General features: G+C 66.1%; 59 protein-coding genes and 1 pseudogene (2 of these 60 running past the window's edge). 37 read left to right on the top strand and 23 right to left on the bottom strand.

The features are described from left to right. Positions 1-33 carry the 3' portion of a hypothetical protein gene (locus B0E47_RS15145; protein ID WP_254422955.1) on the top strand. Its footprint begins 642 nt before the window's first position, so the window shows 33 of its 675 coding nt (coding positions 643-675); its start codon lies off the left edge, out of view; its stop codon occupies positions 31-33. 168 nt (positions 34-201) lie between these two features. Here B0E47_RS15145 and B0E47_RS15140 read toward each other — a convergent pair whose 3' ends face one another. Both B0E47_RS15140 and trxA read right to left on the bottom strand, forming a co-directional pair. Continuing rightward, complete coding sequence (locus tag B0E47_RS15140) at positions 202-654, bottom strand: DUF4442 domain-containing protein (RefSeq protein ID WP_077515100.1); 453 nt, start codon at positions 652-654, stop codon at positions 202-204. Between the two features lie 139 nt (positions 655-793). Next, positions 794-1,660 (bottom strand): thioredoxin, encoded by an 867-nt coding sequence (trxA, locus tag B0E47_RS15135; protein ID WP_077515099.1) that lies wholly within the window; start codon positions 1,658-1,660, stop codon positions 794-796. 152 nt (positions 1,661-1,812) lie between these two features. Between trxA and B0E47_RS15130 the strand changes: the two genes are divergently transcribed. From B0E47_RS15130 to nadD, 8 genes are all read left to right on the top strand, one after another. Beyond that, complete coding sequence (locus tag B0E47_RS15130) at positions 1,813-2,424, top strand: paraquat-inducible protein A (protein WP_254422954.1); 612 nt, start codon at positions 1,813-1,815, stop codon at positions 2,422-2,424. Then, on the top strand, positions 2,421-3,074 hold the full coding sequence (locus tag B0E47_RS15125) for a paraquat-inducible protein A (RefSeq protein WP_077515097.1): 654 nt from the start codon (positions 2,421-2,423) through the stop codon (positions 3,072-3,074). The genes B0E47_RS15130 and B0E47_RS15125 overlap by 4 nt, the downstream gene beginning before the upstream one ends. Next, on the top strand, positions 3,067-4,752 hold the full coding sequence (locus B0E47_RS15120) for an MlaD family protein (RefSeq protein WP_077515096.1): 1,686 nt from the start codon (positions 3,067-3,069) through the stop codon (positions 4,750-4,752). Before B0E47_RS15125 ends, B0E47_RS15120 begins: the two co-directional genes overlap by 8 nt. After that, entirely contained in the window at positions 4,749-5,357 is a 609-nt protein-coding gene (locus tag B0E47_RS15115; RefSeq protein ID WP_077515095.1) for a PqiC family protein, read from the top strand. The genes B0E47_RS15120 and B0E47_RS15115 overlap by 4 nt, the downstream gene beginning before the upstream one ends. A 114-nt stretch (positions 5,358-5,471) precedes the next feature. Beyond that, entirely contained in the window at positions 5,472-8,228 is a 2,757-nt protein-coding gene (gene leuS / locus B0E47_RS15110) for a leucine--tRNA ligase (protein WP_077515389.1), read from the top strand. Between the two features lie 5 nt (positions 8,229-8,233). Continuing rightward, the gene (lptE, locus tag B0E47_RS15105) at positions 8,234-8,782 is read left to right on the top strand and encodes an LPS assembly lipoprotein LptE (RefSeq protein WP_077515094.1); all 549 of its coding nucleotides are present in this window, start codon (positions 8,234-8,236) and stop codon (positions 8,780-8,782) included. Next, positions 8,782-9,792 carry a DNA polymerase III subunit delta gene (holA, locus tag B0E47_RS15100; RefSeq protein WP_084775384.1) on the top strand — a complete coding sequence of 337 codons (1,011 nt, stop codon included), beginning with the start codon at positions 8,782-8,784 and terminating at the stop codon, positions 9,790-9,792. Before lptE ends, holA begins: the two co-directional genes overlap by 1 nt. Beyond that, positions 9,789-10,424, top strand: coding sequence for a nicotinate-nucleotide adenylyltransferase (nadD, locus tag B0E47_RS15095; protein ID WP_084775382.1), 636 nt, complete (start codon positions 9,789-9,791; stop codon positions 10,422-10,424). Before holA ends, nadD begins: the two co-directional genes overlap by 4 nt. 13 nt (positions 10,425-10,437) lie before the next feature. On the opposite strand, the gene B0E47_RS15090 is transcribed toward nadD, so the two are convergent. The 3 genes and pseudogenes from B0E47_RS15090 to B0E47_RS17280 form a co-directional block, all read right to left on the bottom strand. Next, a complete protein-coding gene (locus B0E47_RS15090) occupies positions 10,438-11,376 on the bottom strand; it encodes a phosphatidate cytidylyltransferase (RefSeq protein ID WP_077515092.1) in 939 nt (312 codons plus the stop codon). After that, positions 11,373-11,960: a lysophospholipid acyltransferase family protein gene (locus B0E47_RS17285; protein ID WP_254422981.1), complete on the bottom strand. Its 588-nt coding sequence runs from the start codon at positions 11,958-11,960 to the stop codon at positions 11,373-11,375. The genes B0E47_RS15090 and B0E47_RS17285 overlap by 4 nt, the downstream gene beginning before the upstream one ends. A 69-nt stretch (positions 11,961-12,029) precedes the next feature. Beyond that, a pseudogene (locus B0E47_RS17280) lies at positions 12,030-12,401 on the bottom strand (CDP-alcohol phosphatidyltransferase family protein); the annotation flags it as partial. A 210-nt stretch (positions 12,402-12,611) separates the two neighbouring features. Here B0E47_RS17280 and B0E47_RS15080 point away from each other — a divergent pair. The 3 genes from B0E47_RS15080 to B0E47_RS15070 are packed head-to-tail and all read left to right on the top strand — an operon-like array spanning position 12,612 to position 15,256. Further along, positions 12,612-13,223: a hypothetical protein gene (locus tag B0E47_RS15080; RefSeq protein ID WP_254422953.1), complete on the top strand. Its 612-nt coding sequence runs from the start codon at positions 12,612-12,614 to the stop codon at positions 13,221-13,223. A 15-nt stretch (positions 13,224-13,238) separates the two neighbouring features. Beyond that, complete coding sequence (locus tag B0E47_RS15075) at positions 13,239-14,651, top strand: DUF2235 domain-containing protein (protein ID WP_077515089.1); 1,413 nt, start codon at positions 13,239-13,241, stop codon at positions 14,649-14,651. 32 nt (positions 14,652-14,683) lie between these two features. Then, a complete protein-coding gene (locus B0E47_RS15070; protein WP_077515088.1) occupies positions 14,684-15,256 on the top strand; it encodes a hypothetical protein in 573 nt (190 codons plus the stop codon). 42 nt (positions 15,257-15,298) lie between these two features. Here B0E47_RS15070 and B0E47_RS15065 read toward each other — a convergent pair whose 3' ends face one another. Both B0E47_RS15065 and B0E47_RS15060 read right to left on the bottom strand, forming a co-directional pair. After that, positions 15,299-17,170 carry a 3'-5' exonuclease gene (locus tag B0E47_RS15065; RefSeq protein WP_254422952.1) on the bottom strand — a complete coding sequence of 624 codons (1,872 nt, stop codon included), beginning with the start codon at positions 17,168-17,170 and terminating at the stop codon, positions 15,299-15,301. Positions 17,171-17,243: 73 nt separating this feature from the next. Then, positions 17,244-18,167 (bottom strand): oxygenase MpaB family protein, encoded by a 924-nt coding sequence (locus B0E47_RS15060; RefSeq protein WP_077515086.1) that lies wholly within the window; start codon positions 18,165-18,167, stop codon positions 17,244-17,246. A 236-nt stretch (positions 18,168-18,403) separates the two neighbouring features. Between B0E47_RS15060 and B0E47_RS15055 the strand changes: the two genes are divergently transcribed. Beyond that, positions 18,404-19,489, top strand: coding sequence for a 3-deoxy-7-phosphoheptulonate synthase (locus tag B0E47_RS15055; protein WP_077515085.1), 1,086 nt, complete (start codon positions 18,404-18,406; stop codon positions 19,487-19,489). A gap of 1 nt (position 19,490) precedes the next feature. Here B0E47_RS15055 and B0E47_RS15050 read toward each other — a convergent pair whose 3' ends face one another. Next, complete coding sequence (locus tag B0E47_RS15050; protein ID WP_305775353.1) at positions 19,491-19,922, bottom strand: OsmC family protein; 432 nt, start codon at positions 19,920-19,922, stop codon at positions 19,491-19,493. 144 nt (positions 19,923-20,066) lie between these two features. On the opposite strand from B0E47_RS15050, the gene B0E47_RS15045 reads away from it, so the two are divergent. From B0E47_RS15045 to B0E47_RS15010, 8 genes are all read left to right on the top strand, one after another. Continuing rightward, positions 20,067-20,342, top strand: coding sequence for a GNAT family N-acetyltransferase (locus B0E47_RS15045; protein ID WP_077515083.1), 276 nt, complete (start codon positions 20,067-20,069; stop codon positions 20,340-20,342). A gap of 77 nt (positions 20,343-20,419) precedes the next feature. Further along, on the top strand, positions 20,420-21,088 hold the full coding sequence (locus B0E47_RS15040; protein WP_139351497.1) for a DUF1345 domain-containing protein: 669 nt from the start codon (positions 20,420-20,422) through the stop codon (positions 21,086-21,088). 2 nt (positions 21,089-21,090) lie between these two features. After that, on the top strand, positions 21,091-22,173 hold the full coding sequence (locus tag B0E47_RS15035) for a nitronate monooxygenase family protein (RefSeq protein WP_077515081.1): 1,083 nt from the start codon (positions 21,091-21,093) through the stop codon (positions 22,171-22,173). 87 nt (positions 22,174-22,260) lie between these two features. Continuing rightward, the gene (gene rsfS, locus B0E47_RS15030; RefSeq protein ID WP_077515080.1) at positions 22,261-22,647 is read left to right on the top strand and encodes a ribosome silencing factor; all 387 of its coding nucleotides are present in this window, start codon (positions 22,261-22,263) and stop codon (positions 22,645-22,647) included. 182 nt (positions 22,648-22,829) lie between these two features. Further along, entirely contained in the window at positions 22,830-23,300 is a 471-nt protein-coding gene (rlmH, locus tag B0E47_RS15025; protein ID WP_077515079.1) for a 23S rRNA (pseudouridine(1915)-N(3))-methyltransferase RlmH, read from the top strand. Positions 23,301-23,368: 68 nt separating this feature from the next. After that, positions 23,369-23,818 carry a GNAT family N-acetyltransferase gene (locus B0E47_RS15020; protein ID WP_077515078.1) on the top strand — a complete coding sequence of 150 codons (450 nt, stop codon included), beginning with the start codon at positions 23,369-23,371 and terminating at the stop codon, positions 23,816-23,818. 168 nt (positions 23,819-23,986) lie between these two features. Further along, entirely contained in the window at positions 23,987-24,478 is a 492-nt protein-coding gene (locus tag B0E47_RS15015; protein WP_077515388.1) for an ATP-binding protein, read from the top strand. Positions 24,479-24,610: 132 nt separating this feature from the next. Beyond that, positions 24,611-25,189: a Maf family protein gene (locus B0E47_RS15010; protein ID WP_077515077.1), complete on the top strand. Its 579-nt coding sequence runs from the start codon at positions 24,611-24,613 to the stop codon at positions 25,187-25,189. A 2-nt stretch (positions 25,190-25,191) separates the two neighbouring features. Here B0E47_RS15010 and B0E47_RS15005 read toward each other — a convergent pair whose 3' ends face one another. Then, a complete protein-coding gene (locus B0E47_RS15005; RefSeq protein ID WP_077515076.1) occupies positions 25,192-26,031 on the bottom strand; it encodes a CPBP family intramembrane glutamic endopeptidase in 840 nt (279 codons plus the stop codon). Between the two features lie 218 nt (positions 26,032-26,249). Here B0E47_RS15005 and B0E47_RS15000 point away from each other — a divergent pair, with 218 nt between their 5' ends. After that, entirely contained in the window at positions 26,250-27,026 is a 777-nt protein-coding gene (locus B0E47_RS15000; RefSeq protein ID WP_077515075.1) for a class I SAM-dependent methyltransferase, read from the top strand. A 1-nt stretch (position 27,027) separates the two neighbouring features. Here the strand turns inward: B0E47_RS15000 and B0E47_RS14995 are convergent, their stop codons facing one another. Continuing rightward, complete coding sequence (locus tag B0E47_RS14995; RefSeq protein ID WP_077515074.1) at positions 27,028-27,420, bottom strand: MAPEG family protein; 393 nt, start codon at positions 27,418-27,420, stop codon at positions 27,028-27,030. 122 nt (positions 27,421-27,542) lie between these two features. Between B0E47_RS14995 and B0E47_RS14990 the strand changes: the two genes are divergently transcribed. Both B0E47_RS14990 and B0E47_RS14985 read left to right on the top strand, forming a co-directional pair. Continuing rightward, complete coding sequence (locus tag B0E47_RS14990; protein WP_077515073.1) at positions 27,543-28,409, top strand: neutral zinc metallopeptidase; 867 nt, start codon at positions 27,543-27,545, stop codon at positions 28,407-28,409. A 184-nt stretch (positions 28,410-28,593) separates the two neighbouring features. Further along, positions 28,594-28,980 (top strand): YkgJ family cysteine cluster protein, encoded by a 387-nt coding sequence (locus B0E47_RS14985; protein WP_077515072.1) that lies wholly within the window; start codon positions 28,594-28,596, stop codon positions 28,978-28,980. Between the two features lie 78 nt (positions 28,981-29,058). Here B0E47_RS14985 and B0E47_RS14980 read toward each other — a convergent pair whose 3' ends face one another. Beyond that, positions 29,059-29,841: a class III extradiol ring-cleavage dioxygenase gene (locus tag B0E47_RS14980; RefSeq protein ID WP_077515387.1), complete on the bottom strand. Its 783-nt coding sequence runs from the start codon at positions 29,839-29,841 to the stop codon at positions 29,059-29,061. 126 nt (positions 29,842-29,967) lie between these two features. After that, a complete protein-coding gene (locus B0E47_RS14975; RefSeq protein WP_077515071.1) occupies positions 29,968-31,926 on the bottom strand; it encodes a DEAD/DEAH box helicase in 1,959 nt (652 codons plus the stop codon). A gap of 147 nt (positions 31,927-32,073) precedes the next feature. On the opposite strand from B0E47_RS14975, the gene fghA reads away from it, so the two are divergent. Beyond that, complete coding sequence (fghA, locus tag B0E47_RS14970; RefSeq protein ID WP_077515070.1) at positions 32,074-32,922, top strand: S-formylglutathione hydrolase; 849 nt, start codon at positions 32,074-32,076, stop codon at positions 32,920-32,922. Between the two features lie 155 nt (positions 32,923-33,077). Here the strand turns inward: fghA and B0E47_RS14965 are convergent, their stop codons facing one another. Continuing rightward, positions 33,078-34,406 (bottom strand): DEAD/DEAH box helicase, encoded by a 1,329-nt coding sequence (locus B0E47_RS14965; RefSeq protein ID WP_077515069.1) that lies wholly within the window; start codon positions 34,404-34,406, stop codon positions 33,078-33,080. 162 nt (positions 34,407-34,568) lie between these two features. After that, complete coding sequence (locus B0E47_RS14960; protein WP_077515068.1) at positions 34,569-35,225, bottom strand: class I SAM-dependent methyltransferase; 657 nt, start codon at positions 35,223-35,225, stop codon at positions 34,569-34,571. Positions 35,226-35,361: 136 nt separating this feature from the next. On the opposite strand from B0E47_RS14960, the gene B0E47_RS14955 reads away from it, so the two are divergent. Continuing rightward, the gene (locus B0E47_RS14955; RefSeq protein WP_077515067.1) at positions 35,362-36,594 is read left to right on the top strand and encodes an MFS transporter; all 1,233 of its coding nucleotides are present in this window, start codon (positions 35,362-35,364) and stop codon (positions 36,592-36,594) included. Positions 36,595-36,631: 37 nt separating this feature from the next. Beyond that, positions 36,632-37,117 (top strand): peptidylprolyl isomerase, encoded by a 486-nt coding sequence (locus tag B0E47_RS14950; RefSeq protein WP_077515066.1) that lies wholly within the window; start codon positions 36,632-36,634, stop codon positions 37,115-37,117. Between the two features lie 196 nt (positions 37,118-37,313). On the opposite strand, the gene B0E47_RS14945 is transcribed toward B0E47_RS14950, so the two are convergent. Beyond that, complete coding sequence (locus tag B0E47_RS14945; protein ID WP_139351478.1) at positions 37,314-37,811, bottom strand: C40 family peptidase; 498 nt, start codon at positions 37,809-37,811, stop codon at positions 37,314-37,316. 214 nt (positions 37,812-38,025) lie between these two features. Here B0E47_RS14945 and B0E47_RS14940 point away from each other — a divergent pair, with 214 nt between their 5' ends. The 3 genes from B0E47_RS14940 to B0E47_RS14930 all read left to right on the top strand — a co-directional run bounded on the left by B0E47_RS14940 (position 38,026) and on the right by B0E47_RS14930 (position 40,832). After that, entirely contained in the window at positions 38,026-39,285 is a 1,260-nt protein-coding gene (locus B0E47_RS14940) for an FAD-dependent oxidoreductase (RefSeq protein ID WP_077515064.1), read from the top strand. Positions 39,286-39,594: 309 nt separating this feature from the next. Continuing rightward, positions 39,595-40,374, top strand: coding sequence for an N-formylglutamate deformylase (hutG, locus tag B0E47_RS14935; protein ID WP_077515063.1), 780 nt, complete (start codon positions 39,595-39,597; stop codon positions 40,372-40,374). Positions 40,375-40,562: 188 nt separating this feature from the next. Further along, a complete protein-coding gene (locus B0E47_RS14930; RefSeq protein ID WP_217318939.1) occupies positions 40,563-40,832 on the top strand; it encodes a hypothetical protein in 270 nt (89 codons plus the stop codon). 28 nt (positions 40,833-40,860) lie between these two features. Here the strand turns inward: B0E47_RS14930 and B0E47_RS14925 are convergent, their stop codons facing one another. From B0E47_RS14925 to asnS, 7 genes are read right to left on the bottom strand one after another with little or no spacing between them, the layout of a single operon-like run. Beyond that, positions 40,861-41,301 carry a Rid family hydrolase gene (locus B0E47_RS14925; protein ID WP_077515062.1) on the bottom strand — a complete coding sequence of 147 codons (441 nt, stop codon included), beginning with the start codon at positions 41,299-41,301 and terminating at the stop codon, positions 40,861-40,863. Next, positions 41,298-41,963: a carbonate dehydratase gene (gene can, locus B0E47_RS14920; protein WP_077515061.1), complete on the bottom strand. Its 666-nt coding sequence runs from the start codon at positions 41,961-41,963 to the stop codon at positions 41,298-41,300. Before can ends, B0E47_RS14925 begins: the two co-directional genes overlap by 4 nt. Before the next feature lie 30 nt (positions 41,964-41,993). After that, positions 41,994-43,478, bottom strand: coding sequence for an aldehyde dehydrogenase (locus B0E47_RS14915; protein WP_077515060.1), 1,485 nt, complete (start codon positions 43,476-43,478; stop codon positions 41,994-41,996). Between the two features lie 57 nt (positions 43,479-43,535). Beyond that, on the bottom strand, positions 43,536-44,324 hold the full coding sequence (locus B0E47_RS14910; RefSeq protein ID WP_077515059.1) for an SDR family oxidoreductase: 789 nt from the start codon (positions 44,322-44,324) through the stop codon (positions 43,536-43,538). Positions 44,325-44,368: 44 nt separating this feature from the next. Further along, the gene (locus B0E47_RS14905; protein ID WP_077515058.1) at positions 44,369-44,680 is read right to left on the bottom strand and encodes a hypothetical protein; all 312 of its coding nucleotides are present in this window, start codon (positions 44,678-44,680) and stop codon (positions 44,369-44,371) included. Then, positions 44,677-45,474, bottom strand: a complete 798-nt coding sequence (locus B0E47_RS14900) for a MalM family protein (protein ID WP_077515057.1) — start codon at positions 45,472-45,474, stop codon at positions 44,677-44,679. Before B0E47_RS14900 ends, B0E47_RS14905 begins: the two co-directional genes overlap by 4 nt. A 14-nt stretch (positions 45,475-45,488) precedes the next feature. Beyond that, positions 45,489-46,889, bottom strand: a complete 1,401-nt coding sequence (asnS, locus tag B0E47_RS14895; protein ID WP_077515056.1) for an asparagine--tRNA ligase — start codon at positions 46,887-46,889, stop codon at positions 45,489-45,491. Positions 46,890-47,041: 152 nt separating this feature from the next. Here asnS and B0E47_RS14890 point away from each other — a divergent pair, with 152 nt between their 5' ends. From B0E47_RS14890 to radA, 7 genes are all read left to right on the top strand, one after another. After that, the gene (locus B0E47_RS14890) at positions 47,042-47,368 is read left to right on the top strand and encodes an iron-sulfur cluster assembly accessory protein (RefSeq protein ID WP_077515385.1); all 327 of its coding nucleotides are present in this window, start codon (positions 47,042-47,044) and stop codon (positions 47,366-47,368) included. Positions 47,369-47,542: 174 nt separating this feature from the next. Next, complete coding sequence (rpsF, locus tag B0E47_RS14885; protein ID WP_077515055.1) at positions 47,543-47,977, top strand: 30S ribosomal protein S6; 435 nt, start codon at positions 47,543-47,545, stop codon at positions 47,975-47,977. 14 nt (positions 47,978-47,991) lie between these two features. Continuing rightward, entirely contained in the window at positions 47,992-48,222 is a 231-nt protein-coding gene (gene rpsR / locus B0E47_RS14880; protein ID WP_007081973.1) for a 30S ribosomal protein S18, read from the top strand. A gap of 220 nt (positions 48,223-48,442) precedes the next feature. Next, positions 48,443-48,892: a 50S ribosomal protein L9 gene (gene rplI / locus B0E47_RS14875; RefSeq protein WP_077515054.1), complete on the top strand. Its 450-nt coding sequence runs from the start codon at positions 48,443-48,445 to the stop codon at positions 48,890-48,892. 226 nt (positions 48,893-49,118) lie between these two features. Next, positions 49,119-50,513 carry a replicative DNA helicase gene (locus B0E47_RS14870; RefSeq protein WP_077515053.1) on the top strand — a complete coding sequence of 465 codons (1,395 nt, stop codon included), beginning with the start codon at positions 49,119-49,121 and terminating at the stop codon, positions 50,511-50,513. Positions 50,514-50,869: 356 nt separating this feature from the next. Next, entirely contained in the window at positions 50,870-51,958 is a 1,089-nt protein-coding gene (alr, locus tag B0E47_RS14865; protein WP_077515052.1) for an alanine racemase, read from the top strand. 87 nt (positions 51,959-52,045) lie between these two features. Then, positions 52,046-53,431, top strand: coding sequence for a DNA repair protein RadA (gene radA, locus B0E47_RS14860; RefSeq protein ID WP_077515051.1), 1,386 nt, complete (start codon positions 52,046-52,048; stop codon positions 53,429-53,431). Positions 53,432-53,437: 6 nt separating this feature from the next. On the opposite strand, the gene ccsA is transcribed toward radA, so the two are convergent. Then, on the bottom strand, positions 53,438-53,798 hold the end of the coding sequence (gene ccsA / locus B0E47_RS14855) for a cytochrome c biogenesis protein CcsA (protein WP_077515050.1). It continues 440 nt past the right edge of the window; the window shows 361 of its 801 coding nt (coding positions 441-801); its start codon lies off the right edge, out of view — the gene reads right to left on this strand; the stop codon is at positions 53,438-53,440.

Below are 53,798 nucleotides of genomic sequence, written 5' to 3'. Positions count from 1 at the left end.
TTGGATGCGCTCGCCGGCTTCGAGCGCGAGTAGTGTCGTCTGCGCATCGGTAGGAGCGCACCCTGTGCGCGAATGCTTCTCCGCGAGATTCGCGATTCGGGATGACCAGACGTTCGTCTGTTGAAAGCCGGGATTCGCAAGAGCTATCGCGCACAGGGTGTGCTCCAACGAGGCGCTCCTGGTCAATGGAAAATCCGTGGGTCAGCGCGCCCGCGGCTTCAGCCGCACGTAGACCTGCTTGCGCACCACCGCGATGACCTTGCCGCTGGTGGTGGTCACCGCGGTCTCGAACCAACGCAGCACCTTGTCGCCGCCTGCGGCCGCGGCCCGGAGTTCATCGACCACCGCCGGTTCCAGCTTGAAGTGGGCGTAGACGTCCTCGTAGCCGGGTGCCACGAAGTCGATTGCGCCCGCCTTGTCCCATACGTAGTAGTCGTTGCCCAGCTGGTGCATCACCAGCAGCATCCAGAACGGATCGACCATCGCGAACAGGTTGCCGCCGAACTGGCTCTTCACGTAGTTGCGATTCCACGGCCGCAACCGCAGCACCACCTTCGCCTCGCTGTAGTCGTCGCTGAGCGACTGCACGCGGATCGCATTGATCAGGAAAGGTGGCCACAGATTGAGCAGGTGGCGAAAGGTGCTGGCACGCATTCGGGAAGTGTCCGGGCAACAGGAATTCAGCCCAGTTTAACTGAACATACGCGTGAGTACGGGTTTGCCGGGCAGCGGTCTGAAAAAGCGAAGCGTCATGCTCTTTCGAATTTCGAATCGCCAATCCCGAATCCCGGCTTCAGAACAACATCGACGCCATCCGCCGCCGGTATCGCCCGACCAGCTCGGCATCATCCAGCGTGGCGAAGGCCGCGAGCAGGCGCTTCTTTGCCTGGCCGTCGTTCCAGTCGCGGGCCTTCTGCAGGATGACGAGGAACTGCTCGAGGCCGGCTTCGGGATGGCCCTCCAGCAGCAGGCGCACGCCCAGCTGGTCGCGCGCCTGCCAGTCCTCGGGATTGGCCTGGATGCGTTGCTCCAGTTCGGCCGCCGCGGGGGCCTGCTGCACGGCGTGGGCGAGTTCCAGTTCGCTGCGCAGGCGCTGGGCCTGCGCGTCGGTGGCGAGGTTGGCGGGCAGGGCGTCCAGCTCGGCCTGGGCGGCGCCGACCTGGCCGGCGCGCATCAGGGCCAGTGCCAGTTCCAGCTTGAGCTCGGCCTTTGCCGGTTCGGTGGCGATCGCCTGCTGCAGGCGGTTGATCGCCGCCTCGGGTGTCTCCGCTGCGGGGTCAACACTGTCGGCTTCCGCCGGTTCACCCTCCAGCGGCTGCACGTGGCGGCCGAGGAACTCGCGCAACTGGCCTTCCGGTAGCGCGCCGGTGAAGCCGTCGAGCACCTGGCCGTCCTTGACCAGCATGACCGTCGGGATGCTCTTGATGCCGAACATCGCCGCCAGTTCCTGCTCGGCATCCACATCGACCCTGCCCAGCCGGAACGCGCCGTTGTATTCGGCAGCCAGCTTTTCCAGGGTCGGCCCGAGGGACTTGCACGGCTCGCACCAGGTTGCCCAGAAGTCCACCAGGATGGGTGTGTCCATCGACGCCTGCAGCACCTGCGATTCGAAGGTTTGCTGGTCGATGTCGAAAACATGGGCAGTGGCGGCAGCGGTCACGGAAGGCTCCGGCAGGGATGGGTTACGCGGTTTCAGATCAGGGCGACGTTCAGCATATCAAGCATGCCGGGTCGAACCGACCAGCGCGTTCACGAAGGATTTGCGAGAATCCGCCGATCGACCCAGCGGAACAGGTTACCCAGGGTATGCGCATGCGTCCGTCCGAAGCGCTGCTGATCTGCGAGCACTGCGACACCGTGTATCGGCGGCGGGCGCTCGCGCGCGGCGAGGTGGCACGCTGCGCGCGTTGCGGCTTCGAGCTGGATCGGCATCGCGCACTGGGGGTGAACGCGCTGCTGGCGCTGATCCTGACGGCGCTGATCGTGTTCGTGCAGGCGAACATGTGGCCGATCGTCACGCTGGGCCTGAATGGCCAGTACAGCGCTACCACGCTGTGGGGCATGATCATCACGATGTGGCAACAGGACGCCCAGGTGGTGGCGGTCCTGGCGGCGGCCACGCTGTTCTTTTTCCCGCTCGCCAAGATGCTTGTGCTGGGCTGGCTCCTGTGGTTCGGTCGGTTGGGCCGGCGCGCGCCGGGTTTCGCGCCGCTGATGGTGGGGTTGCATTATCTCGGGCCGTGGACGATGAGCGAGGTGTTCGTGCTCGGCGCGCTGGTGGCGATCGTCAAGGCGCACAATTATTTCGACGTGGTGGCCGATCCGGGCATCTACGCCTATGCCGCGCTGACCCTGTTGATCACCATCTTCGCCGGAGTGGATCTGCGCCAGTTGTGGCATCAGACGCCGGAGCGGTCGCCATGAGCGGGTTGCCACGCGCCACCGAGCTGGGCTTGATCGGCTGCCATGTCTGCGGCCTGGTCTGTCGCAGCGTGCCGGGCGACGAGCGGCTCGACGGTGATGGCGTGCATGACGCGATGGCGTGTCCGCGCTGTGGCAGCACCCTGCATCGGCGCAAGCCGAACAGTTACACGCGCACGTGGGCGCTGCTGATTGCCGCGTTCCTCCTGTACATTCCGGCGAACGTGCTGCCGATCATGCGCACCGCCAGCTTGAACGATATCGACGACAACACCATCATCAGCGGCGTGGTCGAGCTTTGGGTGAAGGGCTCGCCGGATCTGGCGGTGATCGTGTTTGCCGCCAGCATCGTGGTGCCGATGCTGAAGTTCCTCTCGCTGAGCATGCTGCTGCTGAGCAGTGGGCGCGGCAGCGACTGGGCCCGGCCGCAGCGTGCGAAACTGTACCGGTTGGTGGAGTTCATCGGCTATTGGTCGATGCTGGACGTGTTCGTGGTGGCGTTGTTGACGGCGCTGGTGCGCTTCAGCGTATTGAGCCGGGTCGAACCGCTGCCCGGCGTGATTTTTTTCGGGCTGACCGTGGTGCTGACGATGCTCGCCTCGATGAGTTTCGATCCGCGACTGATCTGGGATGGCAGGAACACCGATGACTGAAGACAGCCAGAGCGAACACGGCCTCCCGTCGCCCGAGGAATTGCCGCAGCCGGTGGTGAAGCGGCGGCGCTTCAGCGCCTCGCTGATCTGGCTGATCCCGGCGCTGGCCGCCCTGGTCGGGATCTCGCTGGTGGTCAACAGCTGGCTGCAGGCCGGTCCGCAGATCACCATCAGCTTCCAGAGCGCCGAAGGGCTGGATGCCGGCAAGACGCCGGTGAAGTACAAGAACGTGGTGATCGGCAAGGTCAAGAAGATCCGTCTGAGCGAAGACCGCAGCCACGTACTGGTATCGGTGGCGCTGGAGAAGAGTGCCAGCAGCTTCGCGACCAAGGGGACCCGCTACTGGGTGGTGCGCCCGCGCATCGGCCTGGGTGGCGTGTCCGGCATCGACACCTTGTTTTCCGGCGCCTTCATCGGCGCCGACGTGGGCGAATCGAACGAGCCGGAGGACGATTTCCAGGCGTTGGAAATACCTCCCGCGGTCAAGCATGACGCACCCGGGCGCAGCTTCGTCCTGCACACCGACGACCTCGGTTCGCTGGACGTCGGTTCGCCGGTGTACTTCCGGCGCATCCAGGTCGGCCGCGTGGCGTCCTATGCGCTGGACAGGAACGGCAAGGGCGTATCGCTGCATATCTTCATCGACGGGCCGAACGACCAGTATGTGACCCAGTCCAGCCGCTTCTGGAATGCCAGCGGCGTGGACCTTTCGCTGGGTGCCAATGGGCTGAAGCTCAACACGCAGTCATTGGCGGCCGTGCTGGCCGGTGGCGTGGCGTTCCAGGATCCGCCGGGTCCGCACGACACGATTCGTGCGCCGGAGGACACCAGTTTCACGTTGTTTGGCGACCGTGCCACGGCGATGGCTCCGCCGGACGGCGAGCCGCAATATATCCGCATGCGTTTCGAGCAATCGGTGCGCGGGCTGGCGGTGGATGCGCCGGTGGACTTCCTCGGCATCAATATCGGCAAGGTCGTCTCGGTGCGGCTGGATTACGACGAAAAGACCCACAAGTTTCCGGTCATTGTCGGCGCGGTGGTCTACCCGCAGCGGCTTGGCAGCGCCTACGACAAGCTGGAAGCGCTGGCCAGGGAGCATGGCGAGAACCCCGATCTGTCGCGCATGGTCGGCCGGCTGATCGACCAGGGCCTGCGCGCGCAGGCGCGCACCGGCAACCTGCTCACCGGCCAGTTGTACGTGGCGCTGGACTTCGTGCCGCACGCCACGAAGGTGACGTTCGACCCGGATGCCAAGCCGATGACGATACCGACCGCGCCGGGCAGCTTCGACAAATTGCAGGAGCAACTGGCCGACATCGTGGACAAGCTCGACAAGGTCCCGTTCGACAGTATCGGCAAGAACATCGACCAGAGCCTGGCCGGGCTCAATGCCACCCTCAAGCAGGTCAACGGGCAGACCTTGCCCGCCTTCAACGACACCTTGCACGGCGTGCAGAAGACCATGGGCACGGCGAACGACGCGCTTTCGGGCGATTCGCCGCTGCAGCGCAACCTCGGCGCCACACTGGAGCAGGTGCAGCGCATGGCGCGTTCGCTGCGCGTGCTCACCGATTATCTGGGTGGTCATCCGGAAGCGCTGCTGCGTGGACGCCGCGCCGATCCGTCACCGACGCCGCAGGCGCCGGCCAGCCAGCCGAAACCCGGGAGCCAGCCATGATCCGTCACGCCAACGTGCTGTTGCTGGTCGCAACCGCCGCGTTGCTGGGCGCCTGTGCTTCGGCGCCCATGCATTACTACACGCTGCTGCCGTCGGCGGCGGCCGAACCACCGAACCCGGCGACGTCGCTGGCGTTCGAGCTGTTGCCGGTGAGCGTGCCGGCGCAGGTCGACCAGCCGCAACTGGTCGTGCGCGAGGGCGGCCAGAGCGTGGCGCTGCTCGAAGGCGAACGCTGGATCGCGCCGCTGGCCGACGAGGTGCGCGGTGCGCTGTCGGCTGACCTGACGCGTGCGCTGCCTGGCCGGGACGTCGGCGGCATGCCTTCCGCGGGCAAACCCGCGCTGCAGGTCCGGGTTGATCTGCGCCGCTTCGATTCGCAGCCAGGCGCTTACGCCTTGATCGAGGGAGCGTGGAGCGTGCGCTGGTCACATGGCGCGAAGCCGGCGTCGCTGGCCTGCAGCAGCCGCGTCCGCGAATCGGTCGGATCGGGCTACGACGCACTGGTGCAGGGCCACCAGCGGGCACTGGACGAGTTGGCCGGGCAGATCGCGGTCGTGGCGCGGGCGCTCGCCGCCGGTCAGTCCGCCAGTTGTCCTGCCGGTTGAGCCCGCCCGGCCGGGCGCCACGGCTTGGCGGCCGGCCCGCGCTGGGCTAGTCTGTCCAGTTCACCGCAGCCGGCTTCCGCCGGGTTGCGCCAACCGCACCACGGCACCGGAATCATGCAGGACATTCAAGCCACGACCGCCCCCGAACATGACGAGGCCGCCTACCGGCCCCAGCTGGTGGAGGCAGCCGCGCAGCAGTACTGGGACGCGCAGCGCGCGTACGAGGTGACCGAGGATTCCAGTCGCCCGAAATTCTATTGCCTGTCGATGCTGCCGTATCCGTCCGGTGCGCTGCACATGGGGCACGTGCGCAACTACACCATCGGCGACGTGATCAGCCGCTACCAGCGCATGAACGGCAAAAACGTGCTGCAGCCGATGGGCTGGGATGCGTTCGGCCTGCCGGCCGAAAACGCCGCGATCAAGAACAGCACCGCGCCGGCCAAATGGACCTACGCCAACATCGAACACATGCGCAGCCAGTTCAAGTCGATGGGCTACGCGATCGACTGGAGTCGCGAGTTCGCCACCTGCCGCCCGGAGTATTACCGCTGGGAACAGCTGATGTTCACGCGTCTGCTGAAGAAAGGCATGGCGTATCGCAAGAACGCGGTGGTGAACTGGGACCCGGTCGACCAGACCGTGCTGGCCAATGAGCAGGTCGTCGACGGCCGTGGCTGGCGCTCCGGCGCGGTGGTGGAAAAGCGCGAGATTCCGCAGTGGTTTTTGAAGATCACCGACTACGCGCAGGAACTGCTGGACGGGCTGGACGCGCTGCCGGGCTGGCCCGATGCGGTCAAGACCATGCAGCGCAACTGGCTGGGGCGCAGCGAAGGGCTGGAAATCCACTTCACGCCGGAAGGCCAAGGCGAACCGCTGAGCGTGTTCACCACCCGTCCCGACACGCTGATGGGCGTGACCTTCCTGTCGATTGCGGCCGAACATCCGCTGGCGTTGCGGGCCGCACGGGACAATGAAAAGCTGGCGGCCTTCATCGCCGAACTGAAGCACGGCGGCGTATCCGAGGCGGAGCTGGAGACCCAGGACAAGCGCGGCATGGACACCGGCCTGCGCGCGATCCATCCGGTGACCGGCGAGCCGGTGCCGATCTGGGTCGCCAACTTCGTGCTGATGGGCTACGGCACCGGCGCGGTGATGGCGGTGCCCGCGCACGACCAGCGCGACTGGGAGTTTGCGCAGAAATACGGCCTGCCGATCAGGATGGTCATCGTCGACGATTCGGTGCTGGCCGCGTTGAAGCAGATCGAGCACGACCTTTCGCTGGGCGTCGGCATCGACCCGATGCTCGCCGCGCTGGAAGGCCGCGGCATCAACACGCAGGATGTTTCCGCGCCGGTGCGGGCGGTCGAGGAATTCGAGCGTCGCATTCGCGAGGAGGCCGCCTGGACTCCTCGCGGCACCCTGGTCAATTCCGGCGAGTACGACGGCATGGACTTCGCCCAGGCGCTGAATGCGCTGGCCACGCGCTTCGAACGCGATGGCAGCGGCTTGCGCCGGATCAACTGGCGCCTGCGTGACTGGGGCGTCAGCCGCCAGCGCTACTGGGGCTGCCCGATTCCGGTGATCTATTGCCCGAAGTGCGAGGCCGTGCCGGTGCCGGAAGACCAGCTGCCGGTGGTGTTGCCCGAGGACGTCGCCTTCAGCGGTGTGCAGTCACCGATCAAGGCCGACCCCGAATGGCGCAAGACCACCTGCCCGCAGTGCGGCGGTCCGGCCGAGCGCGAAACCGACACCTTCGACACCTTCATGGAATCGAGCTGGTATTACGCGCGCTACACCAGTCCCGGCGCGAATGCGCAGATCGACGAACGCGCCAACTACTGGCTGCCGGTCGACCAGTACATCGGCGGCATCGAACACGCGATCATGCACCTGCTGTATTTTCGCTTCTACCACAAGCTGATGCGCGACGCCGGCATGGTGCATTCGGACGAGCCGGCGCAGAACCTGCTGTGCCAGGGCATGGTGATCGCCGAGACGTTCTATCGCGACAACGCGGATGGCTCGAAGGACTGGATCAACCCGGCCGACGTCGAGGTGCATCGCGACGAGCGCGGCCGTGTCAGCGGCGCGGTGCTCAAGGCCGATGGCCAGAGCGTGCACATCGGCGGTACCGAGAAGATGTCCAAGTCGAAGAACAACGGCATCGATCCGCAGACCATGGTCGACAAGTACGGCGCCGACACCGTGCGCCTGTTCTCGATGTTCGCCGCGCCGCCGGAGCAGTCGCTGGAATGGAACGAGGCCGGCGTCGAGGGCATGGCGCGTTTCCTCAAGCGGCTGTGGCGCGAGGTGACCACGCACGCGGCAAACCCGGATCATCCGGTGACCGATCCGGCTGCGCTGGATGCCGGCCAGAAGGCGTTTCGCCGGCAGTTGCACGAGACGATCCAGAAAGTCGGCGACGATTTCGGCCGCCGCCACGCATTCAATACCGCGATCGCCGCGTTGATGGAGCTGCTGAACGCGCTGGGCAAGTTCACCGACCAGAGCGAACAGGGCCGCGCGGTGCGCCACGAGGCGCTGGAAGCGATGGTGCTGCTGCTCAATCCGGTCGTGCCGCACGTCAGCCATGCACTGTGGCAGGTGCTCGGGCATGCGCCGGCCGTGCTTGAAGACCAGCCCTGGCCGCGGCCCGATCCGGCCGCGCTGGTGCGCGACGTGGTGACCCTGGCGGTGCAGATCAACGGCAAGTTGCGCGCTACCGTCGAACTGCCGGTCAACGCCTCGAAGGATGAAGCCGAGGCCATGGCCCGTGCGCAACCACAGGTAGTGCATTTCCTCGAAGGCATGACGGTGCGCAAGGTCATCGTGGTGCCCGGCAAGATCGTCAACATCGTCGCAGGGTGACCTCCATGAGCTTTACCGATGTACGCTGCTCCATCCAGGCCACGGTGCTGCTGCTCGCCGCGATCGCACTCGGCGCGTGCGGATTTCACCTGCGCGAGAACGCGCGATTGCCGGCGTCGATGCAGCGGGTGCATCTGACCATCAGTGGCGACAGTTATTTCCAGCGCCAGCTGACGCGCACGCTGGAGACTTCCGGCATCACCGTCGAGGACGATGCCGGCCCCGGCATCGCCGAATTGCAGGTGCCGACGGCGGCTTTCACTACCGACACGCTGACCTCCGGTGGCTACGCGCGCATCAGCGAATATTCCATCCACTATGCCGTGCAGTTCCAGGTAACCGACGCGGCGGGGCAGGCGCTGGTGCCGCTGCAGCACATCAACATGTCGCGTGAATACAGTTACGACGCCAGCGACACGATCGGCAATGCCTCGCAGGTCGAGCAGATCCAGAAGAGCCTCGACGACGACATGGTGCAGGCGATCCTGTTCCGCCTGCAGGCCGCCGCGCAGCATCCGGCGTCCGCTCCGGCGGCAGCCGCCAGCGTCCACTGATGCCGCTCAGCGCGAATCAGTGGGCCAAGGCGCTGGCGTCCGATCGGCTGGACTCCGTCTACCTGCTGGCAGGCGACGAGTTGCTGGTGCTTGAAGCCGCCGATGCGCTGCGCGCGCAGGCCAGAAAGCTTGGTTACGGCGAACGCGAGGTGCTCGAGGCCGGCCAGCATTTCGACTGGGATGATCTCGCCCGGGCCGGTGCCAGCATGTCGCTGTTTGCCAGCCGCCGGTTGATCGACCTGCGTCTGCCCACGGGGCGGCCGGGCATCGATGGCGCCAAGGCGATCAATGCGTTTTGCGCCGACCCGCCACCGGACGTCAGCCTGCTGATTACCGCGCTGGAATGGAGCAGCAAGCACGACGGCGCCTGGAGCAAGAAGCTCGATGCCAGCGGCAGCATGGTGGTGTTCAACGCGCCCAAACCGCATGAGTGGATCGCGTGGATCGGCGCACGCCTGGCCTCGCGCGGATTGACCGCCACGCCCGATGCGGTGGCCCTGCTGGCCGAACGGGTCGAGGGCAACCTGCTCGCGGCCGCGCAGGAAGTTGACAAATTGCTGGTCTTGCATGGCGAAGGCCGGATCGACGCGACCGAAATGGAGAACCTGGTCGCCGACAGCGCCCGCTACGATGTTTTCAAGCTCGCCGATGCGGCGTTCGCTGGCGATGGCGCGCGCGCACTGCGCGTGCTGGCCGGCCTGCGCGCGGAGGGCGATGAGTTGATCGCGCTGATGGGCTGGCTGGTCAATCAATTGCAGCTGGCGCTGCGGTTGGCCAATGCGCAGAATTTCGCGGCGCAGGCCAAGGTCGAGCGGTTGTGGCAGTCGCGCGAACAGATGTTCCGCCAGGCACTGCGCCGTGCGCCGCGCGAACACTGGCTGCAATGCCTGGCGCGCGCCGCACGGATCGACCGCATGGCCAAGGGGCGCGAAACCGGCGATGCGTGGCTGGAGGCGGAGCGCCTGATCGCGGCCATCGCCGAGCCGCGCGCGGCCAGGGCGCTGGCGTGAAACCGCTGGCGATCTTCGGTGGCACCTTCGACCCGATCCATCTCGGCCACCTGTGCGTGGCGTGGGAAGCCTCCGAACTGCTCGATGCCGATGTGTTGATGATGCCGTCCGGGGAGCCGCCGCATCGTCCGCTGCCCATGGCAAGTGCGCCACAGCGGCTGGCGATGCTGCAAGTCGCCCTGCGCGGCCAGTCGCGGCTGATCCTGGATGCACGCGAGCTGGGACGCAGCGGACCGTCCTACACCGTCGACACCCTGGTCGAGTTGCGTGACGAGCATGGCGATCGCCCGCTGGTCCTGCTGCTCGGCTCGGACGCGTTCGCCGGCCTGCCGGACTGGCATGGCTGGCGCAGGCTGTTCGAGCTGGCCCACATCGGTGTGCTCAGCCGACCGGGCGAGCAGGCCACGCTGCCCGAGGAATTGCAGCGCGAGACCGTCGATCGCTGGGTGGACGATTCCACTTCGTTGCAGTCCGCGTCGGCCGGCCACGTGATGGCGCTGTCGGTCACGCCGCTTGAAATCTCGGCCACGCGCATTCGCCAGTTGCTCGCCGCCGGCCGCGAGCCGCGCTACCAGTTGCCGGCGGGACTGTTCGATGCGCCGGAACTGCTCTCGCCGTATCGCCAGCGCTGACCCGGGCGCGGGGTCACATGTAAGCGTAGTGCACGATGTGGAAGAAGATCGGCGCGGCGAACGTCACCGAGTCGAGCCGGTCGAGAATGCCGCCATGGCCTTCGATCATGCTGCCCCAGTCCTTGGCGCCGATGCTGCGCTTGACCGCCGACAAGGCCAGTCCGCCGAGGAAGCCGGCCAGCACGATCACCAGCGACATGCCGGCCGAGCCCCAGAACGTGAACGGCGTGATCCACCACAGGCAGGCGCCGATCGCGGTGGCCGAGAGGCCGCCGCCGAGCAGGCCCTCGACCGTCTTGGACGGGCTCACCCGGGGCGCGAGCTTGTGCCGGCCGAACAGCTTGCCGAACACGTACTGCAACACGTCGCTGATCTGCACCACCAGCAACAGATAAAGCATCAGCAGCAGGCTCTGCCCCTGGTAGCCGGGGATGTGCAGCAGCAGTACGGCGGGCGCGTAACTGACGCAGTACACCGTGAGCATCAACCCCCACTGGATCTTGGTCGTGCGCTCGAGGAAATTCTCGATATCGCCGTCGAGCGCGGTGATCGCCGGCAGCAGCAGGAAGCCGTAGACGGGGATGCAGATCGCGAACAGGCCGTACCAGTCGATGCCGATCAGCCAGTACTGCAGCGGTATCGCCACGTAGAAGCACAGCACCAGCGGCAGGTGGTCGCCGCGTCGGGTCGGCGTGAGCGTGGCGAACTCGCGCAGCGCAAAGAACGAGGCCAGCGCGAAGAACACCAGGGTGGTGACGCGGCCCAGCACGAAGCAGGCGCACAGCAGCGCGGCCATCCACCACCAGGCGCGGATGCGCGCGTTGAGGTTGTCGATCACCTCGCGCCTGCCTTGCGGCGCGCGCCGTCCCAGCCACCAGCCGATCGTGCTGGCCAGCAGCAACAGCGCCAGCACGCCGCCCATCACCCACCAGAATTTTTCTTGTGCCGTCATGCCAGTGCCACCACCGCCGCGTGGGCGCGTTGCAGGAAGTCGTCCTTGTCTTCGTTCGCCTGCAGTCGCAGCGCTGCGCCGAAGCGCACCACGCAGGTCAGCGGTACCGGCAGCAGGCTGCCCTTGGGCATGCTCCGGTGCAGCGTGTCCAGGTAGACCGGCACCAGTTCCGCTTGCGGATAATCGCGGGCCAGATGGAACAGTCCGGCCTTGAAGGGGAGGGGCAGCGGCTGCTGGCTGCGCGTGCCTTCGGGGAAGATGATCAGTGACTCGCCGGTGTCCAGTGCATCCCGCAGCGGTTGCAACGGATCGCCTTCGCAACGGCTGCGGTCACGCTCGATGTAGACGGCGCGAAAACCGTGATCGGCGATGAAGCCGCGGGCGCCGCCGTGGCCCCAGTAATCGCGCGCCGCCACCGGCCGGGTGGTGGCGCGCAGGTTCGGCGGAAGCGCCGACCACAGCGCCAGCGTATCGAGGTGGCTGGAATGGTTGGCGAAGTAGATCCGTTGCGCGGGCGATGGTGCGCAACCGACCCAGCGCGCATGCGCGCCGACCAGCAGCCACATGCGGTGCGGCTTGGCCATCGGCCCGCGAAAATCCTGGGCCAGCCCCAGCGAACCGCCAAGCACCCTGACGTAGGCAGTGAGCGCTGCCAGCAAGGCGCACAACCAGCCCAGCCAGGGCAACACGGCGGCGTAACCGAGTGCCACCAGGAACAGCGAATCGGCCAGCCGGTCAGGTATCTCGTTGAACAGCGCGCCGGCCGGCGTACCCTTGCCACCCTCGACCGCGACCATGCCATCGAACATGTTGCAAAGCAGCCGCAGCACGATGCACGCGGCGCACACCAGCTTGCCGAAAGGATCGGCCATCGTCAGCAGCGCGGCGGCGCCCAGCACGGCGAACAGCACGCTGACACAGGAGATCTGGTTCGGCGTGATCGACGTGCGGACCAGTGCGCCGGTGACGGACTTCGCCCATGCGCTGTCGCGCGCCGCGATGGGTCGTCGGTCGGTTCCGATCATGCTGGCCTCGTGTTCATCCCTGATCGCGCCGGTCGCGCGAATCGAGTCTGCAGTGTATCAAGCAGTGGCGCCGTGGGCACAAGCCCAACGAGGCTGTGGGCGCAAGCCGCGGAACTTGATGGATTCGGTAATTTGTCGACCGGCGCGTTGCACGCTGCACCGTGGAGCCGTACATTCGACGGCGTTTGCAGGTTGAGGCAGGAGAGCCCCATGCGCCGACGGAAGCCCATGCGCCACCGCGTACTTCCCTTGATCGTGATTGCCGCTGCACTGACGACAGGATGCCACCCCGCCATGTCCACCCAACCCTCAAAGATCCAGCCACCACCGGAAACGCTTGCGGTGCCGCTGCGGTTCGCGAGTCACAACTTTGCGGCACATTGCTACAACACCATTGGGTGTCAGGTGATCTACAACGGTCGATATCAACAAGAGGACGGTGCAGACCAAGTGGCGCCTCCGCCTCCATCTCCGAAGTACCGAAAGGAGCTCTGGGACTCGGTAGAGATTGATATTCACAACTTTCCTCCTCCCGCAGAAGTTAGGTGGAAGTCGCTGGACGGTGTGCAACACGAGGCCAAGGTGGACATGGCCGCGATTTTTAAGGACAAGCTGATCTGGCACAAAGTGCCAAAGTCGGACATGGCCGATTTCTTCAGCGGCCCAGTAGCGGGTGACCCCAGCATTTTCCTGGAGGTGAACGACCACACGATCAATGTCTATACGAAAATGTTCATTCCGACGAGGACGGAACAGATACCGGGAAACAAGGACAGTAATTTCCGGAACGACCTGTTCCTTGTCTGGACGCACGCCTATTGATCCGGGAGCAACGGAATGAGCCACGAGGACAAGCTGGACAAGGACGGAATCCGCAATGACGGCGTGCCGTATTACGAGGCTGATGCAAGGCGATTGCAGAGTTACGTCGATGCGGCTGATGCGTTGTCGCGCTTCCAGACGCCTGTGTTGGTGCACGCGGGCAACCCGCACGAGTACTTGTATGTTGCCGCGTTCGACGGCACCGGCAACGATGTCTACAAGGATCCTCAGCACGCAACCAATATCGCGAAACTGCACAAACAGATATTAGAGGGCGGTAACAGGCAGATTTCGGCAGGCTACGTTCCCGGTCCCGGCACGCAAGACCACTATCTTGCCCGCACCCTGGATGGTATCGACGGCAATACCTACGACGAACGCATCGAAAAGATGTACCAACTGTTCATCGAGAAAGCCAAGCAATGGCGCGCCGAGGACCCCCAGGCCGAAATCCGCATTGCCGACATTGGATTCAGTCGGGGTTCGGAGCAGGCAGCCGGGTTCGCGCGGCTGGTGCACGAGCGGGGCATACAGGATCCGGCAGGTGCACACTACACTCTCGACCGAGATGGTCAGATCACCCACGTCGAATACACCAGGCCCCCACTGGTCGCTCCCGGTCAGGTAGCGCAGGCGGTGGGCCTGTTCGATGCGGTGGGTACTGGCGAGCCGGTGCGGGATCATGACCGCCGCCTGCCGCCGTCGGTGATTTCCGGGTTCCAGATCATTTCCGCGGACGAGCGGCGTGGCTTGTTCAAGTCCGATCGCATCATCGATCCGGGCATGACGCCGGACGGGCGGTTCCTGGGTGTGGTCGTGGCCGGGGTGCATTCGGATGTCGGTGGCAGCTACCACCGCGACGGCCTGGCCATTCGCAGCGACAACCTGATGATCGACTATCTCAATGCCTTTAGCGACCGGCCGTTCCTCGAGCTGCAGGCGGTGCCCGACGACCCGCGCCTGAACGTGGTGCACCGTTCGGAAGACGGCATGCTGATCTATCGGCTCGGCCACAAGATCGATCGACTCAGCCCGGATGGCTACAACGAGTTGCTGGTGCCCAGGCGCGAGGCCGGACACGTCAGCGATCCGTACAACGCCGAGCCGCGCGACGAGGTATTGAACCGGCAGTTCGAGCGGCAGGTGGTGAAGGCCGGTGCGCAAACGGTGACGCCGGAGTCGACGCGGGAGGCGCCGGTCAGTGATTTGTCGATGCGACTCGACCGCCTGCTGGTGGCGGGGCAGGCGAACGACTGGGCGACCTTCAGTCGCGAGAACCAGACGCTGGCCTATGGCAATGCCGGCCGCAACATGCTCGAACGCGCGGCCGAGCAAGCCCAATGGCTGGAGCAGCAGGCGGCACAACAGCAGGCGATGCCGGCACCGCCGCTGCTGCAGTCCGTGCAAGGTCCGGTCATGCAGCACTGAGCACGATCAACCGGCCATCAGGGAGCGACGCCATGCAACAGGACGAATTGACCACCTTGATCGACAAGACCGCGACCCTGATGGCGCAATACGAGCGCCGGGGCGAAGCCATCGACGCGCGCCTGCAAGCCCTGGGCGACACGCTGCAGAGCCTGACCCGACAGCTTCCGCTGGTGGTCAAGATGTCCGCCGATGGCGTGCTGCAGACGCTGCCCGCCGAGATGGGATCGGTCATGCGCAACGGCCTCGGGCAGTCGATCGGTGACTACCGGCAGCGCCTGGACGCCGCGGGCCACGATGTCGAGAAAGCGTCGCAGGCACTGGCCGGCCAGATCGGCCGGCTGCAACGGCTGCATCGCCAGTTGATATGGAAGGCCACGGGCGCCGTCGTGCTTGCGCTGGCGTTGCTGCTTGCCGGCGGCGCGTGGTTGTCGCTGCACTACACCCGGGTGATCCGCGACAACCAGCTTTCCGCCGAACTGCTGAAAGCCTACAACGGCGCCGATGTCACTTTGTGCGGCAACGGCAAGCTGTGCGCGAACGTGGATACCCGCGGCGCGCGCTATGGCGAGAATCGGCAGTACCTGCCGGTCAGGCCGCGTTGAGATGCGCCGTCGAGCAGGACGCCGGTGTGGCGTGTCGGCGCGTCACTGATCGCCCTTCAGCTGCACCTGCACTTCGTTGATCGAGTCGCGGATGCGCTTGGAGAACACCGAGTCGTCGTGGTGGATCAGCAGCAGGTGTTCGGTGGCGCGGGTCATCGCCACGTAGAGCAGGCGCGCCTCGTCGGCTTCGCGCTGGCCTTCCTTGGGCAGCGAGCCGAGGCCGGGGATGATCACGAACGGAAACTCCAGGCCCTTGCTCGAATGCATCGTGACCAGCTTGACGCTGTCCTCGACCACGAACAGGGTCTGCTTGCCGGCGTTGTCGGCGAGGCGGCTGGGGATGGCGAGGCCCTGCAGGATTTCGTGCAGCTTTTCGCCTTCCCACTGGTTGCGGTAGAGCACCGCCATGTCGGAATAGGGGCGGCCACGTGCGTGCTCGTCGCGCAGCCGCGCGATCAGCACGTCGAGTTGGGCGCGTGCGGTGTCGGTGCGCACCAGCTCGGGCACCGCGCCGCGGCGGCCGGCGCTTTCCGGCGCGATCAGCGGCACACCATCGTCGTCGTCGCCGCGCGATTTCAGCAGGTCCTGCGCGAACACGCGCGCCACCGAGAGGATTTCCAGCGTGTTGCGGTAGTTGAGCTTGAGGATGGTGGTGCGCCCCTGCGCCTGCACGCCGAGGCTCTTCCAGCTGATCTTGCGCCGCTCGGTGCTGCCGTAGATGTTCTGCGCGTCGTCGTACAGCACCAGCAGCGAGTTGGTCGCCGGGTCGATCATCTGCACGATCAGCTTGTACCAGTCCGGCTCGAAATCGTGGCCTTCGTCGACCAGCACGGCGCCGTACTGGAAGCGCGGGATCTGTCCCCGATCCACGCCGTCGATCACCCGCAGCACCATCTGTTCGAAGAAGTCCTTGCTGCCTTGGGCGGGCAGGTCGACGTGGTAGGCCACCAGCATCTTGCGGCACCACTTGTGGAAGTTGTAGACCTGCACTTTCTCGCTCAGCCCGCGCTCGCCGATCAGCTGTTCCAGCCGCGCCGCCAGCGTCTTGTTGTAGCAGAGCACCAGGATGGGCTTGCCCATTTCGCGTGCCAGCTGCATTGCGCGGAAGCCCAGGATCATCGTCTTGCCCGAGCCGGCAACGCCGTGGATGATCCGGTGCTCGCCGCCGATCGAGCGCGCCAGTTGCTCCTGCTGCGCGTCCATTACCTTGATCAGGTCGGGGATTTCCAGCGGTCGCACCGCGTCGTCGGTGGGGCCGAACAGGCCGAACTGGCCGCTGCCGGGTTCCACCCGCAGTTCGGGGAACAGGTGCCAGCGCACGCGGTCGATCTGCGGCAGGGTCAGCGCCACCGGGTACACCTGTGGGAACATTGCCCACAGGCGCTCCTGGAAGGCTTCGGTCTCGACCGTTTCGTAAAGCTCGTCGCGGCAGATCACCAAGTGCTCGGGCACGACCTCACCCAGCGCGCCTTCGTCGAACTGCTTGCGGGTGATGTTGGCCAACACCACACCCCAGCCCCACGGCATGATCAGTTTGCCGGCATGGCGTGACCCTTCCGGATGGCGCAGCGCCGGATCGCGTTCCAGTACCACGCCGATTTCCAGCGCATAGGCGCGCGCCTGCAGCAACGGGTTGTTCTCCTTCACCAGGCCGCGTTCGGTGACCAGGGTGAACTGGGTGCTGTCGGCATGGCGGATGGTGTCGGCCTTCCAGTCCTTCACCTCCAGCACCAGCAGGCCGCGACGCGGGTGGAACACCACGAAGTCCGGATGCCGCTGGCGCACGCCGATCGGCACGTCGTACCACAGCAGGTAGTCGTCCTCGAGCTTCTGTTCCAGTCGCTCGGAGACGCGCTTCTCGCCACCGGTCATGCGTGGCAGGCAGCTGTTGCGGGTGGGAATGAGTGTCGCCACGGAGACCCCTGACTGGTGCGTGCCGGACGACGTTAGCCGATGCAGCGGGGCTGTCAATGCCAGTGCGCTAGCCCTATGTCCAGCGCTGCAGCTGCTCCGGCGGGATATCCATGCGCCGGCAGGCGCGGCTGGCGATGCCGTCGCGCAACGCGGCGCGGAACACCGGCGCGATCGACCATAGCGCGCGGGCAGCGAATCGAGCCTGGCGCCGCTGCCGCGGGGTGTGCTCGAGCATCGTCTTGGCCCAGTCCGGCAGCAGGGCGTTGCCTGCGAGCAGGAACAGATCGCGCGACGGACCGGCTGCCGGCACCGGCAGGCGCACCTGCGCCAGCAGGCCGAGTACCACCCGCGAGCGCCCGGTATAGGCCAGTTCGGCCCGAATCCGGCGGAAGTAATCGAAAACTTCGTGTTCGGAGGCTGGCACGTCGCGTGCACCGAGCAACTCGGCGATCCGCCGCACTTCGCCGTAGTAGCGGTCGGCGGCATCCGGCGGCAAGGCGATGTGGCTGTAGCGGCGGTAACCCTGCAGGAAACTATACGCCTCGCTCACGTGCACCCAGGTCAGCAGATGGGGGTCGTTGGCCGAGTACGGCTGGCCATCCTCGGCGTGCCCGACGATGTGGCCATGGATCTGCCGCACGTGTGCAATCAATGCCGCGGCCTGGGCGCGAGGCGCGTAGGTGGTGCCGCCGACGAAGGCTGTCGTCCGACGCAGCCGGCCCAGCAGATCGCCACGAAAATTGGAGTGATCCCATACGCCGGCCAGCGCCCGCGGGTGCAGGGTCTGCAGGGTCAGCGCGGCGAGGCCGCCGGCCAGCATGCCGGGGAAGTCGGCGTGCACCCGCCAGGTGGCACTGCGCGGGCCGAACAGGCCCGGGTCGCCCGGCGGGTGGTCGTAGTCGAGGCTGCCGGTATCGGCGCGCGGGAACGCACTCAGCACCCAGCGACGCAGGGGTTCGCGGGCGGGGCGGGTCAACAGTTCGAAAGGCGAGGGCATGCGCCCAGTCTATCGCCCGGATCATGGCCAGTTTGATTTGGACGTCTGTTGTGCTATCAATGGCGCCATGCACTCCGCCACCACCCGCCTGTATTTCTGGTTTTACGGCTATCCGAAGCCACCGGCGGCGGCGTGCGCGCGATCGACATGAACTGATCGACACCATCACACCGAACCGCCAGCATCCCTGGCGGTTTTTTGTTGGCCGCCATCCGAAAACCATCAGGACAGCCGCCATGCACGCCACCGACGACCTGCGCATCAGCGTCATTACCCCACTCAGCACGCCGGCCGAGGTCATGCGCGACTGCGTGGCCACGGTGGCGGCGATCGCCACGGTGGACGCCTCGCGTCAATCGCTGCACGCCATCATCAACGGCCGCGACGACCGGCTGGTGGTGGTGATCGGACCGTGCTCGATCCACGACACGCGCGCGGCGCTGGAGTATGCGGGGAGGCTGGCGCCGCTGCGCCGTGAGCTGGGCGATGCGCTGGAGATCGTGATGCGGGTGTATTTCGAGAAGCCACGCACCACGGTCGGCTGGAAAGGCCTGATCAACGATCCCGACCTGGACGGCAGCTTCCACATCGGCAAGGGCCTGCGGCTGGCGCGGGGCCTGTTGTGCGACATCAATGCGTTGGGTGTGCCGGCCGGCTGCGAATTCCTCGACATGATCACGCCGCAATACATCGCGGACCTGGTGGCCTGGGGCGCGATCGGTGCGCGCACCACCGAAAGCCAGGTGCATCGCGAGCTGGCCTCGGGGCTGTCGTGCCCGGTCGGTTTCAAGAACGGCACCGACGGCAACGTGAAGATCGCGGTCGACGCGGTGCAGGCCGCGTCGCAATCGCATCATTTCATGGCGGTGACCAAGGGCGGCCAGGTCGCCGTCGCCACCACCAGCGGCAATGGCGACTGCCACGTGATCCTGCGTGGCGGCAAGGCGCCGAATTACGATGCGGCCAGCGTCGATGCCGCCTGTGCGGCGATCGACAAGGCCGGCCTGCGCCCCCGGGTAATGATCGATGCCAGCCACGCCAACAGCGGCAAGAACCCGGAGAACCAGCCGAAGGTGGTCGAGGACCTTGCCATGCGGATAGCCGCCGGCGAGCGACGCATCCTCGGCGTGATGGTGGAAAGCCACCTGCTCGGCGGGCGCCAGGAACTGCAGCCGGGCCAGCCGCTGCGCTACGGCCAGAGCATCACCGACGGCTGCATCGACTGGGACAGCTCGGTGCAGGTGCTGCAACGGCTGGCGCAGGCGGTACGCCAGCGCCGCTGCGTCGCGGCGTCCCTGCTTTGCGCGGAGGTGGCCGCCTGAGTCAGTTTTTCAGGCGTGCGTCCAGTGTGATCGCGGCTTTCAACACCTTGGAGACCGGGCAGCCCAGTTTGGTCGCCTGCGCGATCTGCTCGAACGTCGCCGCGTCGGCGCCGGGCACCTTCGCCTCACAGGTGAGCTGCACGGCGGTGATGGAGAAGCCGTCGCCATCCTTGTCCAGCGTCACCACTGCCTTGGTGTCGATGCTGTCGGCAGTGAGTCCGACGTTGCCCAGCCCGAGCGACAGCGCCATCGAGTAACAGGCAGCGTGCGCAGCGGCAATCAGTTCCTCCGGATTGGTGCCGGGACCGTCCTCGAAACGTGACTTGAAGCCGTACGGCGCTTCGCGCAGCACCTTGGTATCCGTCGAGATCGTGCCCTGGCCATCCTTGATGCCGCCGGACCAGTGGGCGGATGCGGATTTCTTCATGGCAATGCTCCTGTTTGGCGATGGCGGACAAGCGCGCACTATGCCGCACGGTTCATGCAGCTGGCGCGAACGGATCGGCGCTCCGGCTTCACACGCGGTTGCCCCATGCGCGCCGTATGCTTGGAGTTTCTCTGTCAATGTGGAACCCACATGTCGTTTTCCATCCGGCACGATCGCGCCACCCATCGCTTCGAGACGCAGGTGGACGGCGTCGAATGCGAACTCGACTACACACTGGCGGCTGCGGTGATGACGATCACCCACACCGGCGTACCGCCTGCCGTCGGTGGGCGCGGCGTCGCATCGGCACTGGTGCAGGCGGCGTTCGAGGCAGCGCGCCGCGAAGGCTGGAAAGTGGTACCGGCCTGCTCGTATGCCGCGGTGTGGATCGGGCGGCACCCGGAATATCGCGCGCTGTGCGCCTGAAACTCCCGTTATGATCGCCGCATGCCGGCGCCGATGGCTGCGCCATGGAGGCTTGCGTGAGCAGCGATGAAACAGGCATGACGACGTCGCCGAAAAAGCGTCGCTGGCGGCCATTCCACTATGTAAAGTCACGGCCGCGGATGATCATTTCGCTGATCATTTTCCTGGTGGCCAGTGCCGTGCTGGTGCAAATGAAGCTGCGCGTGGCCACCGCCATCCTGCTGGCGTTCGATCTGGCTTCCGTGGTGTTTCTGAGCATCCTGGCACGGCTGTTCAACAAGGCTGCGACGAGTCACATGCGCAGCCAGGCGCAGGCGCAGGACACCGGGCGCTGGGGCGTGCTGTGGAGCGGCATCGTGCTGTCGACGGTGGTGCTGGTGGCGTTGAGCAATGAGCTGCATGCAGCCAAGGCCGGTGGCGTACTGGCGCTGGCGGTGGGGGCGCTCAGCGTGGTGCTGAGTTGGCTGTTCCTCAACACCATGTTCGCGATCCATTACGCGCACGGCTTCTACGGTGATTTCGGCGACAAGCACACCGGGCTGGATTTTCCCGGCACCGAACAGCCGGATTACTGGGACTTCGTCTATTTTGCGATCGTCATCGGCATGTGCTTCCAGGTGTCCGACGTGCAGATCACCAGCCGCTACCTGCGCCGCGTGGTGCTGCTGCACAGCGTGATCGCGTTCTTCTTCAATGTGTTCATCATCGCGATCACGGTGAACATCGTGGCGGGGCAGGGGAGCTAGGGGTGACCTCGCCATTTGCCAACCGTCTCGGTATCGAGCATCCGCTGATCCAGGCGCCGATGTCCGGCTCGACACCCCCGGCGCTGGTAGCCGCCGTGTCGAATGCGGGCGGGCTGGGTTCGCTCGGCGCCGGCTACCTGGAGCCGCAGGCGATCCTCGAGCAGGCGGCGCAGATCCGTGCGCTCGGCGCTCGGACGTTTGCGATCAGTCTGTTCGTGTTGCCGGATGAATTCGATGCCGACATGGTGGCCGTGGCGAAGGCGCGCGAGCAGTTGGACGCACTCATGGCAAGCGAGGGCCTCGATGTCCGCACCAGTGTGCCGGCGCGCTGGGCGCCACGGTTCTCCGATCAGTTTGCAGCCCTGTGCGAGGCGCAGCCGGCGGTGGCCAGCTTTGCATTTGGCGTGATCAGCCCGGCGCAGTTGCGCGAGCTGCAGCTACGCGACATCTACCTGATCGGAACGGCGACCACGGTGGCCGAAGCGCGCGCCTGGGCCGAGGCCGGCGCGGATGCCGTCTGCGTGCAGGGCGCTGAGGCTGGCGGTCATCGCGGCACCTTCCTGCACCAGCCCGAAGACGCGATGATCGGCCTGTTCGCGCTGCTTCCGCTCGCGGTACGTGCGTTGTCGGCGGGCGCCAGGGATGTTCCGGTGATCGCCGCCGGCAGCATCATGGACGGCCGCGGCATGCTGGCGGCGGAAATCCTCGGCGCGGCAGCCAGTCAGCTCGGCACGGCCTTTCTCACCTGTCCCGAATGCTCGGCCGCGGCGGCTTGGAAACAGGATCTGCTGCAGACCGAGGAGCATCAGGTCACCACCATCAGGAGCTTCTCCGGGCGCGCGGCGCGGGGCCTGCGCAACCGCTTTGTCGAAGCCATGCCGGAGCCGGCGCAAGGGCTGCCGTATCCGCTGCTGAACGCGCTCACCGCGCCGCTGCGCAGGGCCGCAGCAGCGGCCGGGCGCGGCGATCTGCTGTCCGAATGGTGCGGGCAGGCCGCTGGCCTGGTGCGACCCCAGCCGGCCGCCGAACTGGTTGCGCGTCTGATGCACGAGTATCGGCTGGCCAGACGGACGCTGGCGTCCTGAGCAGGTTCCGGACGCCGTTTGACGGCCGGAAAGGTATACTGCGCCAGCGCCATTTTGCGCTGCAATCCCGCATCGAGGCCCATCCTCTTGAGCACTGCCCGCACGAACAAGGCCGTCACCACGGCCACCCTGCGCAAGTCCGTCATCGACGCACTCGAAGAACTGAAAGCCAAGGACGTTCGCGAAATCGACGTCCGCGGCAAGACCTCCATCGCCGACCTGCTGGTGATCGCTTCCGGCACCTCGGCACGCCACGTCAAATCCCTCGCCGACGAAGTCGCCAGGTACGCGAAGAAAGCCGGCGTGATGCCGCTGGGCGTGGAAGGCGAGCAGGAAGGCGAGTGGGTGCTGGTGGATCTGGGCGATGTGATCGTTCACGTGATGCTGCCGCGGATTCGCGAGTTCTACGGCCTGGAGCGGTTGTGGACGGTCGGTGACCACGGGCATGAAATCGATGCGGCGCAAGCCGGCTGAAGTCATCCCCTATCACCCTGCGGTGAAGGTGCCTGGAGGGTGGCTGCTTGCCGGATGGTTGATTGAAGGACGGGTTTGATGCGGGTTCCGCGCAAGAGTGGCCCCTCACCTCAATCCTCTCCCCAAAGGGGAGAGGAGGCGAACGCGGCGCTGCGCGCGTTTCTCTTTATTGAAGCGGGCTCATGCGCGCGCGACTGATTGCGGTTGGCGAACGCATGCCCGACTGGGTCGCCGAGGGTTTTGCCGAATACCGCAAGCGGCTCTCGCACGAGCTGCCGCTGGAACTGGTCGAGCTCAAACCCGGCAACCGCGGCAAGGGTCGCGACGATGCCAGGGCCATCCAGGACGAAGGCGCGGCGATACTCGCCGCCCTGCCGCACGACAGTCATGTGATCGCACTCGATGGCCGCGGCAAGCCTTGGTCCAGCGAGGACCTGGCCGGGCAGCTGGCGAAGTGGCGCATGGCCGGCCGCGACGTGGCGTTCCTGATCGGCGGCCCGGACGGCCATGCGCCCGAAGTGCTGGCGCGCGCCGACCAGCACTGGTCGCTGGGGCCGTTGACCCTGCCGCACATGCTGGTGCGGCTGGTGCTCGCCGAACAGTTGTATCGGGCCACCACGATCATCGCCGGGCATCCCTACCACCGCGCCTGAGGGCAGGACGGCGACGGGAGTCGCAAGGCGATCTATGCTTCTGCCTTGCCCCGTTCCCCGGTGACGCCATGACGCTCCAGATTCGCCCCGCCAAGTTCCCCGACCTTGATGTCCTGGTCCCGTTGTTCGACGGCTACCGCCAGTTCTACCGGCAGGCTACCGATCCGACCCGTGCACGCAACTTCCTGTCCGAGCGACTGAGCCGACACGAATCGGAAATCCTGCTCGCCCTCGACGACAGCGGCACCGGTCTGGGCTTCACCCAGCTCTATCCGCTGTTCTCCTCGGTGCGCGCCGTGCGCACTTTCCTGCTCAACGACCTGTTCGTCGTCGCGTCGGCGCGTCGACAGGGCGTGGCCAGGGCGCTGCTGCTCGCCGCTGCCGATCACGCACGTGGCCTGGGCGCTGCCAGCTTGTCGTTGTCCACCGCGCTCGACAACCTGCCCGCTCAGACGCTCTATGAGTCCCTGGGGTGGCGGCGCGATCAGGGCTTTTGCGAGTATGGATTGGTGCTGTAGTGCTGGTGATTGACTGTCTGTCACCGACCCGTTGCTGCCGGTCGCGAACGGCTCCTTTCGGGTAGGCGAGCTGACGAAGGACAGCCATCGAACCAACCAATCTCCATGCCGAGAGCACGCGACTGAAACGAATCGGTATAGTCGGGGGACCCTCTTGGAAGAATGTCGATGGCCACCACAGCGGTCCTTTACTTCATGTGCGGGAAGATGGGTGCGGGCAAGTCCACGCTCGCAAGAGCGATAGCCGAGGACAACTCCGCCGTGCTGTTGTCTGAGGACGGTTTTCTGCGCGATCTTTATCCGAAGGACGTTGTGGATTTGGCAACTTACGTGTCCTGCGCGGGTCGCGTGCGGCAGGCCTTGCGCGGGCACATTAGTACACTGCTCCGTCGAGGCATGTCGGTGGTCCTCGACTTCCCGGCCAATACCGTGAGTCAGCGCGTTTGGTTCCGTGAGCTGATCGACCAGTCGGGCGCCGCCCATGAGCTACATCTTCTGCTCGTCCCAGATGATGTCTGCAAGCGCCAACTCAAGGAGCGCGCGCTTGCTAAACCAGGCGATCCGTTACAGGACGAGGCCACCTTCGATCTCCTGTCTGGCTACTTTGTGGCGCCAACCCCGGAAGAAAGCTTCATGATTTTGCGGCACGAACGCAGCTGAAAGTCTGAGAGCAAGGAATGCTGCGTGGAATGGCAGTTTCTGGCCGCAAACAGACACAAGCATGAAGCAAGTCGCCAGATCCCACGGGCCGCCGCTATCCTTGGACTTCGTCTGATCCCGGGAAGCTTGTGCATGCTCCATCTGGCCTCGCAGTCGCCACGTCGCCGTGAGTTGCTTGCCCAGCTCGGCGCGACATTCCGTGTGCTCGATGTGGAGGTGCCGGAGCAGCGTGCGCCCGATGAAACGCCGCAGGCCTATGTCGAACGGGTGGCGCGCGACAAGGCGCAGGCCGGGCTGCGGGCGCTGGCTGCCGCTGACCTGGGCAAGGCCCTGGTGCTGGGTGCGGATACCGAGGTGGTGCTGGACGGCGAGGTGTTCGGCAAGCCGCGCGATGCCGAGGATGCGGCGGCGATGCTGCGTCGGCTGGCGGGACGCACGCACGAGGTGATCTCGGCGGTGTGGCTGGTGGCGAATGGTTGCGAGCGGGGCGATGTCTGTGTGTCCCGGGTGCGCTTCGGCGCGCTGGACGAGGCAGCGATTACCGCCTATGTAGCCACTGGCGAGCCGTTCGGCAAGGCGGGTGCTTATGCGATCCAGGGCCGCGGTGCGGCACTGATCGAGCATCTGCAGGGCAGCTATTCCGGCGTGATGGGACTGCCGTTGTTCGAGACGGCGCGGTTGCTGCGCGGGTTCGCTGCCCGCGGCGGTTGATCTCAGCCGCCGAGGGGGGCGGCCAGGAACCATGCGACCACGGCCATCAGGTTGTAGGTTCCATGGGCCAGCACGCTGGGCCAGATCGATTCCGAGCGCAGGCGCAGCCAGGCCAGCGCCAGGGCTAGCAACAGCAGGTTCGGTACGGCAAACACCTGCCAGTTCAGCCCCGGCAGGTGCATCAGGGCGAACAGCAGGGAACTGAGCAGGATCGCCGTGGCGCTTCCCCAGCGTTGCAGCAGGGCCGACAGCAAGACGCCGCGAAACAGGAGTTCTTCCACCAGCGGGCCCAGACTCACCGCCATCAGCGCCAGCGGGATGCGCCAGCCCAGTGACGTGCTTTTGCCGAGTTGCTCGATGTTCTGCGTGACGGTCTGGCCGTGTGCCAGCCAATCCGTCAACCAGCCACCGAGCATCGTGGCGAGCACGCCGACCACGACCGCCAGCAAGAGATAACGTGAGGTGGCCGGGGCGGCGAAACCGAAACCTGGCGGACGCCCGACCGGCCACAGGCGCGGCCAGCGTCGCCGGGTCAGCAGGAGGATCGGGATGGCGGCGACGGCGAGGGTCAGTATCGCCAGCAGCGACTGCATGCCCGGCTGCTCCAGCATCGCGCCGAGGACATCGTCGAAATGCAGCAGGCCCTGCCACGAGTGAAGGGAGCCGCTGGCGATGGCCAATGCCAGGGCGGCCAGGGTGCCGCCAGCCAGTTGCAGCACGAAATAGAGCGTGATCCAGCCCAAGGCGGTCCACACGCCGGGTGCGCGCACCAATGCCGGCAAAACCGGTGGCAGTCGGGTGTCGAACGGGGTGGAGCGAGTATCGATAGACAGGACATCCATGGGGTAGCGGATCGTGCGGCAAGGACGCGTCAGTGACCGCGTATCCGCACCGACGTTCCGTGCATGCGGCAAGCTAGCCTGTCGACGCCATCGGGTGCAATCGGTCGATCGTCACTGGCGTGGCAGGCGTGCCCGCAGCGGGCATGGTCACCTTCGGCGTTGCAGGGTCGCACGTTCGCGCTACCATCCCGGCACGGATTCGTTCGTGGGGGGATGCAATGGCCATCGACTTTGGCAAGACTGCCAGCGACTACGCCCGCCATCGTGCGGGATTTCCGGATGCCTTCTTCGAGCGCCTTTTCAGCGATGGTACGGTGCGACCCGGTCAGTCCGTACTCGATCTGGGCACCGGCACCGGCACGGTCGCCCGCGGCTTGGCGCTGCGCGGTTGCGAGGTCACCGGACTGGATCACTCGGCACCGCTGCTGGCGCAGGCTGCCGAGATGGATCGCGCCGCCGGCGTGCAGGTGAAGCAGGTGCGTGCGCGGGTCGAGAATGCCGACTTTGCCCGGGCCTCGTTCGATCTGATCACCGCCGGGCAGTGCTGGCACTGGTTCGACCGCGCGCGCACGGCCGCACTGGTGCGTGGATGGCTGCGTCCGGGTGGGCGTTTGCTGATTGCCCATTTCGACTGGCTGCCGTTGAACGGCAACATCGTGCAGGACACCGAACGCCTGATCCTCTCCTGCAATCCCGCGTGGACGCTGCACAGCGGCAGCGGGTTGTATCCGGCCTGGCTGAAGGACGTGGCCGAAGCGGGCTTCACCGAGTTGCGCACCTGGTCGTTCGACCTCGATGTGCCGTACAGCCACGAGGCCTGGCGCGGACGCATCCGCGCCAGTGCGGCGATCGGCGCGGTGCTGGACGAGGCGAAGGTGAAACGCTTCGATGCGGAACTGGCCGCGATGCTGGCCAGTCGCCATCCGCAGGAACCGCTCGCGGTGCCACATCGGGTATGGGCGTTGAGCGCCGTGGCGCCCGGGTCATTGGGCTGACTCAGCCCACGCTCATGGCGCGCACCACGCCGACGCCGGCCATCACCAGCAGGGCGATCCAGCCAAGCATGCCCAACGCAAAGCCCGGACCGCGTTTGGCCGGGTCTTTCAGATAGACCAGGGCATACCAGGCCCGCCCCAGCAGCCAGACCAGCCCGGCGATGCCGGCCCAGCCGCTGAACCCATAGGTTGCGGCCAGCCACAGCGTCGGCAGGAACATCACGGTCTGCTCCAGCGTGTTCATCTGCACGCGGTAGGCGCGTTCGAATGCCGGATGGCCGCTCGTCGCCGGCGCCTTGATGCCGTACTTGCCGCGGGCATGGCCCACGACCCACATGGTGCCGAACAGCAGGAGTACGGTGAGCAGGGTCACCAGGGCGGGCAACTGGGTCATGGGATGTCCTCGTTGGGGTTGGTCTAATGTAGCCGGACGGCAGGCGTGGCGTGATGGCGATCAAGCCGCTATCGTCACGCCATGGCATCGGGGGCGGATGCATCTGACGAGCGGGGAATCTTATGGACTGGCAGAAAGGCGGCAGCAGCGACAACGTCGAGGTCGACAATGGCGGTGGCGGCGGTCGGGGTTTCGGTGGCGGCGGCGGTGGCCGGATGGGGCTGGGCGGCCTGATCGTGCTGGCCATCCTGGGCTGGATCTTCTTCAAGAATCCGCTGGCCTTGCTGGATCAGGGCGGCGTGCAATCCGCGGCTCCCACCCAGAGTGGCGTGCCGGCCCAGGTCGATCCGCAGCAGAAGGCCTTCGTCAGCGCCATCCTGCATTCCACCGAGGTGACCTGGGGCGAGATCTTCCAGGCGAAGGGGATGACTTACGTCGATCCGAAGCTCCACCTGTTCAGCGGCGGCGTGAGCACCGGCTGCGGTGGCGCCACCACGGCGGTGGGGCCGTTCTACTGTCCGACCGATCAGAAGGTCTATCTGGACGTGGCGTTTTTCCAGCAACTGCAGGATGAATTGCACTCCTCCGGCGATTTCGCCCGCGCTTACGTGATTGCGCACGAGGTCGGTCATCACGTGCAGAAGCTGACCGGCGTGTTCGATCGCGTGAAGCAACTGCAACGCCAGGGCCAGCCGATGGACGGCGCCGACGGCTTGTCCGTGCGACAGGAGCTGCAAGCCGACTGCTACGCGGGCGTGTGGGCCAATCACAGCCAGCAGGAGCTGAACTGGCTGCAGCCCGGGGATATCGAGTCGGCGCTCAACGCGGCCAGCCATATCGGCGACGACACCTTGCAACAGCAGGCGCAAGGCCGGGTGCGACCGGATACGTTCACCCACGGCACCTCGGCGCAACGGGTGAAGTGGTTCAAGACCGGCTTCAGCAGCGGCAACATGGACCAGTGCGACACCTTCGCCGGCGAGCCGTGAGTTCACAAGCGCTCGACCCTGGTTGAGCACGCTCCGCATTTCCTCTCCTGCATCGCAGGGGAGGACGCGGGGGAGGACACGGTGGGGTCGCTTTTGCAATTCGTCCCTCGGGCACTGCACAGAAGACTTCCCACGCTCTAGAATCCGTCCTCTGCGTACCTCGGGGTGCGCCCTGGTCGACCTGATGAAACATCCCTGCCTGCGCTGTGGCGTCTGTTGCGCTTTCTTTCGTGTGGGGTTTCACTGGTCGGAAGCGGATCCTTCGCTTGGCGGCTGCGTACCGCCGGAACTCACCGAAAAGCTTGATCCGCATCGGCTGGCGATGCGCGGCACCAACGCCGCCCAGCCACGTTGCGTGGCGCTGCAAGGCACCTTGGGCGTGGCAGCGCATTGCGGCATCTACGCGCGGCGGCCCTCGGTATGTCGCGAGGTGGAACCCTCATGGGAATTCGGCAGGATCAGCCCGCAATGCGACAAGGCGCGCCTCGCGCATGGATTGCCGGTGCTGACGCCGCAGGACTGGCTCGAACCCTACGACACCGACGAACCGCCACTGCCGCAGGCGGCCTGAGCCCGAACTTTTGCAGGAGTGGCTGAGACCGCTCCTGCAACACGCAACGATATGCCGGCGGCGCGCCGTGCCACCTGCTTAATCGAAGCGGTAGATGTCCATCGCCAGCAGGCCCATGTCGATGCCGGCATCGATCCGCTCGGCACGGGCATTCGCTCCGGCCGCGCCCAAGGCCACGAACAGCGGCAGCAGATGTTCGTCGGTGGGATGCGCGCGTTCGGCAAACGGGGCTTGTCGGCGATAGTCGAGCAGGGCGTCGATGTCGCCAGCGGCGAGCTTCTGCTCGATCCACGCGATGAACGGTTGCACGTACGGGGCCTGCCGTTCGTCGCTGTAGCCGGCGCGCAGGTCGTGCAGGTTGTGGGTGATGCTGCCTGAGCCGATCACCAGCACGCCTTCGTCACGCAGCGGCGCCAGCGCCTGGCCTAGCGCGTACTGGTGCGCGGGGCCGAGTTCGGGCTGGATCGAAACCGGCACGACCGGAATGTCCGCCGCCGGATACAGCAGTCGCAATGGCACCCACGCACCGTGATCGAGTCCGCGTTCGGAATCGACTACGGGTGCCAGGCCGGCCTGATCCAGCAGTTGCATGACGCGATCTGCCAGCACCGGCGCGCCCGGCGCCGGATACTGCAGTTGGTACAGTGCGGCGGGGAAGCCGCCGAAATCGTGGATGGTTTTCGGTGCGGTGGCGCTGCCCACCTGCGGCCGCTGTGACAGCCAGTGGGCGCTGGCGATGACGATCGCCTGCGGTCGCGGCAGCAAGGCAGCCAGCTCGGCCAGCCGCGCGCCGGTCAGGCCGGGTTGCAGCGCGGTCATCGGCGAGCCGTGCGAGATGTACAGACTGGGCAGGCGGGTCATGGCGTTCTTCATTGGCGAAGGTGACCCGCGAAGTATGGGCGCCAATGTATTTTCCATCAGTGCCCACGGGAAACATGCTGTCGCCTGATCGAAACGACCGGGCGACCCGGACGAGTGGCTTGCGACTTACTTGTGCGGCGGCTTGCCGCCACCGTGCCGTGGTTTGAAACCACCGGACTTGGCGCCGCCAGGTTTCGGGCCGCCGGGTTTGAACCCGCCGGGCTTCTTGAAGCCGCCCGGTTTGTGCGCGGGTGGTGCGCTGGTGCCGGTGTCGGTGCCGTCCCACTCGTGGATGCGCAATTGCTGCTGCACCACCCAGACCTTCTTCAGGTGCTCGAACACTTCCTTCGGCATGCCGTCGGGCAGGTCGATCAGGCTGTAGTGGTCGCGGATGCTGAGGCGGCCGATGTACTGGCTTTCCAGCCCCGCCTCGTTGGCGATCGCGCCGACGATGTTGCCCGGCTTCACGCCGTGCTCGTGGCCGACTTCGATGCGATAGGTGCGCTTGCCTTCCTCGGTGGCATGCGCGCGCACCGGGCGATGGCCGAACTCGCGCGGCGGAGCACGGTCATGCGCCGCGTGTTCGCGTGGCCGCTGTTCGGCGGGCCTCGATTCGCGCGCCGGGTGGCCGGCCGCGGCGGCTTCGCGCGCATGCGGCGGGCGCCGCTCGCTGCTGCTGCGCTCGCGGGGTGTCGCGCGTTCGACCCGCTCGCGCGAGGCCGGCTCGTATTTCTCGCGCTTCGGCGGCGGCGCCAGCAGCAGCGGCTGATCGCCCTGGGCGATGCGCGCCAGCGCGGCGGCGATCTCGATCGCCGGCACATTGTGCTCCTGTTCGTACTGCTCGATCAGTTGCTGGAACTGGCCGAGATCGCCCTGCGCCAGCATGTCGCTGATGCGCTGCTTGAACTTGCCGATGCGCACGTCGTTGACCACATCGACCGACGGCAGCTGCATCTGCTCGATCGGCTGGCGGGTGGCGCGCTCGATCGCACCGAGCATGCCGCGCTCGCGCGGGCTGACGAACAGGATCGCCTCGCCGCTGCGCCCGGCGCGGCCGGTGCGGCCGATGCGGTGCACGTAGCTTTCGGTGTCGTACGGGATGTCGTAATTGAACACGTGGCTGATGCGCTCCACATCGAGGCCGCGGGCGGCCACGTCGGTGGCGACCAGGATGTCGAGCTTGCCGTCCTTCAATTGCTGGATCACCCGCTCGCGTTGCGGCTGGGCGATGTCGCCGTTGATCGCGGCGGCGGCCAGGCCACGCGCCTGCAGCTTGCCGGCCAGTTCCTCGGTGGCCTGCTTGGTACGCGCGAAGATGATCATCGCGTCGAACGGTTCGGCTTCGAGGATGCGCGTCAACGCATCGAGCTTGTGCATGCCGCTGACGAACCAGTAACGCTGATGGATGTTCGGCGTGGTGGTGGCGGAGGATTTGATCGTGACTTCGACCGGCTCCTTCAGATGGCGCTGCGCGATCTTGCGGATCTGGGTCGGCATGGTGGCCGAGAACAGCGCGACCTGGCGCTGCGGCGGGGTCGCCTGCAGCACTTTCTCGACGTCGTCGATGAAGCCCATGCGCAGCATTTCGTCGGCTTCGTCGAGCACCAGGTATTTCAGCTCGGACAGGTCGAGCGTGCCCTTGTCCATGTGATCGATGACGCGGCCCGGCGTGCCGACCACGACATGCACGCCGCGCTTCAGCGAATGCAGCTGCGGGCCGTAGCTCTGGCCGCCATAGATCGGCAGCACCTGGAAACCGGGGATGTGCGCGGCGTAACGCTGGAACGCTTCGGCGACCTGGATCGCCAGTTCGCGCGTGGGCGCCAGCACCAGCGCCTGCGGCTTGCCGGCGCGCGGGCTGATCTTCGACAGGATCGGCAGCGCGAACGCGGCGGTCTTGCCGGTGCCGGTCTGTGCCTGGCCGAGTACGTCGCGGCCTTCGAGCAGCGGAGGGATCGTCGCGGCCTGGATCGGCGAGGGTGATTCATAGCCGACATCGGCGAGTACGCGCAGAACGTCGGGGTGCAGTGCGAGCGCGCCGAAACCGGACGGAGCCGGGGCGTGATCGGAAGTGGGGGATGACATGGGGAAACCTCGGAACCATGGCGACGCCGGGAATGCGGCGCGCAGGCGGCGCATTCTACCAGTCCCGGCACGGTGGCGTGGTGCTGCGGGCTGAACGCCTCCGGCGGTTATGCTCGGGTCTGCGTGATTGTCGCGGAGAGGCCGGAGATGGGAAAGCTCGAGACGATTTCCGAACAGTGCCTGCATGGCGGTGTCCAGGGGTTCTACAGGCACACCTCGCGAGCCTGCGGCGGGCCGATGCGGTTTGCCGTGTACCAGCCGCCACAAGCGGCGCGACAGGCCTGTCCGACGCTGTATTTCCTGGCTGGCCTGACCTGTACCGAGGAAACCGCCACGATCAAGGCGGGCGCCCAGTGGCTAGCGGCGGAGCTCGGGTTGGTGCTGGTCATGCCCGACACCAGCCCGCGCGACACCGGCTTCGACGGCGCCACCGGCGACTGGGAATTCGGCGAGGGCGCGGGCTTTTACGTCGATGCCACCGTCGCGCCTTGGTCGGCGCGCTTTCGCATGCACACGTATGTGGCGGACGAATTGCCGGCGCTGGTCGCCACGCAGTTTCCGGTCGACACGTCGCGCAGCGGCATCTGCGGCCATTCGATGGGCGGGCATGGCGCGCTGACCATCGCCCTGAAACATCCCGCACGCTACCGCTCGGTGTCGGCGTTCGCACCCATCGTTGCACCCAGCCAAGTGCCGTGGGGCCGGAAGGCGCTGCCGCGCTATCTCGGCGATGATCCGGCGGCATGGGCCAGTTACGACGCCTGCGAACTGGTGCGGCAGCAGGCCTTTCCGGGGACGATCCTGATCGATCAGGGCGAGGCCGATCCGTTCCTCGAAGCCCAGCTCAAGCCCGAACTGTTCGACCAGGCCTGCGCCGAAGCGGGGCAGGAATTGTTGCTGCGGCGGCACCCCGGCTACGACCATAGCTACTGGTTCATCGCCAGCTTCATCGATGACCATCTGCGCCACCACGCAGCAGCGCTGGATCTACCGTAGGAGCCCGCTCGCGGGCGATGCTTTTGCGAATCCCGGCTTTCAACAGACGAACGTCTGGTCATCCCGAGTCCCGACACAAAAGCATCGCCCGCGAGCGGGCTCCTACAAAAAAATTGCCCCGCTTGGCGGGGCAATTTGAATTTCGCTGGTTCGGCTCAGGCCTTGGCGGCCGGACGATGGTTCGAGCGGCGGCGCTGGTTGCCGGCGGCGTGCTCGCCGCGGCCTTGCGGTGCGTAGCCATTCGGTCGGGGCGAGCCCGCAGGTTTGCCCTGTCGCGGCGCACGCGACTGCTGCCGCTGACCACCGCCACCCTGCTTCGGGCGCGGCGCGCCGGCATCCAGGCGCAGCGGGGCGGAGGGCTCGTAGCCAGCCACCGGGTTGATCGCGATGTCCTGCTTGAGCAGCTTGCGGATGTCGTGCAGCAGGCCGCTTTCATCATGGCTGACCAGCGACAGCGCGAGGCCTTCCATGCCGGCGCGACCGGTACGGCCGATACGGTGCACGTAGTCCTCGGCCACCGAGGGCAGGTCGAAATTGATGACGATCGGCAACTGCTCGATATCAATGCCGCGCGCGGCGATGTCGGTGGCGACCAGTACCGTGACGCGGCCGCTCTTGAAGTCGCTGAGGGCGCGCGTGCGGGCGTTCTGGCTCTTGTTGCCGTGGATCGCGGCGCTGCGCAGGCCGGACGCGTTGAGGAAGGTCACCAGCTTGTCGGCGCCGTGCTTGGTGCGGCTGAACACCAGGCTCTGACGGCGGCTGTCCTGCGACAGCACGTGCAGCAGCAGGTCGCGCTTGCGCGAGGCGTCGACCGGATGCACCTGATGGCTGACCAGGGTGGTCACGGTGTTCGGTGCCGACACCGAGATCTCGCGGGCGTTGTGCATGAACTCCATCGCCAGCGTCTTGATCGCCGGCGGGAAGGTGGCCGAGAACAGCATGGTCTGACGCTTCTTCGGCACTGACTGCAGGATGCGCTTGAGCGCCGGCAGGAAGCCCATGTCGAGCATCCGGTCGGCTTCGTCCAGCACCAGGGTTTCCACCGCGGACAGATCCAGCGTGCGCTGCTGCATGTGGTCGATCAGGCGGCCCGGGGTGGCGATGACGATGTCCACGCCACGACGCAGCGCGTTGATCTGCGGGCCCATGCTGACGCCGCCGAAGATGGTGGTGGCGCTGACGTGCACGTGCTTGCCGTAGTCGCGCATGTTCTCGTGGATCTGCGCGGCCAGCTCGCGGGTCGGGGTGAGGATCAGCGCGCGCGGACGGCGGGTCATGGTCTGGCCGCTGGTCGACAGCTTCTGCAGCAAGGGCAGCGCGAACGCGGCCGTCTTGCCGGTACCGGTCTGGGCGGCAGCGAGCAGGTCGTGGCCTTCCAGTGCGGGCGGAATCGCCGCGGCCTGGATCGGGGTGGGTTGGGTGTAGCCGTAATCGGCAAGCGCACGCAACAACGCGGGCGCAAGGCCCAGCGAATCAAAAGACATGTAACACTCCTGTGCAACCCGGAGTGTTCATACCGTGTTGCGAATCAAGGGGGAGAAGGGCGGCGGTGTGCCGCAGCGGTCGCGAAGGCGACTGCGCCGCGCAGTATAGCCGATTCATCGGCGCCGCGCTTGACCCGCGGTGGATCAAGCTGAACAGCCGCTTCAGTGGGCGTGCCGTGCCTCGATCAGGTAGCTGTTGAATGGCGTGCGTCCGCGCAGCGTTTCGATGCGCATGAGCAGGCCGGCAGCCTCGAGTGCTTCGCGCAGTTCGCTGGCACTCGGGTAATGCTGCGCGCCGCCGGGTATCCAGCCCGACGCCTGCAGCAGGAACTCCTCGGCGCGGGTGGCATGGAAGCGCCAGTTTCCCTCGCGCAACACGTTGCGGATGATCAAACGACCTTGCGGCGCCAGATGTCGGGCGGCCTGCTGCAGCAAGGCGAGCTGGCCGGTGGCCGGCAGGTAATGCAATACGTCGAGCAGGGCGACATTGCCTTGTGTCGGGGGAAGGTCGAGTGCGTCCGCGCAGCGCAGGTCGACTACCGTTGCCAGCCCGGCGCGCTGCGCTGCGCGTTGTCCGGCGGCGATCTTGCGCGGATCGCGGTCCAGTCCGAGGTAGGGCGCCCGGTGGCCCTGCATATACAGGTATTGCCCGAGCAGGCCGATGCCGCAGCCGATGTCGAGCAGGGGCAGGGTGCTGCCGGCAAGCACGGCGCTGCTGGCGGCGTACACCGGGTCGCTGGCCAGCTTGACCCGCACGTAGCAGCGTTGCAGATGGCCGTCGTAGCGGCTGGCAATGCGGTGGCGTGCGTGGCGATCCATCCACGTCCTGCCTGGTGACGGTGTTGCCAGCCTAGCAGCTGATCGGGCCGGGTCATCGTGGCGGTGTTGCGCGCGACGCCAAGTTGTTGCATATGTTGCGCACGGCTGCCGACCCGCTGCGGCCAGGAACGCTCCCATGGCATGGCTTTCCCCCTTGCGCGAACTCGATGCCAGCCAGCGGCACACGGTGTTCGCGAGCTTCCTCGGCTGGACGCTGGATGCGTTCGATTTCTTCCTGCTGGTGTTCGTGCTCGGCAACATCGCCGACGATTTCCACGTACACAAGACTGAGGTCACGCTGGGCATCCTGCTGACCCTGGCGGCGCGCCCGATCGGCGCCCTGCTGTTTGGACGGCTGGCCGATCGCTTCGGCCGGCGTCCGGTGCTGATGGTCGACGTGCTGCTGTTCTCCGTATTGGAGCTGGCCTGCGCCTTTGCGCCGACGCTGACCGTGTTGCTGGTGCTGCGCTTTGCCTTCGGCATCGCGATGGGCGGCGAGTGGGGCATCGGCGCGTCGCTGGCGCTGGAGAGCGTGCCGGTGAAATCCCGCGGTCTGGTTTCCGGCCTGCTGCAGAGCGGCTATCCGTGCGGCTATTTCCTCGGCGCCGTCGCCTACTGGGTAGTGTTCGACGTGCTGGGTCTGGGCTGGCGCGCGATGTTCGTGGTTGGCGTGCTGCCGGCGCTGCTGGTGCTGTACCTGCGCAGCAAGGTCCCCGAGTCACCGATCTGGCAGGCCAGCCAGGCGGGCGGTGAACGTCGCAACCTGCTGGATTCGATGCAAGGTCACTGGAAGCGGCTCCTCTACATGATGCTGCTGATGATGGCGTTCAACATGTTCAGCCACGGCTCGCAGGACATGTATCCCACCTTCCTGAAGTCGCAGCTGCACCTGGGCGTCGGCACGGTGACGGTGTTGACGATGCTGCTCAATGCGGGCGCGATCGTGGGCGGGCTGAGTTTTGGTGCGTGGTCCGAAAAGGTCGGTCGACGGCGCGGGATGATCGTCGCGGCGCTGCTGGCGCTGCCATGCATTCCGTTGTGGACGCATGGTGGCTCGCTGATGCTGCTGGGGCTGGGAGCATTCCTGATCCAGGTGATGGTGCAGGGTGCCTGGGGCATCGTGCCGACCTACCTCAACGAACTGTCGCCGGACGAAGTGCGCGGCACCTTGCCCGGCTTCGCCTACCAGCTGGGCAACCTGCTCGCGGCCAGCACGGCCACCGCACAGTCCTGGCTGGCCGATCGCAGCGGCGGCAATTACGCGCTGGTGATGGCGTCGTGGATGGCGGTCGTCGCCGTGCTGCTGGCCCTGCTCGCGTGGCTGGGGCCGGAGGTGCGCGGTACCCGCTTCGGCAAGGCGGGCTCCTGATAGAATCGCCGGTTTGCAGACCCTCAAGAGATTCATGATGAAAGCTGGCAAGGACAAGGTGGTTTCCCTCCATTACACGTTGACCGTGGATGGCGAGAAGGTGGAAAGCTCGCATGATCGCGAGGAACAACTGTGGGTGCTGCTTGGTCACGGCCAGCTGATCCCGGGCCTGGAGACGGCGCTGGAAGGCCGTGAAGCGGGCGAGGCGCTGGAGGTGGATGTGGCAGCCGTGGACGGCTATGGCGAACGTCAGGAAGGCCAGGTCCAGCGCATGTCCAAGAAATATTTCCCGCAGGCGAACCGGCTCAAGCCCGGCATGGTCACCGTGCTGCGATTGAAGGAAGGCGGCCAGCGCGCGGTCACCGTGCACAAGGTCGGCATGAGCGCGATCGATGTGGATCTCAACCATCCGATGGCCGGCAAGGATCTGCATTTCGACGTCGCCATCGGCGAAGTGCGTGAAGCCACCGAGGAAGAACTCAAGCACGGTCATGCTCATCCGCCGGGCAGTGCTGCGCACTGACCGGCGGATATCAAGTCAAAGCAAAACGGCGCCTTAGGCGCCGTTTTTCGTTTGCTCCCTCTCCCCCCGGGAGAGGGCTGGGGAGAGGGTTCGGTTCGCGCGTAGCCGCTTTTGATTTTTGGTTGAGGTCAGTCCCTGCGTGGTCGAGTCCGGTCATCCGTGGATCGAATGGACAGGCGGTTGAGAACTCCCCCCCTCAATCCAGCACCCGCTTCCCGTACGCAAAGTGATCCCCCCAATACGGCCCGTCGATATCGTCCAGTCGCACCGTGCCGCCGCTGTTCGGCGCGTGCACGAAACGGCCCTTGCCGACATACACGCCGACGTGGCTGATGCTGCCGTCGATATCGAAGAACACCAGGTCGCCGCTGGCCAGCTGGGTCATCCGGCGCACCTTGCGGGCGTCCATCGAGGCCATCTCGTTCGAGGTACGCGGCAGCTTGATCCCGGCGGCGGTGCGGTAGATGTAATCGATCAGGCCGCTGCAATCGAAGCCGCCAGCCGGCGTATTGCCGCCCCAGTGGTAGGGCGTGCCGACCAGGGCGATCGCGCGGAACAGGATGTCGTTCGCCTCGCCCGCGCTGGCAGCGGAGGGTGCCCGCGCCGGCAGGTCGGCCAGCGCGGAATGCGAGGCCTTGTAGGTCGATTCACGCCGGTGCGGCGCGCTGGCGCAGGCGGCAAGCAGCATGATCATGGCGCCGAGCAGGAGCTGTCGCGCGACACGGGGCGTGTCGGGTGGCAGCACAAATCGGGACGCGCAACTCAACGGCATGATGCAATCTCGGCATGAGGCGGTCCGAGGTTATCAAATCAATGGGTTGGAAGGAAGTTCTCACAAATCAATGGAAGATTGCCACTGGTTGCCTGCGAGGACACTCGGGTACGCCACGGCTCGCTACAATCCCTCGATGGAATCTGCACGTGACGATGTATTGATCCTCGGTGGTGGCGTCATCGGCCTGGCCTGCGCGCTCTATCTGCTCAAGGCCGGCGCCAGCGTACGTGTGCTGGAACAGGGCACGCCAGGCTGCGGCAGTTCGCACGGCAACTGCGGCACGATCACGCCCAGCCACGCACCGCCACTGGCGATGCCCGGCATGATCGGGGTGGCCTTGCGTTCGATTTTCCATGCCGACGCACCGCTCTATCTCAATCCGCGCCTGGATGGCGCGCGCCTGCGCTGGCTGCTGGGCTTTGCACGCCACTGCAACTGGCGCGACTTCCATGCGGCGACCCAGGCACGGCTGGCGATCCTGCAGCGCTCGCGCCGGTTGCTGGCAGAACTGGTGCGCGACGACAGGCTCGACTGCGAATTCGCCGAGCAGGGCACGCTGCTGGTCTATCGCACGGCCCGGTTGCAGAAGATCGACGAGAAGAAGCATACCGCCGTGCTCGAGAGTCTCGGCATCGAGGTGCAGCGCTTGAGCGGCGAACAGGTCGAGGCGATGGAGCCGGCACTGAAGCCAGGCGTGGCAGGCGGACTGTTGCACCCGCAGGATGCGTCCTTGCGACCGGACCGCTACCTAGCCGAGCTCGCCCGGCGCGTGGTGGAGCTCGGCGGCGTGATCGAGAGCGGTGCGCGCATCGAGGGTTTCGAGACGGATCGAACGCGCATCACGGGCGTGCAAAGCAGTCGCGGCCGATTCCGTGCCGAGCGCGTCGTGCTGGCGCTCGGCGCGTGGTCGCCCCTGCTCGCGAGGCAACTGGGGCTGCAACTGCCGATGCAGCCGGGCAAGGGCTATTCCCTGACCTACAACCGCCCCGCGCTGGCGCCGCGGCGTGCGCTGACCTTGTGCGAGCCATCGGTGTGCGTGACCAGTTGGAGCGGTGGCTACCGGCTCGGCAGCACGATGGAGTTTTCCGGTTACCGCGAGGGTCTCAACCGCCCCCGGCTCGATGCGCTGAGGCGCGGCGCGGCGGCCTTTCTGCGCGAACCTGAAGGCAGTGAACTGGTGGAGGAGTGGTGGGGCTGGCGGCCGATGAGCGTCGACGAGGTGCCGATCATCGGTGCCAGCGCACGCTGGGCCAACCTGTGGCTGGCGACCGCACACGGCATGCTCGGCGTGAGCATGTCGGCGGCCACCGGTGAACTGATGGCGGCGCTGCTGGCGGGCACACCTTCGGCGATCGATGCGAGCCCTTACGCTCCGGCGCGATTCGGCCTGTAGCCGTGCTTGCGAGTCCATCGCGGCCCTCACCAACCATTCGGGAGCACGCGATGGCCGCAAGCCTTGACCTGATCGTGCTGGGCGGGCCTGGCCATGGCCTTCCGTGCCGCGAAACATGGCGCCCGGGTAGCGCTGCTCGAACCGCGCGACCTGGACACCACGGTGGCGATCCATCCCACGTCGGCGGAGGAACTGGTGTTGATGGAGTGAGGAAGCGGGCGGCTCCCGGTTTTCAGCGCTCGCGTTTCTCTCCCCGGCTCCTCAAGCCCTTGCACGAATCCCGCACGTCGCGCCGGGTAGAATGGCCGGATGGAAAATTTCATCCTGCATCGCGGCCGTGTGCCGCTGCTGATCAGCCTGCCGCACGATGCCAGCTTCATTCCCGAGGACATCGCCACGCGCATGCATCCAGTGGCGCGCCGCTCGCCGGATACCGACTGGCATGTGGCGCGGCTGTACGAGCCGCTGGCGCGGGAGTTGGGTGCCAGCGTGTTGAAGCCGCGGGCATCTCGCTACGTGGTCGATCTCAATCGGCCTGCCGACGGTCACCCGCTGTACCCGGGGCAACGCGAGACCGGGCTGGTGCCCATCGTGGGGTTCGATGGCGGACCGCTGTACCTGGATGGCTGCGCGCCGGATGCCGCCGAAGTTCAACAACGGGTAAACGACTACTGGCGGCCCTACCACGGCGCGCTGGCACAGGAACTTGCGCGCCTGCATGCCGAGCATGGGCGTGTGGTGTTGTGGGAGGGTCACTCGATCCGTAGCCGGGTGCCGATGCTGTTCGAGGGGAGGCTGCCGGACTTCAACCTGGGAACGGCGACCGGTGCCAGTTGCGGCAGCGCACTCCAGGCGCGGCTGCAAACGAGCCTGGAAGCGCAGTCGCGCTTTACCGTGGCCGTCAATGACCGCTTCAAGGGCGGTTACATCACCCGCCACTACGGCCGTCCCGAGGTCGGCGTGCAGGCCGTGCAGCTTGAGCTGGCACAGCTCAATTACATGGATGAGGCAAGCTTCGAATACGCGGCCGCCAGGGCACCCGACGTGCAGGCGGTGATCGACCGGCTGTTGCGGATTTGCCTGGAGTGACCGCAAGAAATTGTTGTCGGGATCGCATCGTGCGGATGTCAAGATCCGGCTCGCAAGGCCCGCGCAAGATACTGTGTTTCATTCAGCTGCGGTATTCGGTTTGCGTCGCATTGTCGGCATGTCGCGCCACCCGAGTTGCCGGGTTCCGGCCGGGCTCGCGATACCTACATTGTCCGAGGTTCGACATCATGATGCGCAAACTTTTGATCAGTTCCCTGCTGGTGGCGGGTGTGGCGCTTTCCGGTTCCGTGCTGGCCCAGGCCGCTGCACCGCAGACTGCGGCACCGCAGGCCGCGGCTCCGGCGGAGCAGGCTGCTCCGGCTGCCAAGGCCGCCCCGGCGGCTGACGCCGCGCCAAAGGCGGCCATGAGCAAGACTTCGCACCACAAGCACCACAAGAAGAGCCACAAGAAGGCAGCTGCCAAGACTGCGGAACCCGCCGCGACTCCGGCTGGCTGATCCGGTAGCGACGCAAGAACCCGCCGGTTCAGGCCGGCGGGTTTTTTTGTGGGCGCGGCGCCGCGACGCATTTCAGTTCGATCGCGATCGGCGTCGGCAGGGCGCTGATGCCCAGGGTGGTGCGGCAGGCATCGACGCCCGCGAAATATTCCGCGTAGAGGCGGTTGTACGTCGCAAAGTCGCGCTGCATGTCGGTCAGGAACACCGTGACATCGACCAGGTCGGTCCACTGCGCGCCGCTGGCCTCGAGCACGGCGCGCACGTTGGCGAACACCTGCCGGCATTGCGCCTCGATGTCGTATTCGACCAGCCGGCCGTCGGTGTCGTGCACGTTGCCCGGGATTGCATTGCTGCCCGGCTGGCGCGGGCCGACGCCGGACAGGAACAGCAGGTCGCCGACGCGGCGCGCGTGCGGATAGGCGCCGACCGGTGCCGGCGCGCTGTCGGTGCGAATTCCTTTGCCGCTCATGCGCTGCCGGCCCAGCGCTGTGTCAGTTGGGTGACGGCCTGCTCATACGCCACGGGCAGTTGCTCGCGGGCGCGCACGTCGAGGCCGAGGTCGTGGATATGGCCATTGTCCAGGCCGTAGATCCACGCGTGCACAGCCAGCTCCTGGCCACGTTCCCACGCTTCGCGCACCACCGTGGTGTGGCACACGTTGAGCGCCTGTTCCAGTGCATTCAGCTCGCACAAGTGGGCGTGACGCATCGCGAACGACTGCGCCGGGTCGAACTTGTCGGCATGCTTCATGGCGATGTCGGCGATGTGCCGCAGCCAGTTGTCGATCAGGCCCAGCCGGCTCTCCTTGAGTACCGCGCCGACGCCGCCGCAACCGTAGTGGCCGACCACCAGGATGTGCTTCACCTTGAGCACGTCGACCGCGAACTGGATCGTGCTCAGCGCGTTGAGGTCGGTATGCACCACCACGTTGGCCACATTGCGATGCACGAAGATCTCGCCTGGCGGCAGGTCGACGATCTGGGTGGCCGGCACGCGCGAGTCCGAGCAGCCGATCCACAGGTAGCGCGGTGCCTGTTGCTGCGAGAGCTGCTCGAAATAGGCGGGATCCTGCGCGGTGACCTGGTCGGCCCAGCGACGGTTGTTGGCAAGCAGGTCTTTCAGTGAATTCATCGGGGTTCCGGGGGTTCTTGCGTGCACATATCAGCCGCGCCCCGGCGACGTGCCGTAGGCGATGCAGACGTTCTTGGGCTCGGTGAAAAAGTGCAGCGCTTCGCTGCCGCCCTCGCGGCCGACGCCGGATTGCTTGACGCCGCCGAACGGCGTGCGCAGGTCGCGCAGCAGCCAGCAGTTGATCCACACGATGCCGAACTCGAGCCGACCGGCGAGCCGGTGCGCGCGGGCGAGATCCTGCGTCCACAACGAGGCGGCGAGTCCGTACCGGCTGTCGTTGGCGATCGCCAGCGCTTCGGCTTCGTCCTCAAACGGAATCAGTGCGACCACCGGGCCGAAGATTTCCTGCTGGTTGGTGGTTGCCGAAGACGGCAGGCCTTCGATCACGGTGGGCGCGATGAACCAGCCGCCGGCGCAGCGACCTGGTTGCGCGAGCGCGCCGCCGCCGCACAGCACCCGGCCGCCTTCGGCGCGTGCCTGTTCGATGCAGCCAAGCACCTTGTCGTAATGCGCCCGTGACACCATCGCGCCGAGGTCGATGTCGGCGTCTTGCGGGTCGCCCACACGCAACGCCTGCACCCGCGCCAGATAGCGTGCGCGGAACGTTTCGTAGATCGATCGCTGCACCAGCAGGCGCGAGCCGCACAGGCAGATCTCGCCCTGGTTGGCAAAGCCCGAGCGCACGATGGTGTCGAGGTTCGCGTCCGAGAGGTCGGCATCGGCGAACACGATGGCCGGGTTCTTGCCGCCCATCTCCAGCGAGACTTTCTTGAACCGCGCTGCGGCGGAGCTGGCGATGCGGGCGCCGGTGGCGGTGCTGCCGGTGAAGGAGATCGCCTTGATATCGGGATGGTCCACGATGGCCTGACCCACGCCGGGGCCAAGACCCTGGACGATGTTCAGCACGCCGGGCGGAAAGCCCGCCTCGATGCTGAGCTCGCCGAGCAGGGCGGCAGTGCAGGGGGTCACTTCCGAGGGCTTGGCCACCACGGTGTTGCCGGCGGCCAGTGCCGGCGCGATCTTCCAGCTGAACAGATACAGCGGCAGGTTCCAGGGGCTGATGCAGCCGACCACGCCCAGCGGCTGACGCAAGGTGTAGTTGATGGCGGCGATGCCGGCGCCGGTTTCCATCGCATGCGATTCGCTGCCCCAGCCGGTGATCGCGGCGGCGAAGTAGCGCAGATTGCTGATGGCGCGCGGGATGTCGAGCCGGCGTGCGAGGCCGAGCGGCTTGCCGCTGTCGCGCGACTCCAGCGCGGCGAACTGGTCAAGGCGCGCCTCGATCAGCGTGGCGAGTCTTTCCAGCAGTTGCGCCCGTTGTTCGATCGGCGTGCCAGCCCAGCCGGGCGCGGCACGCCGGGCGGCAGCCACCGCGGCGTCGACATCGGCGGCATCGGAATCCGGACAGCGCGCAAACACGGTCGCGGTGGCGGGTTCGTGCACATCCAGCCAACGGTCGTGGATGGGCGCCTGCAGGCGGCCGTCGATCAGGTTGGCGAGATGCGGGGTGGACATCCGTAGCATCTTAATTCCGGCGACCGGCAATTGCACCGGACGCTGGCGTATGCGCATTCACAACGAACGCATGCGTCCACCATCGACCGGCAGGCTGACTCCGGTGATATAGCTCGCTGCCGGCGAGGCGAGGAAGGCCACCGCGGCGGCGGTTTCCGCGGGATCGGCAAAGCGGCCCATCGGAATCTCCGCGGCCATCTCCTGCTGCACGTCCTGTTCGTCGCGGCCCGACTTCTGCGCGCGCGCCGCCACGATCTGATCGATGCGCGGGGTGTGGGTGGAGCCCGGCAGCACGTTGTTGACGGTGATGCCGAGCGGAGCCAGCTCGCCGGCCAGGGTCTTGGCCCAACTGGCCACGGCGCCGCGGGTGGTGTTGGAGACGCCGATACCGGGGATCGGCTCCTTCACCGAGGTGGAGATGATGTTGACGATGCGCCCCCAGGCGGCCTTGCGCATGCCAGGCAGGACCGCCTGCACCAGTGCATGGTTGGCCAGCAGGTGCTTGCGCATGGCGTCGAGAAACTCCTGCGTGCCCGCCTCGACGATGCTGCCCGGTGGCGGACCGCCGCTGTTGTTGACCAGGATGTGCACCGGCGCGGTCGCGGCCAGGTTTTCGACCTGGCTGCGCAAGGCGTCGGTATCCCCCGCATCGGCGACGATGAAGCCGTGTCGCTGGCCATCGTGGATGTGCGGCAGGCTGTCGACCACGCTGGCCAGCACGTCGCCGCGCCGTGCCAGCGCGGTGACGCTGGCGCCGAGCAGGGCCAGTTCGATCGCGCAGGCGCGGCCGATGCCCTGGGATGCGCCGCAGACCAGCGCGTGACGGCCACTCAGGTCCAGTTGCATGTACTCGCTCCGGTTGATGCGGGTGGACGACTTCTCGCGGTCTCTCAGTGCAGCAGGCGCATCGCCAGCGCGCCCATCCAGCATAACCAGCCCAGCCACGGGCCGTAGCGCCACAGATTGCGCCATCGGTTGATGGTCGGGTCGCCGAGCGCCGGCAGTGCCGGCGAGCGCAGCACGTGCTGCATGCGGACCCAGCGGCGCCAGGCCGACGGCTTGCCCTGGTCCGCCTCCGCAATGATCTGCCAGTGCTGCGGGTAGCGTACCCGCAACAGCGAAGCGAGCCGGAATTGCGCCACGTAGGACAGCACGAACAGGCCCACGCCGGCAGTCAGCAAGGTCAGGTAGACAACGATCATTTCGATCCGCTGCGCTTGCCGCTCCAGGGCAGCGACAAATCGTCCAGCACGCCGGTGCCGCTGGGTGGCTTGCCGCAGACCGCGCTGTCGACAGCCTTCTTGTAGGTGGAATTCATCATGCCGATCCACAGCGAGCCATCGGGTCCGTGCGGGATGCTGAAGCTGCCGGCGGAATTCATCTGCAGGGTCGCCGCGGTGCTGCTGGAGAACGACGTGGGCGACTGTTCCCAGTAGGTCTTGCCGGACTGTTGCTTGGCCGAGCTGTACACCAGCAGGTAGCGCGCCTGCTTGCTTTCCACTGTCATGCTGCCGAAGGCACCGGTGGTGTCGTCGCTCCAGCCCATGTGTTCGCACAGGGTGATGTCATCGGAGCGCAGCGGCTGAAAGCCATCGTCCAGCAGCACGACGGTGGGCGCGAACAGGTAACTGGCGTGCAACCAGCGACCGTTCAATTCGGATTTCACGGCGACCCGGTACGGCAGTTTCACCTCGGTGGGCAGGCGGAAGGCGAGGAAGTAACTCTTGGTGCCCCCTAGATTGGCCACCATGCTGGCGCTGCCCAGGGTGAATTTCTGCGGCTGCCACGGCAGCAGGCTGCGGTAGGAAAAGTCGGCGAAGCTGCTGCAGCAAGGCGTGGCTTGCTGCAACTGCTGCTGGGCGAGCTTCAACGGCTCACCGGCGTTCTGTGAAGGCGGCCGCAGGTTCGGCGGCAGCAAGGCCTTGGCGTTGTGGCACCCGGTCAACATGACGGCGGCGCCGAGGGCGGCGGTGATGGCGATTGGACGGTACGACATGACGGAGAGGTTGCTCAGAACTCGGCTGTGCCGGCGGCACGAGGGTAGGGGATGGCGTCGCGGATGTTGGCCAGGCCGCAGATATAGACCAGCAGGCGCTCGAAACCGAGACCGAAGCCGGCATGCGGTACCGTGCCATAACGGCGCAGGTCGCGATACCAGCCATAGGTCACGGGATCGAGGTTGAACTTCGCCATGCGGCGATCGAGGTAGTCCAGGCGCTCCTCGCGCTGGGCGCCGCCGATGATCTCGCCGATGCCCGGCGCCAGCACGTCCATCGCGGCCACGGTCTTCTCGTCATCGTTCAAGCGCATGTAGAACGCCTTGATTGCCTCGGGATAGTTCATTACGACCACGGGGCGACCGATATGTTTCTCGGCCAGGTAGCGTTCGTGTTCGGTCTGCAGGTCGACGCCCCAGGTCACCGGGTATTCGAATTTTTCGCCCGACTTCTTCAGGATCTCGATGGCGTCGGTGTAGTCGATGCGCTCGAACGGTTTGGCGATGAAGGCCTCCATCCGCGTGATCGCATCCGGCTGCACGCGCTCGGCGAAGAACGCCATGTCGTCGGCACGCTCGTCCAGCACCGCCTTGAAGATCGCCTTGAGGAAGGCCTCGGCGCAATCGGCGTCGGCGGTGAGGTCGGCGAACGCGATTTCCGGCTCGACCATCCAGAACTCGGCCAGATGGCGCGGCGTGTTGGAGTTCTCGGCGCGGAAGGTGGGACCGAACGTGTAGACCTTGCTCATCGCCAGGCAATACGCCTCGACGTTGAGCTGGCCGGACACGGTGAGGAACGCTTCGCGGCCGAAGAAATCCTTGCGGAAGTCGATCTTGCCGTCGGGCAGGCGTGGCAGGTTGGCCAGGTCCAGCGTGGACAGCCGGAACATGTCGCCGGCACCTTCGGCATCCGAGGTGGTAATGATCGGCGTGTTGATCCAGAAGAAGCCCTGTTCGGTGAGGTGGCGGTGGATCGCCGTCATCATGGTGTGGCGCACGCGGGTGATCGCGCCGAACAGGTTGGTGCGCGGGCGCAGGTGGGCGACCTCGCGCAGGAACTCCATCGAATGCTGCTTGGGCTGGATCGGGTAGGTTTCCGGATCGTCGACCGGGCCGGTGACGATCACCTCGTTGGCCTGCAGCTCGAAGCTCTGGCCCTTGCCCTGCGACGGCACCAGGGCGCCGGAAACGATTACGCCAGCGCCGGCAGTGAGGTGCTTCACCTCACTCTCGTAGTTGCCCAGGGTGGCCGGCACCACCGCCTGGATCGGGTCGAAGCAGGAGCCGTCGGTGACGTTGACGAAGGACAGGCCGGCCTTGGAGTCGCGCCGGGTGCGCACCCAGCCGCGCACGGTCACCGCGCTGCCCGCGTCGAGCTTGCCGGAGAGAGCCTGCTTCACACTGACCACGGCCATCGGTTGAAACTCCTGCTGGTACGCCGCATGTCGGCGCGTGAATGGATGAACGGCGCGTGCGTGTCGGCACGCAAGGCCAAACCGGCATGATAATGTAGCTGTTGCCCGCATCGCGACTTTCCGGGCCAATGTGCGAGGTTGAATCGATCGTCATGAGCATCACCATCACTCCCGCTGCCAACGAACGCATGCGCCATTTCCTGGCCGGTACGCCAGCGGCGGCCGGCGTGCGGTTCGGGGTCAAGCGCACCGGTTGCTCCGGCTTTGCCTACGTGGTGAACCTGGCCGATTCGGTCGACGCAGGCGACCAGTTGGTCGAGGTGGATGGCGTGCCGCTGATCGTCAACGACAAGAGCCTGGCCCTGGTCGAGGGCACCGTGATCGACTTCCAGCGGCACGGCCTCAACGCCAGCTTCGTGTTCCACAACCCCAATGCCACCGGCGAGTGCGGCTGCGGCGAGAGTTTCACCGTCAGCTGACCGACATCAATCCGCTGCAGTCATGATTTTCAATGACTTGCGTGATCAATCGCGGGCATCGTACAATTCCGCTTCTGTCCGCACCCGTTTGGGCGCTGGCAGGACACTTGCCTCACCGCACCAGCGGGAGGCTGCGAGGCCGCTTTGGCCGCATCCACAAGGAGTCAAACCCCAATGACCCTGCGTCATTACGAAGTTGTGTTCATGGTCCATCCGGACCAGAGCGAGCAGGTTCCGGCGATGCTCGAGCGCTACAAGGCGCTGATCGAGACCGACGGCGGCAAGATTCATCGTCTGGAAGACTGGGGCCGTCGTCAGCTGGCCTATCCGATCGTGAACCTGGCCAAGGCACATTACGTGCTGCTCAACATCGAAGTGAGCCAGAACGCGCTGAACGAGCTGGAGTCGGGCTTCCGCTTCAACGACGCCGTGCTGCGCCACCTGGTGATCCGTCGCGACGAGGCCGATATCGAGCCGTCCTTCATCCTGAAGTCGAAGGAAAAGGATGACGCCAAGTCCACCCGTCGCCGCGATGACGACAGCGACGATGGCGAGGGCCGTCCGCGCGGTCGCGACCGCGATGACAACGACAACGACAGCGACGACTGATAGGAACCCAGACCATGTCCAAGTTTTTCCGCCGCCGCAAATTCTGCCGCTTCACTGCCGAAGATGTGAAGGAGATCGACTACAAGGATCTCAACACCCTGCGTCAGTACGTCACCGAGAACGGCAAGATCGTGCCGAGCCGCATCACCGGTACCAAGGCGCGCTACCAGCGCCAGCTGGCCACCGCGATCAAGCGTGCCCGCTTCCTCTCGCTGCTGCCGTACACCGACAACCACGACGTCTGATCTGCCATTTCTTCTCCCCTCCGGGGAGAAGATGCCCGCAGGGCAGATGAGGGGCGGGTGCTCGCGACAAGCTTCATCGAAGCTCGCTTCGACAGGCATCATCGCAAGTCCCGGCCCCTCACCCCAGCCCTCTCCCCGATGGGGAGAGGGTGCAACACCTTCGGACAACCGTCCTCTGGCTGCGCCGGGCCACACCGGTGCTAACGAACAGGAAAGCATCATGGAACTCATTCTTCTGCAGAAAGTCCGCAACCTGGGCAACCTCGGCGACAAGGTCGTGGTGAAGCCGGGTTATGGCCGCAATTTCCTCCTGCCGCAAGGCAAGGCCGTGCGCGTCAATGCCGCCAACCTGGCGGCGTTCGAGCAGCGTCGCGCCGAATACGAAGCCAAGGCCAACACCTTGCTGGCTGATGCCGAGGCACGCAAGCTCAAGCTTGCAGATGCCACGGTCACCATCTCCGCGCATGCCAGCGCGGAAGGCAAGCTGTTCGGTTCGGTGGGTCCGCGCGACATCGCCGAGGCGCTGGCCACCGCCGGCCATGTCGTGCACAAGGGCGAAGTGATCCTGGGTGAAGGTCCGCTGCGCAACACCGGCGAGTACGACGTGGCGCTGCACCTGCATGCCGACGTCCATACCACCGTCAAGGTGATCGTGGTCGGCGACAAGTAAGCTTCATCCATCCGCAAGATGGAAACATCCGGGCGCCTCAAGGCGCCCGTTTGTTTTGGAGTGCCTGGATCCGGGCACTCGTTATCCCCGCCAGTTCACAGCTTATCCACAGACTTATTGTCTCGACGGGTGAGACGCCGCCGCGCATGATGGTGCCGGTATGACCACCCACGAGGAGTCGGCGCGTTGCGTGTCGTTCGTGGGGCAATTCTTCCGAGGTAAGTCGATGTCCTTCGTGCCCGAACGCAAATCCCCCTCGTCGGCGATCGAGGCGCTGCGGGTGCCGCCGCATTCCATCGATGCCGAGCAGGCGGTGCTGGGTGGTTTGATGCTGGCGCCGGATGCGCTGGACAAGGTGGCCGATCGACTGGCCGAGGACGATTTCTACCGCAAGGATCACCGCCTGATCTGGCGCGCGATCAACGAGCTGGCGAACAAGGGCATGCCGTGCGATGCGGTCACCCTGGGCGACTGGTTCGAAAGCAATGGCCTGGCCGAAATGGTCGGCGGCGCCGGCTACCTGATCGAACTGGCCAACAGTACGCCGAGTGCGGCGAACATCGCGGCCTATGCCGAGATCGTGCGCGAGAAATCCGTGCTGCGCCAGCTGATCGATGCCGGTACCTCGATCACCGAGGATGGTTATCGGCCGGAAGGCAAGAGCGTGCACGAGGTGCTGGAGAACGCCGAGCAGCGCGTGTTCCACATTGCCGAGTCGGGCGCGCGCGGCAAGAAGGACTCGGTCTCGATGCGCGAGGCGGTCAAGGATGCGTTCAAGCTGCTGACCGAGCGCTACCAGAACCGTGGCCAGCTCACCGGCGTCAGCACCGGGTTCACCGACCTGGACGAACTCACCTCCGGCCTGCAGCCCGCGGACCTGATCATCGTGGCGGCGCGCCCGTCGATGGGCAAGACCGCCTTCGCGCTGAATATCGCCGAGACCGCCGCGCTGGGCGGCAGGAAGGCGGTGGTGGTGTTCTCGATGGAAATGTCCTCCTCGCAGCTGGCGTTCCGTCTGATCTCCTCGGTCGGACGCATCCACCAGCAGCACCTGCGCAACGGCACGCTGGAAGAGGAGGACTGGCCGCGCGTCTCCAACGCGATCGCGCTGCTTTCGGACGCCAGGATCTTCATCGACGACACGCCCAGCCTGTCGCCGGTGGAGCTGCGTTCCCGCGCGCGGCGGCTGCATCGCGAGCACGGTGGTCTCGGCCTGATCGTGATCGACTACCTGCAGCTGATGCAGGTGCCCGGAAACACGGAGAATCGGGCCACCGAAATTTCGGAAATCTCGCGTTCACTGAAGGGACTCGCCAAGGAGCTGAACGTGCCGGTGGTCGCCCTGTCGCAGCTGAACCGCTCGCTGGAACAGCGTGCCGACAAGCGCCCGATGATGTCCGACCTACGCGAATCCGGCGCGATCGAACAGGACGCCGACGTGATCATGTTCATCTACCGCGACGAGTACTACAACAAGGAATCGGCCGACAAGGGCATCGCCGAAATCATCATCGGCAAGCAGCGCAACGGTCCCACCGACACCTGCAAGCTGACCTTCATCGGCCACTACACGAAGTTCGTGAACTACGCGCCGGATTCGTTTGTTGGCGGGTTTGACTGAGAGCCAGGAATGGGAAGCTTGATCAGCGTCGAAACTCAGCCGTCAGAAGCCCCTCTCCCGGCGGGAGAGGGATTGGGGAGAGGGTTAGGGCGGAGCCCAATGTGGCAGCGTTCGACCTTGCTGCTTCACGCTTCGCCCGTACCCTCATCCGTCGCTTCGCGCCACCCCGGATCAAGTCCGGGGCAGGCTCTTCTCCCGAAGGGAGTAGGGCTATCCCGGCTGAGCTTCGACGCCAACCCGTTTGGGGAATGGAGAACGGGGAGTCGTTCGAGCCTGCGTGCTCGTGGTGCTTCCGCTCCTGACCAATCCCGATTCCCGATTCCCGACCAAATCCTCTTGCGGGATTCCTGGCAACCATGAGCCGCGCCACCGTCGCCACCATCCACCTTGCCGCCCTGCGCCACAACCTGGCGCGGCTGAAAGCGCTGGCGGCGCCGGCGAAGGTGATGGCGGTGGTCAAGGCCGATGCCTACGGGCATGGGCTGGAGCGGGTGGCGCGCGCGCTGGATACCGAGGCCGAGGCGTTCGCGGTGGCGGCGCTGGGCGATGGCCTGCGCCTGCGCGCGGCGGGGCATCGGCAGCGGATCGTGGTGTTGTCCGGCCCGGACGATGCACACGACATCGCCGAGATGCAGCGCCTGCAACTGGATGCGGCCGTCCACCATGAGGCGCAGTTGGAGTGGCTGGCGCAGGCCACACCCGGGCGTGGCCTGCTGCGGGTCTGGCTGAAGATCGACAGTGGCATGCATCGGCTCGGCTTCGTGCCGGAACGGGTGGCTGCGGTGCATGCGCGACTGGTCGCCATGCCGGGTGTCGATCCCGAGATCGGCCTGCTCACCCACTTCTCCGATTCGGAGGTGTTCGACGGTGTGCAGACGCCGGCGCAGATCGCCTGTTTCGCCGCGGTCACTGCAGGTATTGCTGGACCGCGCTCGCTGTCCAACTCCGCCGCCGTGCTGGGTTGGCCCGATGCCCGTGGCGACTGGGTGCGCACCGGCGGTCTGCTTTACGGCCTGTCGGTGGTCGAGGGCAGGAGTGGTGCCGATTTCGGCTTTCGTCCGGCGATGACCCTGAGCACGCGGCTGATCGCGATCAACCGCATCGGCAAGGGCGAACGGATCGGCTACAACGGCACCTGGACCTGCCCCGAGGAGATGCCGGTCGGCGTCGCTGCGATAGGTTATGGCGATGGCTACCCGCGCAGCGCGATGGCCGGCACGCCGGTACTGGTCGGCGAGCAGCGCGTGCCGCTGATCGGGCGCGTGTCGATGGACCTGATCACGCTCGACCTGCGCGACGCACCCAACGCTAGGATCGGCGAGCGCGTGGTGCTGTGGGGGCCTGAACTGCCGGTCGAGGCCGTCGCGGCGCAGGCGGCCACGATTTCCTACGACCTCACCTGCGGCATGACGCGCCGCGTGCTGTTCGTGGAAGACGAAAGCTGACAGCTCCTCGGGGCCGCGACGTCTCGCCGCCTGCGATTCACCCGGGCTAAGCTGCCCCTTTCCCAGATTCCTGATCCGGAACTTCCCATGGCCAAAGCCAAGACCGCCTATGTCTGCACCGAGTGCGGCGCCGAGCACAGCAAGTGGCAGGGCCAGTGCATCGAGTGCGGCGTGTGGAACACGCTCAGCGCGATCGTGCTGGAGCCGGCCACGGCGGGGAAATCGTCGGTGGGGGCGCAGCGCTCCAGTTATGCCGGCGCCGCCGCCGGGTCGCCGAAGATCACGCCGCTGACTGAGGTGATGCTGACCAGCGAGGCGCGTACGTTGACCGGCATTGGCGAACTGGATCGCGTGCTCGGCGGTGGCCTGGTGCAGGGTTCGGTCGTGCTGATCGGCGGCGATCCGGGTATCGGCAAGTCGACCCTGCTGTTGCAGGTGCTGGGTACCCTGGGCCTGCAACTGCCCAGCGTGTACGTCACCGGCGAGGAGTCGCTGGCGCAGGTGGCGGCGCGGGCGCAGCGCCTGGGTTTGCCGCTGGAACCGCTGCAGGCGCTGGCGGAAACCTGCATCGAGCGCATCCTCGAACAGGCGATGGCGACCCGACCGAAGGTACTGGTGATCGACTCGATCCAGACGATCTGGACCGAGCTGCTCACCGCGGCGCCGGGCTCGGTGTCGCAGGTGCGTGAGTCGGCGGCCAAGCTCACCCGCTTCGCCAAGGAGACCGGCACGGCGGTATTCCTGGTCGGCCACGTCACCAAGGAGGGCGGCATCGCCGGCCCGCGCGTGCTTGAGCACATGGTCGATGCGGTGCTGTATTTCGAGGGCGAGTCGGGCAGCCGGTTCCGCGTGCTGCGCGCGTTCAAGAACCGCTTCGGCGCGGTCAACGAACTGGGCGTGTTCGCGATGTCGGACAAGGGCCTGCGCGAGGTGCCGAATCCGTCGGCGATCTTCCTTTCGTCGCACTCGGGCCCGACTTCGGGCAGCGCGGTGATGGTCACCCGCGAAGGCACACGCCCGCTGCTGGTCGAGGTGCAGGCGCTGGTCGACCAGTCGTCACTGGGCAATCCGCGCCGGGTCACCCTGGGGCTGGAACAGAACCGCCTCGCCATGCTGCTGGCCGTGCTGCATCGGCACGGCGGTGTGGCCGCCTACGACCAGGACGTGTTCGTCAACGTGGTCGGCGGCATCCGCGTGCAGGAGACCGCGGCCGACCTGCCGGTGTTGCTGGCGGTGTTGTCCAGCTTGCGCGACCGGCCGCTGCCGGAGCACATGGTCACCTTCGGCGAAGTGGGTTTGTCCGGCGAGATCCGCCCGGTGCCAAACGGCGAGGAACGCCTGAAGGAGGCTGCCCATCACGGTTTCCGCCGTGCGATCGTGCCGAAGGCGAATGCGCCGAAGAAGGGCAAGGTCGGCGAGATGGAGGTGGTCGGGGTGGAACGCCTGAGCGAGGCGATCGACGCCTGTCGCTGAGCGTATTCAGCCCATCGTGCGATGCAGGATCACTTCCAGCACGAACTTCGAGCCGAAGAACGCCAGCACCAGCATCGCCATCCCGATCAGGGTGAGGTTGACCGCGCTGCGCCCGCGCCAGCCGTGACGCCAGCGACCCCACAACAGCGCGCCGAAGATCAGCCACGCCACGATGCTCAGCACGGTGGTGTGGATCAGGTGCTGCGCCCGGATATTGGCAATGAACAGCAGGCCGCTCAGCAGGGTCAGGGTGAGCAGGGCGAAACCGGCGCCGATCAGGCGGAACAGCAAGGCTTCGGTCTGGGTCAGCGGTGGCAGTGCGCGAACGAGTATTCCCGGTCGGCGCGAGCGCAGCGCGCGTTCCTGC

The sequence above is a fragment of the Rhodanobacter sp. B05 genome (genome assembly GCF_002001085.1).
Classification (GTDB): domain Bacteria; phylum Pseudomonadota; class Gammaproteobacteria; order Xanthomonadales; family Rhodanobacteraceae; genus Rhodanobacter.
Note: the sequence above shows the minus strand (reverse complement) of the source record. Positions and strands in the feature narration are given on the sequence as shown.

Bases quoted from the DNA above. Each gene is read 5' to 3' on its own strand.
- B0E47_RS15140 (WP_077515100.1), bottom strand. From the start codon at position 654: ATGCGTGCCAGCACCTTTCGCCACCTGCTCAATCTGTGGCCACCTTTC.
- B0E47_RS15130 (WP_254422954.1), top strand. From the start codon at position 1,813: ATGCGTCCGTCCGAAGCGCTGCTGATCTGCGAGCACTGCGACACCGTG.
- B0E47_RS15125 (WP_077515097.1), top strand. From the start codon at position 2,421: ATGAGCGGGTTGCCACGCGCCACCGAGCTGGGCTTGATCGGCTGCCAT.
- B0E47_RS15120 (WP_077515096.1), top strand. From the start codon at position 3,067: ATGACTGAAGACAGCCAGAGCGAACACGGCCTCCCGTCGCCCGAGGAA.
- B0E47_RS15115 (WP_077515095.1), top strand. From the start codon at position 4,749: ATGATCCGTCACGCCAACGTGCTGTTGCTGGTCGCAACCGCCGCGTTG.
- leuS (WP_077515389.1), top strand. From the start codon at position 5,472: ATGCAGGACATTCAAGCCACGACCGCCCCCGAACATGACGAGGCCGCC.
- lptE (WP_077515094.1), top strand. From the start codon at position 8,234: ATGAGCTTTACCGATGTACGCTGCTCCATCCAGGCCACGGTGCTGCTG.
- holA (WP_084775384.1), top strand. From the start codon at position 8,782: ATGCCGCTCAGCGCGAATCAGTGGGCCAAGGCGCTGGCGTCCGATCGG.
- B0E47_RS15090 (WP_077515092.1), bottom strand. From the start codon at position 11,376: ATGACGGCACAAGAAAAATTCTGGTGGGTGATGGGCGGCGTGCTGGCG.
- B0E47_RS17285 (WP_254422981.1), bottom strand. From the start codon at position 11,960: ATGGCCAAGCCGCACCGCATGTGGCTGCTGGTCGGCGCGCATGCGCGC.
- B0E47_RS15080 (WP_254422953.1), top strand. From the start codon at position 12,612: ATGCGCCGACGGAAGCCCATGCGCCACCGCGTACTTCCCTTGATCGTG.
- B0E47_RS15075 (WP_077515089.1), top strand. From the start codon at position 13,239: ATGAGCCACGAGGACAAGCTGGACAAGGACGGAATCCGCAATGACGGC.
- B0E47_RS15070 (WP_077515088.1), top strand. From the start codon at position 14,684: ATGCAACAGGACGAATTGACCACCTTGATCGACAAGACCGCGACCCTG.
- B0E47_RS15060 (WP_077515086.1), bottom strand. From the start codon at position 18,167: ATGCCCTCGCCTTTCGAACTGTTGACCCGCCCCGCCCGCGAACCCCTG.
- B0E47_RS15055 (WP_077515085.1), top strand. From the start codon at position 18,404: ATGCACGCCACCGACGACCTGCGCATCAGCGTCATTACCCCACTCAGC.
- B0E47_RS15045 (WP_077515083.1), top strand. From the start codon at position 20,067: ATGTCGTTTTCCATCCGGCACGATCGCGCCACCCATCGCTTCGAGACG.
- B0E47_RS15040 (WP_139351497.1), top strand. From the start codon at position 20,420: ATGACGACGTCGCCGAAAAAGCGTCGCTGGCGGCCATTCCACTATGTA.
- rlmH (WP_077515079.1), top strand. From the start codon at position 22,830: ATGCGCGCGCGACTGATTGCGGTTGGCGAACGCATGCCCGACTGGGTC.
- B0E47_RS15020 (WP_077515078.1), top strand. From the start codon at position 23,369: ATGACGCTCCAGATTCGCCCCGCCAAGTTCCCCGACCTTGATGTCCTG.
- B0E47_RS15015 (WP_077515388.1), top strand. From the start codon at position 23,987: ATGGCCACCACAGCGGTCCTTTACTTCATGTGCGGGAAGATGGGTGCG.
- B0E47_RS15010 (WP_077515077.1), top strand. From the start codon at position 24,611: ATGCTCCATCTGGCCTCGCAGTCGCCACGTCGCCGTGAGTTGCTTGCC.
- B0E47_RS15005 (WP_077515076.1), bottom strand. From the start codon at position 26,031: ATGGATGTCCTGTCTATCGATACTCGCTCCACCCCGTTCGACACCCGA.
- B0E47_RS15000 (WP_077515075.1), top strand. From the start codon at position 26,250: ATGGCCATCGACTTTGGCAAGACTGCCAGCGACTACGCCCGCCATCGT.
- B0E47_RS14995 (WP_077515074.1), bottom strand. From the start codon at position 27,420: ATGACCCAGTTGCCCGCCCTGGTGACCCTGCTCACCGTACTCCTGCTG.
- B0E47_RS14990 (WP_077515073.1), top strand. From the start codon at position 27,543: ATGGACTGGCAGAAAGGCGGCAGCAGCGACAACGTCGAGGTCGACAAT.
- B0E47_RS14985 (WP_077515072.1), top strand. From the start codon at position 28,594: ATGAAACATCCCTGCCTGCGCTGTGGCGTCTGTTGCGCTTTCTTTCGT.
- B0E47_RS14980 (WP_077515387.1), bottom strand. From the start codon at position 29,841: ATGACCCGCCTGCCCAGTCTGTACATCTCGCACGGCTCGCCGATGACC.
- B0E47_RS14975 (WP_077515071.1), bottom strand. From the start codon at position 31,926: ATGTCATCCCCCACTTCCGATCACGCCCCGGCTCCGTCCGGTTTCGGC.
- fghA (WP_077515070.1), top strand. From the start codon at position 32,074: ATGGGAAAGCTCGAGACGATTTCCGAACAGTGCCTGCATGGCGGTGTC.
- B0E47_RS14965 (WP_077515069.1), bottom strand. From the start codon at position 34,406: ATGTCTTTTGATTCGCTGGGCCTTGCGCCCGCGTTGTTGCGTGCGCTT.
- B0E47_RS14960 (WP_077515068.1), bottom strand. From the start codon at position 35,225: ATGGATCGCCACGCACGCCACCGCATTGCCAGCCGCTACGACGGCCAT.
- B0E47_RS14955 (WP_077515067.1), top strand. From the start codon at position 35,362: ATGGCATGGCTTTCCCCCTTGCGCGAACTCGATGCCAGCCAGCGGCAC.
- B0E47_RS14950 (WP_077515066.1), top strand. From the start codon at position 36,632: ATGAAAGCTGGCAAGGACAAGGTGGTTTCCCTCCATTACACGTTGACC.
- B0E47_RS14945 (WP_139351478.1), bottom strand. From the start codon at position 37,811: ATGATCATGCTGCTTGCCGCCTGCGCCAGCGCGCCGCACCGGCGTGAA.
- B0E47_RS14940 (WP_077515064.1), top strand. From the start codon at position 38,026: ATGGAATCTGCACGTGACGATGTATTGATCCTCGGTGGTGGCGTCATC.
- hutG (WP_077515063.1), top strand. From the start codon at position 39,595: ATGGAAAATTTCATCCTGCATCGCGGCCGTGTGCCGCTGCTGATCAGC.
- B0E47_RS14930 (WP_217318939.1), top strand. From the start codon at position 40,563: ATGATGCGCAAACTTTTGATCAGTTCCCTGCTGGTGGCGGGTGTGGCG.
- B0E47_RS14925 (WP_077515062.1), bottom strand. From the start codon at position 41,301: ATGAGCGGCAAAGGAATTCGCACCGACAGCGCGCCGGCACCGGTCGGC.
- can (WP_077515061.1), bottom strand. From the start codon at position 41,963: ATGAATTCACTGAAAGACCTGCTTGCCAACAACCGTCGCTGGGCCGAC.
- B0E47_RS14915 (WP_077515060.1), bottom strand. From the start codon at position 43,478: ATGTCCACCCCGCATCTCGCCAACCTGATCGACGGCCGCCTGCAGGCG.
- B0E47_RS14910 (WP_077515059.1), bottom strand. From the start codon at position 44,324: ATGCAACTGGACCTGAGTGGCCGTCACGCGCTGGTCTGCGGCGCATCC.
- B0E47_RS14905 (WP_077515058.1), bottom strand. From the start codon at position 44,680: ATGATCGTTGTCTACCTGACCTTGCTGACTGCCGGCGTGGGCCTGTTC.
- B0E47_RS14900 (WP_077515057.1), bottom strand. From the start codon at position 45,474: ATGTCGTACCGTCCAATCGCCATCACCGCCGCCCTCGGCGCCGCCGTC.
- asnS (WP_077515056.1), bottom strand. From the start codon at position 46,889: ATGGCCGTGGTCAGTGTGAAGCAGGCTCTCTCCGGCAAGCTCGACGCG.
- B0E47_RS14890 (WP_077515385.1), top strand. From the start codon at position 47,042: ATGAGCATCACCATCACTCCCGCTGCCAACGAACGCATGCGCCATTTC.
- rpsF (WP_077515055.1), top strand. From the start codon at position 47,543: ATGACCCTGCGTCATTACGAAGTTGTGTTCATGGTCCATCCGGACCAG.
- rpsR (WP_007081973.1), top strand. From the start codon at position 47,992: ATGTCCAAGTTTTTCCGCCGCCGCAAATTCTGCCGCTTCACTGCCGAA.
- rplI (WP_077515054.1), top strand. From the start codon at position 48,443: ATGGAACTCATTCTTCTGCAGAAAGTCCGCAACCTGGGCAACCTCGGC.
- B0E47_RS14870 (WP_077515053.1), top strand. From the start codon at position 49,119: ATGTCCTTCGTGCCCGAACGCAAATCCCCCTCGTCGGCGATCGAGGCG.
- alr (WP_077515052.1), top strand. From the start codon at position 50,870: ATGAGCCGCGCCACCGTCGCCACCATCCACCTTGCCGCCCTGCGCCAC.
- radA (WP_077515051.1), top strand. From the start codon at position 52,046: ATGGCCAAAGCCAAGACCGCCTATGTCTGCACCGAGTGCGGCGCCGAG.